Below are 56510 nucleotides of genomic sequence, written 5' to 3' on the forward strand. Positions count from 1 at the left end.
ATACATGTAGAACACAAATGGTTCCTGGAAAAGCAGCCCGTTTTAATCCTGACAAGGAATGGGCCAAACAAAAAATCAGAATTCAGAACCAAAAAGTCGAGTTAACGATACCCATGGTGAATTTAATAATTTAAACACCAATGACCTTAAAACCCTTGAAAAACGACAAGAGGTAAGGAAAAAATTAAAAACTATATGCGAACCAAACCAGGATATCGATGAACTCATTAGTTCCATTGAAAATTACTGTTTGATCATACTACATTCATTAAAATAAATCCGCTATGGATAATCTTGAAAAATTTAAACGTTTTAGCCCGGAGAAAAAGACTTTCGGGAGTAATAAAAATGCGATCATATATACGCGTGTTTCAACTAAAGAACAGGCTGATACTAACACTAGTCTGGAAACTCAAAAGAAATACTGCGAGAACTACGCTNTGGGTATATCATTGTTTATTCTTATGACCGATTTTCAAGAACAGGTTCTAGTGCAGCGCAAATTAGTCATGAATTACTTCTTCAAGGTGTTCAGGTAAAAGCGGTGACTCAAGATGTTGATTCAACCTCTCCTTCCGGAAAGTTTCAACAAAACCTATTTTTCATGTTCAGTCAGTTTGATAATGAACTTCGAAAAGATAAGACAATAACTGCCATGAGCGACCTTATCAGAAAAGGCTATTGGTTATGGACGCCTCCTCTAGGGTACATAAACAAAAAGAAATATCACAAAGCTGTAGATTGGGAGATCGTTATTGACAACAAAGGAAAACTCCTTAAAAAAGCTTTTAAATGGAAGGTTCAAGGAACTTATTCAAATGCAGAAATTGTCAGAAAGCTAAATTTAGCTGGAATGAAAATTAATGAAAAACGCCTTCATGAAATTTTTAAAAATCCTTTTTACTGCGGTATATTAATAAGCAATATGCTTCCAGGAGAAATTAACCTAGGAAAGCATGAACCTCTTGTATCAAAAGAAGATTTCTTAACGATTAATTCTAGTGATTCTCCTCATCCTAAAACTCACAAATCAGATGATGTTAATTTGCCTTTAAAGCGATTTATTTATTGTGAAAACTGCAATACGCCTTTAACCGGTTTTCTGGTTAAACGAAAAGGCCTGTATTATTACAAATGCCGTAATAAAGGGTGTTCTTGCACCAAGTCTGCAAAGCAATTACATAAAACCTTTAAAAACGCTCTTGACAACTTTCAGATTGATTCAAAATATAAAGATGTTATAAAAGATGTGATGACTTATGTTTATGACGACATAACAAAGGAATTGCGAGAGAACGAAAAAAATGTCAAAAAACAAATTACAGAGACTAAATCTAAACTTGACGCCATAGAAGAGCGATTTGCCATAGGTGAAATTACCCAGGATATTTACCAAAAATTCAAACCTAAATACGATAAAGAATTAAAGGAATTAGAGTCTCAGTTAGGCGATTCCTCGATTTCGAGTTCAAACTTCGAAATTGCGATTGAAAAAGCCCTGAAAATATCTTCAAACCTTAAAGAAATATGGACTTCCGGGGATTTGATACAGAAAAAGAAAATTCAAAAACTGGTCTTCCCATCCGGTTTGGGTTATGACAAGCAAAATGACAAAGTTCAAACCAAAAGAGTGAATTCACTTTTCGCTGTTATCCCAAGTATATCCAATGATTTGAATAAAATTAAAAACGGAGAACCTATCAATTTTGACAAATTCTCCGCTCGAGTGACCCCGGCAGGATTCAAACCTGCAACCCTCAGAGCCGAAATCTGATGCGCTATTCAGTTGCGCCACGGGGCCGTTAATTATGTTTTATGCTAACTTTTTCTTTACGATTGTTGAAATCGTTTTGCCGTCAGCCTGGCCTGCTAATTTTTTACTTACAATGCCCATTACCTTACCCATATCTTTCATGCCTTCTGCACCAACACTGGCAATGGTATCGCTTACCACTTTTTCAATTGCTTCTTCACTTAAAGCTTCCGGTAAAAACTGACTGATAATTTCAGCTTCAGCTAACTCCGGAGCAGCGAGATCTTCTCGCCCCTGATCCATGTATAGTTCTGCGCTATCTTTGCGCTGTTTCACTTGTTTTTGAAGAATTTTAAGCTCTTGTTCTTCCGTAAGATCCTCCTGATGGCCAACTTCTGTTTTAGCCAATAGAATAGCCGATTTTACTGCTCTTAAGGCAGTAAGCGCCGTTTGATCCTTCGATTTCATTGCCGTTTTAAGGGCCGTCATCACATCATCTTGTAAACTCATCGCATGCGTTTTAATACCGTTTGCGAAGATAAAAAATAGATTGCTGCAATGAAGCATGAATTTCAATTTTTTAATTGAAATTCATGAAAAAACCCGAAAAGTTGAGGGAGACTTTTCGGGTTCATAACTAAAGTAAGGTTAGTACGTATACTGAATATTAGTCCACATTATCGTGTAAAAACGAATTGTTAGATCTTAATTGAATATCATCATTATCATCGGTTCCTATACTCGTTCTGGAAATATCAGTTTCCGAGGAATGCTTAGAGGCTTCCAGATCTACACCCTGACGTTTATAGGCCGGGATCTTTTCGATATCATCAATTTTTGCGGAATTGAATTTATAATTGAAATCCTTCATTTTGCGACGGCGTTCTTCTGCCCGCTCTTTCAACATGGCGGAGATTGGCGAATTCATTGGGTCTACCTCTTCTCCCTGATCTTCCTCTTGTTTAGGTTCTGACTTTAGAATTTTCTTCTCAAAAACAACCTCTTGATCCACCTCTTCAACGACTTCTTTTCCGGAATTTTTCTTATTATTTAATGAAGATTCTAATTCTAAATAATCATCCAGCGCATAGCGAACATCTCCATTTTCACTGGTCTCGGTAACAGGTATCAACTCTACATAATCATTAACATAAATTTTTTTGATGTCGTCATCTAATTCGTGTTTTACGGTATCCTCAGATTTTTCATTTTTAAAGGTTTCCTTTGGAGTTAATGGCAAATCAAAAGTTAAAGTTATTTGCTGTTCTTCCTCTATATCATTAGTAGTTTCTTTGGTTTCATCCTCCATTTTTGTTACCGGCTTGATGATAAAGTCGTCATCCTCTTCTTCAAAATGTCCAATAATTTCTTCGTATTCTACAGACATATTTTTTAATTCGTCTGTAGTTTTAATCATAGCATCTTCATCCTCTTCCATTGAAGATTTTGATGTTATTTCTTCTTCTTCTTGAATCTCATCATTATCTAAATCAAGCGTGTGTTTTATAACCTCCGGTTCATCCTTTTTCTCCATTTCGATCACCGGTGATATAATTACAGGCTCGGCATCCTGAGCTTTTATTTCTTCATGATCTTCTAAAGAGTGAATAACACGTTTTGCCTCGGTATTCGAAATTTCGTCCTGTTGCTCTATATTGAATCCGGTGGCTATAATGGTAACAGCGATGGACTCTTCCAAAGATTCATCTTCACCAACACCCATAATGATATTTGCACCATGACCGGCTTCATTCTGAATATGATCGTTGATCTCTCCAATTTCATCAATAGTAATTTCATGAGAGCCAGAAACGATAAGCAGCAACACGTTCTTGGCTCCGGTAATTTTGTTATCATTCAATAGTGGTGAATCCAAAGCTTTTTGAATCGCATCCTGAGCACGGTTCTGACCTGACGCCAGAGCGGATCCCATTATGGCGGTACCACTATTACTTAATACAGTTTTTGCATCGCGTAAATCGATATTTTGAGTGTAGTGATGTGTAATAACCTCGGCAATACCACGAGCAGCAGTAGATAATACTTCATCAGCCTTAGAGAACCCGGCTTTGAAACCCAGGTTTCCGTAAACCTCACGAAGTTTGTTGTTATTAATTACAATTAACGAATCGACCACATTTCTTATTTTTTCTATACCTTTTTGAGATTGCTCAATACGCATTTTACCTTCAAAAGCAAAAGGCATCGTGACAATACCAACGGTAAGGATATCTTTTTCCTTAGCCATTTTAGCAATTATCGGCGCAGCACCTGTACCGGTTCCACCTCCCATTCCTGCCGTTATGAACACCATTTTAGTATTGGTGTCCAGCATTTGAGAAATTTCATCAAAACTTTCTACAGCCGCTTGCTCCCCGATCTCAGGATTTGCTCCCGCACCCAATCCTTCCGTTAGGTTAACCCCTAATTGAATCTTATTTGGCACGCCACTATTTTGAAGCGCTTGTGCATCCGTGTTACAGACATAAAAATCTACGCCTTTAATACCTTGTTGAAACATATGGTTAATGGCATTGCTGCCGCCACCGCCAACACCAATCACTTTTATAACATTTGATTGGTTCTTAGGTAAATCAAACGATATACTATCGAATTCTTTATTGCTGCTCATAAATTCTAGTTTTTTGTGTGGTTCTATTTTGTTGATTTATTCTTTTTAATTGATGTTGAAACCTACTCGGCGTTATCTAAAAAATCCTTTACGCTTTCAGTTAATTTGTCTAAAAAAGACCGGCGCACTTTACGCTCCCGTTCTTTAGGCGTTTCCTCAGCAACATCCTCCTCATTCTCTATAGCTTCTGCCTGAGCCTCTTCTACTTTTTTGCGTTCCTGACGCTTTAATCCGTCTAAAACGAGTCCAACAGCTGTAGCGAATAAAGGACTGGTCACTTCTTCATCGCTGTCACCTGCCAAATGTTCGTTCGGATAGCCAATTCTGGTATCCATTCCGGTGATATACTCTACCAACTGCTTTAGGTGTTTTAACTGGCTTCCTCCTCCGGTTAAAACGATCCCGGCAATTAATTTTTTCTTTTGTTCCTCGTGACCATAATTTTTGATCTCCACGTAAACCTGTTCAATGATCTCCACAACTCGGGCGTGAATTATTTTAGACAGATTTTTTAAAGTGATCTCTTTAGGCTCACGACCACGAAGTCCGGGAATAGAAACAATTTCATTGTCTTTATTTTCACCCGGCCATGCCGAACCAAATTTTATTTTAAGGAGTTCCGCTTGTTTTTCTATAATGGAACATCCTTCCTTAATATCTTCTGTAATGACGTTACCTCCGAAAGGAATAACAGCCGTATGGCGAATAATACCATCTCTGAAAATGGCCAGATCCGTTGTACCGCCACCAATATCAATTAATGCTACACCCGCTTCTTTTTCTTCCTGACTGAGCACCGCATTAGCTGATGCCAGTGGTTCTAGTGTAATGCCTTCTAAATTTAACCCCGCACTTTGCACACAACGACCAATATTTCTTATAGAAGAAACCTGACCAACAACTACATGGAAATTCGCTTCAAGACGACCGCCATACATTCCTATGGGCTCTTTTATTTCAGCCTGACCATCTACTTTGTATTCTTGAGGTAATACATGAATGATCTCTTCACCGGGCAACATGACTAGCTTATGTACCTGATTGATGAGACGTTCAATATCATCCTCATCGATAACGGTTTCAGAATTTGGACGTGTGATATAATCACTATGCTGTAAACTTCTGATGTGTTGACCAGCAATACCCACGGTAACCTGTTCAATCTTCACATCGGCAGCAGCTTCAGCTTCCTGAACCGCCTGTTGAATCGATTGTATGGTTTGGGTTATGTTGTTAACCACGCCACGATGAACACCAAGACTCTTAGATTTTCCAAGGCCTAAAATTTCTAGTTTGCCATATTCATTTCTACGGCCTATCATGGCCACGATCTTTGTGGTTCCTATGTCTAATCCTACTGCTAAATTATGTTCCATAGTTTATAATTTGGTACATACCACCTGGTTATCAAATTTTAAGTTAACCATGCTATATTGATTCAAGGTTTCATCCTTTAAATTCTTTTGATAAAACGCTTTCAGGTTATTAATTTTTTTGTCTAAATACATTGCTCTTCCTAACTGCACTGAAAATTTACATGCTCTTAATTTTAAGGCAATCTGGTGATCCCTATCCTGATGTATTTCAATGACATTCGTTTTTAGAAACGCATCCTTTCTTACTTTATCGGCAACTTGGTAGACGTCATCTAAATAATTTTTCTCAACATAACCAGTAATGAGTGGTACCCTGGCGGAATAATTAGTTGATAAGGGCATATAATTACCTTGATCATCAACATAATACGACGCAGTAGTACTCACTCTTGCTATCGGGTTTTTTTGCGCAACTTCAGCGTAAAGTGTACCGTCGATAGCGAGATAAACTTCAGCAGATTTGATCATGGGATTAGATTTCAGGGCATTCTCTAAATGATTCAAATCTAAAATATCTTTGGGTACATTTTTAAGACTACCATAATTTTGTATTAACAATTTACTAACATTCTCATGTGTAATAAACAGATTGTTTTCACTTGTAAAAGTTACTCTGGTATCCTTCACTAATCGGGCACCATTTCTGTTTGAGGCAAAGGCAAACAAAAAAATCATCAAACCAAAAAGCAACACTAACCGTATGTTATTCCAATTAAATCGCAAGCTCTAATTCTTTTTTTAAATGTTTAACTTCTTCTCCTATATCTCCCGCTCCAATAGTAATGATCACTTTTTCAGGACGGTTCTTAACTGCTTGTACCAAATCATTTTTGGCTACAAGTTGTTTATTGTCATTTTCTATTTTTCCCAGGAGCCACTCTGAAGTCACACCTTCAATAGGCAACTCTCTTGCGGGATAAATATCTAAAAGGATAACCGCATCAAACTGGGCTAAACTATTGGCAAAATCATCAGCAAAATCCCGAGTTCGGGAAAACAAATGCGGTTGAAAAATAGCCAATACTTTTTGGCCGGGATACATCTCCCGAACGGCCTGATAGACGGCATTAATTTCTTCCGGATGATGCGCATAATCATCGATATAAACCAAATTATTAGTCTTTATCTGATACGTAAAACGTCGCTTAACGCCTTTAAAAGAGCCTAAAGCATTGGCGAGCTGTTGGTGTGGGCAACCGTAATAAACAGCCATCGCCAAGGCTATTAGTGCATTCGACAAATTATGCCGACCGGGTAGGCTAAACTCTATGTTTTTAAGGATCGTTTCCGGTGTTTTTACATCGAAAACATAAGTTCCTTTTTTAATTTTAATATTTTGAACACTGTAATCTGAATCGTCTTCAATACCATAAGTAATTCCGTTGATAGGCAATCCATTTTTCACAAACAAGACACCATTTGGCTTTACTTTTTTCGCAAAATCATTAAAGGATTTTACCAGTTCAGAAGCATCACCATAAATATCCAAATGATCGGCATCCATGGAAGTGATGCAAGCCACATTGGGCGAAAGTCGTAAAAACGAGCGATCGAATTCATCGGCTTCAACAACCGAAACTTCAGTTCCTTTTAATATTAAATTCGAATTGTAATTTTCACTGATGCCTCCAAGAAAAGCGGTAACAGGCACATGGCATTCAGCCAGCAAGTGCGCTAATATGCTGGTTGTTGTTGTTTTACCATGCGTTCCGGCAACAGCAAAACAAAACGTGTTTTGAGTAATAACACCCAGCACTTCAGAGCGTTTCAACACCTCAAATTCATGCGTTTGGAAATAGGTTAATTCGGCATGATTTTTAGGAATTGCCGGCGTGTAAACAATTAAGGTATTCTTCGCGTTCAAAAAGACTTTGTCAACTAAATTCAAATTGTCCTCAAAATGAATATCAATACCAAGATCCATCAAAGCTTCGGTAATCAGACTTGGCGTTTTATCATAACCTGCCACCAGCATTCCCTTTTCGTGAAAATACCGCGCCAGAGCACTCATACCGATACCTCCGATGCCTACAAAATAAACTCTATGTATGGTGTCAAGATTCATTTTTTAGCTTTCAATAATTTCTCTACTTCGTTTACTATATCTTTCGTGGCATTCGCCAAAGCCAACTTTTTAATATTAATCCCTAAAGATTTTTGTTTTTCCGGAGATTGAATGAGGTTGCCGAATTTATTTTCAAAATCGGCATCCAGATCTTCTTCTTTAATAATTACTGCTGCATCATTTTTAACCAGCGCCATGGCATTTTTGGTTTGATGATCTTCCGCGACGTTAGGAGACGGAATAAAAATCACCGGTTTACCAACGATGCATAGCTCAGACACTGAACTTGCTCCTGCTCTTGAAATAATAATATCTGCTGCAGCGTATGCCAGATCCATGTTATTTAAAAACTCATATACCTGAACGTTATTTACGTGGTTATACATTTTATACTGCTGGTAGTACAGTTTCCCGCACTGCCAAATGAGTTGTACATTATGGGTGTCGAAAAAATCCAGTTCTTTCTCTATGAGTTCATTGATGCGGCGCGCACCTAAACTACCACCAACGACCAAAACCGTATATTTTCCATGTTTTAACTTAAAGGCATCCTTTGCTTCTACTAATTTATCAGATACCGACAACAACGTTTTACGAACAGGATTACCCGTTTTTATGAGTTTCTCCTTTGGAAAAAACCGCTCCAAATTGTCATAAGCCACACAAATTTTATTCGCTTTTTTTGCCAACAGTTTATTTGTTATACCCGGATAAGAATTTTGTTCCTGAATAAGTGTGGGGATGTGTTTCACATTGGCCACGTATAACAAGGGACCACTAGCAAAACCACCAGTTCCGATGGCTACATCAGGTTTGAATTCCTTAACAATTTTATTAGCCTTCCATAAACTACTGATCAACTTAAAAGGAAACATTAAGTTTTTTAAAGTAAGTTTTCGTTGGATACCCGAAATCCACAACCCTTTTATTTCATAACCGGATTGCGGCACTTTTTCCATTTCCATACGATCCTTTGCTCCAACAAACAAAAACTCAGCATCAGGGTAACGCGATTTTATTTCGTTAGCAATGGCGATCGCCGGATAAATATGTCCGCCGGTTCCCCCTCCTGATAATATGACTTTATAATGACTCATTAAATGGCTTCCGATAAAATTTCCAGAGGATTTTCCTCTTGTAATTCACGTTCCTTTATCTCTTCGCGCTTCGCGCTAACACTTAAAATAATACCCAGGGCCAGGCAGGTCATCCAAATAGAGGTACCTCCACTACTAATTAATGGCAGGGTTTGTCCCGTTACCGGAAACAATTCTACGGCAACTGCCATATTGATCATGGCCTGAAATACTATAGGCAATCCAACACCCAACACTAATAATTTTCCAAACATGGTATCGGCCTTTTGCGCCACAATCACTACACGAAATAACAACCACATATATAAAATCATGATGGTTAACCCGCCAAGTAAACCATATTCTTCAATGATTATGGCGAAAATAAAATCGGATGACGACTGTGGTAAGGCATGTTTCTGAATGCTCTTTCCCGGTCCTTTTCCCCAAATTTCACCGGAGGCAATCGCTATTTTGGCTTTTTCTATTTGATAATCAGCTTCCGTATCCTCGTGATTCGCATAATTTTTAATTCGGTTTTCCCAGGTAGTAACCTTTACGTTTAATGGGCCGGTAGTTAATTTTGCTACCATTACAAAAAACATCAAAGCTACCAGACCTGAACCCAGAATTACCGCTAAATAACGTATTGGATATCCGGCTAAGAATACCAGGATTGTAACCATTAAAAAGATGATAGCTGCTGTTGAAAAGTTGGATGGTAATATTAATCCCAGAACCAAAAAAACCGGACACCACAAGGGCAATAGTGTTCCTTTGAATGTGATGGGTTTATCCTTTATTTTTGACATGTACCGCGCCACATAAACCATCAAAACTACGGATGCTAAAGTTGACGTTTGGAAGGTCATTCCAACGATGGGTATTTTGATCCAACGGCTGGCACTGGCACCACCCATAACGGTTCCCTGTAACATGGTGATAACTAACAAAACTAAAACTACGGGAATCATTATGAGTGATAAGCCTTTAAAGTACCGGTATGGAATTTTATGTACCATATACATTATGGAAAAGCCCAGAAATAAATGCATGAAATGTTTTAAGAAGGCAATAAACGTGTTGCCGTCGTAACGGCTGTATGCCAAATCGCTGGCCGCACTATAAACAGGCAAAAACGACAAAATAGCCAACAGCGCTACAATAGCCCAGATTAATCGGTCGCCTTTTATGTTTTTAAATACGGTTTGCATTTATTGTAATTTTTTAAAGGTTCCTTACAGCTTCTTTGAATTGACGACCTCGGTCTTCATAATTTTCAAACAGGTCGAAACTGGCACAAGCAGGTGAAAGCAGTACATTATCGCCAGCTTCAGCAATCTTGTAAGCAATCTTTACAGCTTCACTCATAAATTGAGTTTCCACCATAACATCTACCATTCCACCAAAAGTGTCCATCAATTTTTCGTTATCAACACCAAGACAAATAATTGCTTTTACTTTTTCATTAATAAATGGAAATAATTCTTCATAATTATTTCCTTTATCAACACCGCCCACAATCCAAACCGTTGGTGCATCCATACTTTCTAAAGCATAGTAAGTAGCATTGACGTTGGTTGCCTTAGAGTCGTTGATGTATTGTACTCTGTTTATTTTTAGTACATTTTCCAGACGATGCTCAACCCCGTGAAAGTTTTCTAAACTCTCTCGAATAGTCTGCTTTCGAATTTTAAGTAAATGAGCCACAGTTGATGCGGCCATGGCATTTTTAAGGTTGTGCTGTCCTTCTAGTGTAACGTTGCTTGTTGGCATAATTAATTGGCTATTATTGATTGTTATTTTTATATTTTCATTTTCAATACACGCGCCTTGTTCTATTATTTTTTTTAATGAAAAAGGCAATAATGTTGATTGTACGGGGTGATCTTCCAAATGTTTTACGATTACCGGATCATCGGCATCATAAATGAAAAAATCATCTTTCGTTTGATTCTCTGCAATTCGGAATTTAGATGCGATATAATTTTCAAATTTGTAATCATAGCGATCTAAATGATCTGGTGTGATGTTTAGCAACACGGCAATTTTTGGTTTAAAATCAACAATGTCATCCAACTGAAAACTACTAATCTCCAAAACATAGTTTTCGTAATCCTTTTCTAAAACCTGTTTCGCAAAACTATCGCCGATGTTACCCGCCAACCCTACATTCAATTCCTGATTCAGAATATGATGCGTTAAAGTTGCCGTTGTGGTTTTACCATTACTTCCGGTAATGCCCACTATGGTCGCATCCGTATAACGCGCCGCAAATTCGATCTCAGAAACAATTTGAATACCGTGTTCCTTTATTTTTTGAACCATTGGCACTTTATCCGGAATACCAGGGCTTTTCATCACGAGATCAGCATTTAAAATCTTAGGTTCCGTATGCTGTTCCTCCTCCCATGCAATCTCATTATGTTCAAGAACGTGCTTGTATTTATCTTTTATTTTTCCCTTATCGGAAACAAAAACGTCGTAGCCTTTCGCTTGTCCTAAAAGTGCCGTTCCCACACCACTTTCTCCGCCTCCAAGTACCACTAAACGCTTCATTTATATATTTTTTTAATTCCGCTAAAGCGGAGAAAACTAATCGTTTACCTAATTTTTAAGGTCACTATCGATAGGATCGCCAGTAAAATCCCCACGATCCAAAAGCGGGTTACGATTTTACTTTCGTGATATCCCAATTTTTGATAATGATGATGTAAAGGCGACATTTTGAAAATGCGTCTGCCTTCACCAAACTTTTTCTTAGTGTATTTAAACCAACTTACCTGCATCACCACTGAAAGATTTTCCGCCAGGAAGATCCCGCACAACACCGGAATTAGTAATTCTTTACGAACTGCAATCGCGATCACAGCAATAATGCCACCAATGGTTAAACTCCCTGTATCACCCATAAATACTTGTGCCGGAAAGGCGTTGTACCATAAAAATCCAATAAGCGCCCCTACAAAAGCGGCAATGTAAATGGTGATCTCACCCACATTTGGGATGTACATGATGTTCAGGTAATCTGAAAAGTCGATACGACCGGAGACGAATGTAAATATCCCAAGTGTCAGTACAACAATAGCAGAGGAACCGGCTGCCAGGCCATCTATACCATCTGTTAAATTGGCGCCGTTCGACACGGCCGTGATGATGAAAATGGCGATTAAAATGAACACCACCCAGGAATATTTTTTAAGTTCAGGACTTATCCATGTTATAAGTTTCGAGTAATCGAACTCATTATTCTTTACAAAAGGAATGGTTGTTTTTGTTGATTTGGTTTCTTCAACTTTAAATAATTTGGAAGGCGAAATTTCGGGATTGTTTTCCAACAATTCTTGTTGCTGCGCTTGAGGTAATTTCTCCTTGATCACCACATCTTCGTGGAAGAATAACGTTAACCCTACAATAAGTCCGAGCACCACCTGACCCATCACTTTAAAACGCCCTTTTAAACCTTCTTTATCATTCTTGAATTTTTTGATATAATCATCCATGAAGCCAATAACTCCCATCCATAAAGTGGTCACGATAAGCAAGATGATATAGATGTTCTCTAATTTTGAAAGTAAAACCACAGGGATAAGCGTGGCTAAAATAATAATGAGACCACCCATCGTTGGAGTTCCGGCTTTTTCAGCCTGACCTTCCAAACCGAGATCGCGAATGGTTTCACCCATTTGCTTTTTTTGTAGAAAACGAATGATGCGTTTACCATAAATCGTAGAAATAAGTAATGCCAAGATCATGGCCATAGCTGCTCTAAAACTGATAAAGCCAAAAAGCGAGGCGCCCGGAAATTGAAATTCTTTTTCTAAATATTCGAATAGGTAATACAACATTATTTTTGCATTTGTTTTAAAAATTCTTGAACGATCTTAAAATCATCGAAATCAAAGCGTTCCCCATTGATCTCCTGATAGGTCTCATGGCCTTTTCCGGCGATGAGTATAATATCTTCCGGATTCGCCATTTGGCAAGCCGTTTTGATCGCCTGACGTCTATCCGTTATTGTTAATGTCTTTTTAAAATGTTGGGGTTCCACGCCAGCCTCAATATCTCTCAGGATAGCTTCGGGGTCTTCTGTTCTTGGATTATCACTAGTAAAGATGACTTTTGAACTCAAAGCTGAAGCGATATGTCCCATTTTCGGACGTTTGGTTTTATCACGATCACCACCACAACCCACAACAGTTATCAAAGTTTCGTTCTTAGTACGGATACTATTTACTGTTTCCAGTACATTTTTTAAGGCATCCGGTGTGTGTGCGTAATCCACAATAGCCGTGATCTTATCATCGGAGATCACATATTGAAAACGGCCACTAACGGTTTCCAGATCACTTATCAATCGCAGGATCTCTTCTTTTCCAAGTCCGAGTAATTCAGCCGTTCCATAAACTGCAAGAATATTATAGGCATTAAAATTTCCGATAAGTCGCGTCCATACCTCACTATCGTTCACTTTAAGTAAGAGCCCGCTTAATTGATTTTCTAATATCTGCGCTCTGTAATCCGCATAACTTTTTAACCCATAAGTAAATGTCTTCGCTTTGGTATTTTGAAGCATGAAGGAACCATTTTTATCATCGCTATTTGTTAAGGCAAAAGCGCTTGGAGGTAAACCATCAAAAAATGATTTTTTAACATTTCGATACTCCGCGAAGGTTTTGTGATAATCTAAATGATCGTGCGTAATATTGGTAAATATACCTCCGGCGAAGTGTAATCCCAAGGTTCGGTTTTGATGAATACCATGCGAACTCACTTCCATAAAGCAAAACTCTACTCCTGCATCATTCATTTGTTTTAAATGACTATTGATGGTAATGGAATCCGGTGTCGTATGGGTTGCTTTTAGTTCTTTATTGTCAATCAGTACCTTAACGGTAGAAAGTAAACCAACCTTAAATCCGGCCTTTTTGAACAACTGATATAGAAGGCTTGCTACAGTTGTTTTTCCGTTAGTTCCTGTAACACCAACCAGTTTCAAATTCTCTGAAGGATTTCCATAAAAATTGGAGGCCATTATTGCCAAAGCTTTGCTGGAATCTTCTACCTCAACATATGTTATTCCCGTTTCCAGATCTTTAGGTAAGGTTTCACATACAATAGCAAGAGCGCCATTGTTTATCGCCGTATTAATATAATCATGACCATCAGCTACCTGACCCCGAACCGCCACAAACACATCACCTTTTTCCACTTTTCTGGAGTCGAAATGCAGGTTCTTTACCGAAATACCGGTAGCGCCTTTAACAGCGTTCAGGTTAACCTTATATAATATGTCTTTAAGTTCTATCACGATGCTTTTAATACAACAGTTTGATTCTTTTTTAATTTTTGAAAGGCTGTAACCGATTGTTCTTTTACAATACCTCCGCCCTGAAGATTTACCTTCACCGGAACATCCATATTTTCCAAAAGCGCGACAGCATCCATAGCCGGTAAGCCTACGAGATCCGGCATTACCGTTTTGAAATTATTTGCAGTATCGTAATACTGCTCATATTGTTTTTCGGCTTCAGCTGTTTTCACCTCTAAAGATTCCACCTCATCAATATTGGGTGTATCGATAAAAATCTTATGTGCTATTTTTCTAAAAACAGGCCCTGACACATCCGCGCCGTAATAGCCTTTCTCAACACTTGGTTTGTACACCACTACGATGCAGGAATACTTTGGGTTTTCAGCAGGAAAATACCCTGTAAACGAAGATATGTAGCGCTTATTCTCGCTCCAGTCTTTCATCCAATATTCTGTTCTGGCCGTGCCCGTTTTACCGGCCATAGAAAAATATTTCGAGTACAAGGACTTTCCGGTACCACGCTCTACCACATGTTTTAAAATATCCCTGATCTCTTTTAAAGTTTCATCAGAACATATTTTATTATCTATAACCTCCTTGTCTATGGTCTCAACCTCATCATTGAGTTCCTTCACTTTTTTTATAAAGCGTGGTTTTACCATCACCCCATTATTCGCTATCGCATTGTAAAAGGTTAAGATTTGTAATGGTGTTAATTTTAAATTGTAACCATAGGCAATAGATGGTAAAGCATTTTTACTCCATATTTTATCTCCAGGTTCTGGTATTTCTGGTTTACCTTCACCAATAATTGGTAAACCTAAAGGATCATTTAAATGCCAATCCTTTAAATGATTTATGAATTTATTGGGTGTTTTGGAATATGCATCATCAATTATGGTAGCCATACCCACATTCGAAGATTCTTCCAACACACGTGCTGCCGAAATTTTTCCATTACCATGTGTATCTCTTACAGGGCGTCCATAAAACACTTTATAGCCTTTTCCGGTATCAACCACGGTAGATGTATCTACTACTTTATCTTCCAAAGCAGCCATTAAAGCAATGGTTTTAAAGGTAGAACCGGGCTCCTGGCTCTCTCCTACTGCATAATTTAAACGCTCATAGTACAGTCCGTTTTTATTTCTACCCAAATTAGAGATCGCTTTAATCTCGCCGGTCTTAGTTTCCATCACTACCACACAACCATGATCCGCTTCGTATTTATCGAGTTGTTCTAATAAGGCATGATGTGCGATATCCTGAATATTTACATCAATAGTTGTATAAACATCATAGCCATCCTGAGGTTCCACCTGGTTATAATCAGTAAGTGGTTTCCATTTGTTCGGACCAATTTTTTGCATCCAACGCTTTCCATCGGTACCACTCAAATATTTTACACCAAAGGCACCATCAATTCCGGGACGGGTTACATTACCGTCGTCGTCTTCACGCTCATAACCAATGGTTCGTCGTGCCATGGCTCCCATGGGATATTCTCGTTTGGTAGTTTGCTGAACAATGAGTCCTCCGGGGATTGCTCCACGATTCAATAATGGAAAGTTTCTGATACGCAAATAATCAGAGTAACTTAAATTTCGTTCCAAAAGCACATATTGGTTCTTATTAGCGCGGGCTTTACGAATTTTTCTTTCAAAATATTTCGAAGCTTTGCCGCTATAATCAGAAAGCGAATCACACAACCCTCTGATGTTCATTTCGAAAAGATCGGTAGAGGAAACTACAGGATCGATAGCGATGTCATATTTTGGTATCGACGTTGCCAACAGGCTACCGTCAGAAGCATACAGGTTGCCGCGATTGGCCGGAATGGTCACGTTTTTAATATCCGTTTGTTCCACCATAGCGCGATACTTATCGCCTTGCAGGAACTGAATATTAACCAGCTTGAAAATTACCGCTAAACCGAAGACAAACATACAGCCTGCTATAAAATACAATCGGTTTAATATGCCTTTTTCGTTTACTGCCAAGGGTTTGGTTTATTGTTTTGATTTAACGATTATTCTTTTGGGCGGAATCTCTGAGGGCGATAAGCCTTTGTCTTTCATTTTCTGAACGATGTTCGATTCCATCTTTAATTTCATGAGTCGGGATCGTCCATCGAGAAAAGCCGATCGCAGTTCCTTAACCTCTTCTTTCAAGCGCGCTATCTCATAAACTTTCTTATCGGCGCTATGCGAACTTGCGATCATAATAAGCGCCAGAATAGATAGGAATATGATAAAACGCCAATTTTTAAAGGAGTCATCGCTCACTAAAAATGTTCCGCGTAATATGTTATAGATCCCTTTTTTCATTTAGAGTTTTTCCGCTATGCGAAGTTTAGCACTTCGCGCTCTATTATTTTCTTTTATTTCTTCTGCCGAAGGCACAATCAATCCATTTACTTTTTTAAGAGGTACTTCAAAATTTCCAAATACATCACGTACCGGTTCACCTTCAAACAAGCCATTTCTGATAAAACGTTTTACCAACCGATCTTCCAGCGAGTGATAAGAAATGACACTCAGTCTTCCGCCTTTTACTAAAACCTCAGGTGTTTGCTGTAAGAACTCTTTCAAGGCTTCGATCTCCTGATTTACCTCAATACGGATCGCCTGATATATCTGAGCCAGAACTTTATTCTCATGCCGCGGTGGCAAAAACTTTTTTAATACGGCCTTTAATTGTTCCGAGGTTTCAATGGGTTGTTCTTGTCTTGCTGCTACGATAAGTCTGGCCATGGCCGGAGCAGATCGCAATTCGCCATATTGATAGAACACCCGTTTTAGATCAGCTTCCTCATAATCATTTATGACATTGTAAGCAGACAATTTGCTTTCCTGATTCATCCGCATATCCAATTTAGCTTCAAAGCGTGTTGAAAAACCACGTTCGGCAACATCAAACTGATGTGAAGACACACCAAAATCAGCTAGAATTCCATCTACTTGTTTCACACCGTAAAACCTCAAAAAACGTTTTAAGAATCTGAAATTTTCATTGATCAGTGTAAAACGATCGTCATCAATAGTATTTTCAAGAGCGTCCAGATCCTGATCAAAAGCGAATAATTTTCCGCCTTCACCAAGACGTTTCAATATTTCTTTACTATGACCGCCACCGCCAAAAGTTACATCCACATAAATTCCGTCAGGCTTAATATTCAAACCATCAACAGTCTCTTTAAGTAGTACCGGATTATGATATTCCATCGTCATCATCATCTTGTCCCATTACTTCTTCGGCCAGATCAGCAAAATCCAATGCGGCGTCATCTATAGCTTGTTCATAAAGATCCTTATCCCAGATCTCGATAATGTTTATTGCCGAAGCCACCACAATATTTTTTGTGATACTGGCAAACACCGTAAGATCTTTAGGAATAAGTAAGCGTCCGTTTACATCAACCTCTACCATTTTAACACCTGCTGTAAAGCGACGAATAAAATCGTTGTTCTTTTTCTTGAAGCGGTTGAGCTTGTTCATTTTTTGCATTAACACCTGCCATTCGCCCATGGGATATAATTCCAAACATTTTTGAAATACCGAACGACGCAACACAAAACCATCCTGTAAAATGGGAGATAGTTGCTTTTTGAGTGCCACAGGCATCATGAGTCTGCCCTTTGCATCTACTTTGCATTCGTATGTTCCTGTTAATAAATCCACAAGTGGTTTGCCAGCCTTAAAGTGTTAATGATTCAAATATATTGAAAAATTTACCACATTTTACCACAAAATACCACTTTGTTGATAAATTTTAGTTGAAACGATCATTTTTCACCATAAATAAATTGATGAAAACCGCGATATACTAGGAATCAAACAGTTGAGCCCGGCTATTTTTACTCATAGAAATTGTTAACAGTTATCTGTTAAAAGGACGTCATATTTGTAAACCAATTATTTGATTGAAATATATCTGAATTGACTATATTTGTTTTTTGAGTAAAGACTAACTGATTGATGACGCATCTTTTAAAGAAAGAAAAAAACTATAGCTATGTAGAAGCCGGCGAAGGAACGCCAATAATTGTTTTACATGGATTAATGGGCGGTCTGAGCAATTTTGACTCGGTAATTAATTACTTCAGTGATCAAGGTTACCACGTGCTCATTCCAGAATTGCCCATTTATTCAATGTCTTTATTGAAGACCAATGTAAAAAGCTTCGCGAAATACTTACATGATTTTATAGAATTCAAAGGTTTCGATGAAGTGATATTGTTGGGGAATTCTCTTGGAGGCCATATTGGGCTTTATCACACCAAACTATTTCCCGAAAAAGTTAAAGGACTTGTTATAACGGGAAGTTCCGGCCTTTACGAAAGTGCTATGGGTGGTGGTTATACCAAACGTAGTGATTATGAGGTGATCAAAAAGAAAGCCCAGGAAGTTTTTTACGATCCCGCCGTAGCTACCAAGGAAATTGTGGATGAAGTTTACGAATCAGTAAACGATAGAAATAAATTGATAAAAACCCTGGCTATTGCCAAGAGTGCTATTCGGCACAATATGGGTAAAGATCTTCCGCATATGGAAACACCAACCTGTATTATTTGGGGTAAAAATGATACGGTTACACCTCCTGAAGTTGCTGAGGAATTTCATCGATTACTTCCTGATTCGGATCTTTATTGGATTGATAAATGTGGCCATGCAGCGATGATGGAACATCCCATGGAATTTAACAAGATCCTGGAATCCTGGTTTCAAAAAAGAGGGTTTTAAACACAACTAATACTACTTTTGGGCTTCGCCTGAATAAATTATTTTCTCATGGAAATTAAATCAGCCGAATTTGTTGTAAGTAATTCTGATGCATCAAAATGTCCGAATACAAGACTGCCTGAATACGCTTTTATTGGTCGGAGTAATGTGGGTAAATCCTCATTGATCAATATGTTAACCAACAGAAAAAGTCTGGCCAAAACCTCTGGAAGACCAGGAAAAACCCAATTGATCAATCATTTTTTGATTAATAAAAACTGGCACCTTGTCGATCTGCCGGGTTATGGTTATGCAAAAGTTTCCAAAAGCACCAAAAAGGTATTTCAAAAATTTATAACCCAGTATTTTGCCTTAAGAGAACAGTTGATCTCGGCTTTTGTTTTGGTGGATATCAGACACGAACCACAACTTATCGATTTGGAGTTCATGCAATGGCTTGGGGAAAATGCCATTCCGTTTTCCATCATCTTTACTAAAGCTGACAAACTAAAACCGAAGGCCATCGAGCGCCACATTGAAACTTATAAAAGTGTTCTTTTGGAAACCTGGGAAACCATGCCACCATACTTTATTACTTCAGCTACAAAATCAATAGGACAGGATTCAGTATTAAATTACATTGAAGAATTGAATAATAATTTGGGAAATCAACTTTAATTCTTAACATCCAGAGCATCTCTCAGAGCATTCCCTATGAGCATAAAAGCCATAACTAAACTCATGATACACAAACCCGGAATAATAGCCAAATACGGTTTCCCGAGAATGATATAATTGTAGTGATCTTTGATCATTGCACCCCAACTCGCCATGGGTGGCTGCGCGCCTATTCCAAGAAAACTCAAACCACTTTCAATAAGGATCGCTGAAGCAAAATTAGCCGCAGAAATCACAATAACAGGAGCCATAATATTAGGAAGTATGTGCTTTTTAATAATCCTGAAATCAGTATAACCAAGTGCCCTGGCCGCCGTAATATATTGCATCTCCTTCACACTTATTATTTGCCCTCGTACTACACGAGCCACCTCAACCCACATCGTTAATCCAACAGCAATGAAAACTTGCCAAAAACCCTTCCCTAATGCCAATGTTATTGCAATAACCAATAGTAAGGTAGGTATCGACCAGGTCACGTTGATGATCCACATGATAAATGCATCTACTTTTCCACCGAAATATCCCGCCAGACTACCCATAACAATACCAATAATCAAAGAAATGAATACCGCTACAAAACCAATAAAAAAGGAAATTCGAGCACCTATGAGAATACGACTCAATAGATCGCGACCATATTTATCCGTGCCAAACAAAAAGGTTTTTTCCTGAATGTAATTCGAAACATCCTTGTTTGGAAACCTGTTTAAGCCTAAGTGCTTCTTCATTCCTTCCAGACCATCGGAAGCGTATTCCGTGTAGTTTAAAGTGTCTTTTCCTAAAGAATAATATGCGATGGGAACTTCCGTATCCGTAACTTTTTTACCAAAAAACAACTTATCAAAAGTGCCTTGAGGTGTTTTAATTTCAGAAGGAATTGTTAACATTGTAACAGTAAATCCGGGTTTTTTCGAGTGAATCGCCAAATGCATTTGATTAGCATACTGCGAATTATCCGGCGCTAAAATGTAAGCAAAAATTGCAACGAAGCCCACAAAGACAATAAACCAAAAACTAAAAACGCCCCAAAAATTCCTTTTAAATTTTCGGAGCGCTAATTGTCTCAATGAGTTTGAATATGAACTCATGTATTTATTTACTTTTTAACCGTGGAAGCTGGTGAATTTGAAGCCACCTTTTTCAAAGGTTGTGCCATTTTTAGATCCTCAAGAACATTTAATGCTTCTTCAACATAAACATCCTGACTTAGACTTTCATGCCAACGATCACGTTTCTCTTTCAAATCGGTCGTATCATTTACAAATAATGATTTCTCATAACTTGTTGAGTCGAATGTAAGATTTGTTTTGTAATCATTAATGGCGTCAAATTTTTTAGCCTCTTGATCGTTTTTTTCTAAATCACTTTTGTAGGTATTGTAATTTAAGGAGAATACTGTCTCATCTATTTTATTTTTCACCCATTTCGCATTCTCATCAATGAGTTTGAATTGCTCATTCTTGCTGATTCGTTTTTTACTTCGTTTGATAGCCGAATCGAAATCGAGGTAATTTCCCCAGGGTGTATAATCCGCAGGATCAATCACATCATAAGGTAATGGATTCGGTTTATCCTTTTCACCTACATCGATATAACTAAATCTACCGGGAACCACAACGTCGCTTTTCACACCTTCCAATTGTACAGAGCCACCGGTAATTCTATAATATTTTTGTGTGGTTAAAGCCAGGGCACCATAATCGCCACTTGTATTGTTGCGCACAACATTATTAAGATCGATAACGTTTTGAACTGTACCCTTACCATAAGTTTGTTTACTACCAATAATGATAGCACGTTTATAATCCTGCATGGCAGCAGACATGATCTCAGAAGCAGAAGCTGAAATTTCATTTACTAATATAACAAGTGGCCCATCCCAAACTATAGATTTATCACGATCTCTTAAAACCTCTTTATTAGATCCGGTTGATCGCACCTGAACCACAGGGCCGTCTTTGATGAATAATCCAGCCATATCAACAACTGCAGGCAAAGAACCACCACCGTTGTTTCTAAGGTCCAGAACTAAACCATCAATACCATCTTGTTTCAGATGTAGGATTTCTTCACGCACATCTTTAGCGGCATTAATGTTCTTGTAGTCTTTAAAATCCACATAAAATGCGGGTAGATCAATTACACCGTAACGCTTATCATCTTTTTCTATTACGGCGGCCTTAGCATAAGTTTCTCCAAGCTCAACTACATCCCGGGTTATCGTGATGTCCTTAATGGTTCCGTCTACCTTTTTAATCGTAAGCGTCACTTTAGTTCCTTTCGGGCCTTTGATATATTTTATAGCATCGCTGATGCGCATTCCTACAATATTCACAGGATATTTTTCATCTTCCTGCTTTACTTTCAGAATCACATCTTCTACATCGAGTTTATTACTTCTCCAGGCAGGACCACCGGTAATCAATTCTACTACTTTGATGTAATCATTTCGTTTTTGCAATCGTGCACCAATACCTTCTAATTTACCAGACATCCGCTGATCAAAATCTTCCTTTCCTCTTGGGGCTAAATAATACGTATGCGGATCGAATTCTTCTACCATGGTGTTTACATATCCGGCAAACCAATCGTCGCGGTTAAAGTCATCCACATTATCATTAAAATAAATATCAATGGACTTTAACGTTGCAGCACGTGCTTCTTTTTCAATTTCAGCATCCGATTTCATTACGTAATCAGGATCCTTTTCTTTCTTGTTTTTCTCTTCTGTTTTAATATCGTCATAGTTGGAAAGCGTTGAAAACTTCAATTGTTTTCTCCAACGTTCACGCATTTCTGTTTTGTTCTTTACATAGGGTTTATTCTCATAATCCGTATCGAAAGTTTCTTCTTTATTATAATCAAAAGGCTTAGATAAAATATCCTTATAAATAGCCTTTGCCTCTTCAATACGTTTCAACATACGTTCATTTACCACATTGAAAAAAGTAATATCAGTAGCTCGAATTTGGTCGTCTATATTATATCTAAATTTTTCAAAATCTTTATAATCTGAAGCATAAAAGTAACGTTTTACAGGATCTATTGAATTCAAATAATCCTTGAACATGTTGGCCGAGAATTCATCATTAAAATCCACCGGATCGTAGTGTCCTTGTTGAAGAACAAAGGTTACTATTTCTAGTAAGCGTTTGTCTTTATCAGGGTTATCAAAACGTTTTGAAGTAAAACTACATGACGCAAATGCAAGTACTAACAAAAGTGAAAGTACTTTAAAATTCTTTTTCATAATATTCATCATCTAAGCTTATTTGGAAGCTAATTTTGGTGACACTTCCAATAATTTTTACTAAAATAAAGAAAAAACTATGCCAACCGTGGCATTTGCTACTAATTTTTTGTTAAACCGAATAATAATCGACTTTGCTAAGTAAAATATGTATTTTAGCGATGCTATAATTTCAATTTATGACAGAAAAACCCCTAATACTCGTTACCAATGATGATGGTATTAATGCACCGGGAATCAGAGCTTTAATAGAAGTTATGAATACTTTAGGAACCGTTTATGTGGTAGCGCCCGATAGTCCGCAAAGTGGTATGGGACATGCGATCACATTAGATTCCATGTTATTTGCCGAAAAACTGGAAAATACTGATGGCCCACAAACCGAGTTTAGTTGTTCTGGAACACCGGCAGATTGTGTAAAAATTGCTATCCGCCAACTCCTGCCCAGGAAGCCTGACCTCTGTGTTTCAGGTATTAACCACGGTTCGAATGCTTCAATTAATGTGATATATTCAGGCACCATGAGTGCAGCTATTGAAGCGGGTATTGAGGGTATACCTTCAATTGGGTTTTCACTATTAAATTACAGTTGGAATGCCAATTTTGAAGCCTCTAAAACCTTTGTAAAAACCATAGCCAAACAAGTTTTGGAACATGGCCTTCCCGATGGCGTTGTGCTCAACACCAACATTCCAAACAAGGATGTTGAAGCTATCAAAGGCATTAAAATTTGTAGACAAGCTAAAGCGAATTGGGTTGAAAAATTTGATAAAAGAAAAAATCCTCAGGGTAAAGAATACTATTGGCTAACTGGAGAATTTGTAAATTTAGATCAAGGAAAAGATACTGATGAGTGGGCTTTGGAAAATGATTATGTGGCTGTAGTGCCAATTCACTTTGATTTAACCGCTCATCACTTTATTAATGAATTACGTACCTGGGAATTAAATCCCAAAAACAACAAACAATAAAATTACATGAAAAAAGAGATTTTTATCGGCATGTTCACTGGCCTAGTCGCAAACGCCATTGGATTAATTCTGGCAGCAGTTTTTTTAGGAAACGGTGAAGATTTTGCTGTGGTAATTAAGGCCGCCGCTGCCGAAGGATTTTTAGGAAAATTAATAAGCCTTGGAGCTATTTTGAATCTTTTGGTGTTTTTTATTTTCATTCGGAAACGGCAAGATCATCGCGCCAAAGGAGTGTTATTAATTACTGTTTTTGTTGCTGTATTTACTTTTGTTTTTAAACTTTTTTAAAACATGACCTACTATATCCTTGCAGGAGAAGCTTCAGGCGATCTACACGGCTCGAATTTAATGAAGGCCTTATACGAGATCGACCCAAAGGCTAACATTCGATTTTGGGGTGGCGACCTCATGCAGGCTGTGGGGGGTACGTTGGTAAAACACTACAAAGAGCGCGCCTTCATGGGCTTTTTTGAGGTTATTAACAATCTGAATAAATTACTTAAACTGATCTCTTTTTGTAAAGAAGATATCAAAAAGACCAATCCGGATGTTGTTATTTTTATCGATAATTCAGGTTTCAATTTGCGCATAGCAAAATGGGCTAAACAATCAGGATTCAGTACGCGTTATTATATATCTCCACAGGTATGGGCTTCCAGAGCTAGTCGGGTAAAAGCCATAAAGCGAGATATTGACGAGATGTATGTTATTTTACCGTTTGTTAAGGATTTTTATAAAGGCTATGATTACGATGTCCATTTTGTGGGTCATCCCCTCCTGGATGCTATTGCTAATAGAAAGCCATTGAGCCCTGAGGCATTTAAAAAAACGCATAAGTTATCTGATAAACCGATCATTGCTTTGTTACCCGGAAGTAGAAAGCAGGAAATTAAGAATATGCTTTCTGTAATGTTAAGTCTGGTGGACGATTTTAAAGATTACCAATTCGTAATTGCTGGAGCCCCAAGTCAGGATTATAGTTTTTATGAAGGTTTTATAAAGAAGAATCGCGTGACTTTTGTTACCAATGCCACCTATGATTTATTAAGTGTTTCCACTGCGGCCCTGGTAACTTCAGGAACCGCAACTTTAGAAACGGCTTTGTTTAAGGTTCCCCAGGTAGTTTGTTATAAAGGAAGTACCATATCTTATCAGATTGCGAAACGTATTATTACATTAAAATATATCTCTTTGGTGAATTTGATCATGGATAAGGAGGTGGTCACTGAGCTCATTCAAGGTGATTTCAATAAAAAACGCCTTAAAAAAGAATTAGAACGTATTTTGAAACCTGACATACGAGAAGCACTTTTTCTTGATTATTATAATTTAGAAAAACTTCTTGGAGGCTCAGGAGCAAGTAAAAAAACCGCCCAACTTATTTACAAGTCCCTAAATCCATAAACCTCATGAAATACCTACTTATCCCCCTCATTTTGATTCTGAGTCTTTCAAGCTGTAAATCAAGAAAAGTAAGGCGTCAGCAAAAGGAAACAACCGAAAACATCATTATTGGTAAAAAAGATCCAGATCTTAAAAATGTTGCTGAAGTTGAAACCAAAAAACCAAGAACTACCAGGGAACGGATCATAACTTATGCCGAACAATTTTTAGGAACACCTTACCAGTGGGGAGGCACCACAAAGCGCGGTATGGATTGCTCCGGATTGGTATTCGAAAGTTTTCGATCCGAAGATATTTTCCTCCCAAGAATCTCGAGAGATATGGCGAAAAAAGGAAAGAAAATTGTCTTGAAACAGGTAATTACGGGTGATCTCCTTTTTTTTAAGACCGGAAACCGGCGCCATTCTGTAAACCATGTCGGACTTGTTGTAGACATCCGAGATAATGATATTAAATTCATTCACGCGACAACCCATCAAGGCGTAATTATTTCAGGACTGAACGAAACCTACTGGCTCAACGCATTTTATCAAGCCAGGCGTATTTTATAATATTTGATAGCATCCCCCAATGCGCCTACTTAATTTAACCCTCATAAAGCTAACTATTGGCCTGATCATCGGTATTATCCTGGGATATTATCTCAATATTCCCATGGACTATATTTTGGGAATTACACTATTTTCTTTAGCCATTTTAACTTTCTTTTTTGCCAAAGCAAACACTCAAATTATCCAAAAACCATGGTTCGGCATAACTTCTTTTTTTTGTATCGTATGCATTGGGATCCTAACGGTTAGCAGTCATGATGAATTTCAAAAAAGATCGCATTTTACAAAATATTTAGGCCCTTCAGATAGCCTTCAAACGATCACCCTTCAAATTAAAGAAACCTTAAAACCCAACACATATTATAAAAAATTTGTCGCCGAAGTATTAAAGATTGACAGCATTTCCGTAACCGGAAAAACACTGCTAAACATAAGGATTGATAGTACGCAAACCTCTTTAGATATTGATGAAATCATCGTTTCGAGAAACGCTTTTGAAACCTTACCTCAGCCTCTCAATCCGAATCAATTTGATTACAAATCCTACCTCAATCGCAAGCAAATTTACAGAGAGATCTTCATTACAAATAATCATTTCATTAAGATCCATCCCAAGGGATTTTCAATATTGGGATCAACGGATAAATTGAGAAAGTACATCAACCAAAAAATTCGAGAATATCCTTTTTCCAAAGATGAACTCGGCGTAATAAATGCACTTCTATTAGGACAGCGACAAGACCTGAGCCCTGAACTTTACAGCAATTACGCGGATGCCGGCGCCATCCACATATTGGCTGTGTCTGGTTTACATGTTGGGATTATACTACTCATTTTTAGTTTCCTTTTCAAACCTTTGGAACGTTTAAAACACGGCAAATTAATCAAGACCATTCTACTCATCATTATTTTATGGGCATTTGCTTGTATTGCGGGATTTTCAGCTTCGGTTACACGAGCCACTGCCATGTTCAGTTTAATTTCAATAGCGCAAAATTTTAATAGACCCACAAACCTTTACAACACGCTTGCGATATCCATGTTTCTAATTTTACTTTTTAGACCTTTATATATTTTTGATGTGGGATTTCAATTGAGTTATGCCGCAGTTTTCGCCATAATTAGTATCGACCCTCATCTTTATCGTTTATGGAAACCCAAATACAAGATCACCGATATTTACTGGCACACCTTAACCGTAACTATAGCGGCACAGCTGGGAATTTTACCTTTGAGTTTATTTTATTTTCATCAGTTTCCTGGTTTGTTTTTTATCTCGAATTTGGTGATAATTCCGTTTTTAGGAATCATTTTAGGCTTTGGAATCCTGGTAATAGTTTTAGCCGGTTTAAATCTGCTCCCTGTGTTTTTAGCAATATCTTTTGGCTATGTTGTTGACCTGATGAATACTTTTATAGTTTGGGTCTCAAAACAAGATGCATTTCTCTTTGAACATATCCGGTTCACGGAATATCACTTAATAATCGGTTACAGCATCATCATTTTCACTATGCTGTTTATCTTAAAAAGACGTTTTAATTATTTGGTAATTCTATTCATTAGCCTGATCAGTCTCCAACTTTATGCTATTTTCAATCAGCAATATGTCTCGAACAATGAATTTATCATCTTTCAAAAAACAAAAAGTACCATTTTAGCGAATCATATTAAAAATACGCTTATAATTTCTTCAAAAAACGGAAAATTAAATGCTGCTGAATCTAACCTGATTTCAAATTTCACTTTAGCACATAGCATTAACACAACCAAAAATGATACAATTCAAAACATTTATGAATTAGGGAATAAGGTTTTGTTTATTATAGATAGTTTAGGTGTTTATCAACTCGAATCCTCAAAACCCGATTATGTTTTACTGCGGACTTCACCAAAAATAAATATGAATCGCCTTATCGATTCGCTTCAACCCAAATATATTATCGCCGATGGAAGTAATTACAATACCTACAAAGAGCGCTGGGAAGCCATTTGTTACAAAAGAAAAATCCCTTTTCATCGCACAGACAAAAAGGGAGCATTTATAATTAAATATTGAATATCTTATTTTTAATTTTGAAATTCAGGTTTGAATTTATTGTAGTACTCTGTGAATTGATCCTGTGAGGTGATACTTTTATAATCGTCTGTTTTAAAAAGTTTTAAATACAACTCCAATTGTGTAGGCTTTTGATAGCCAACGATAGGAGCAATCACATTTCCTGTTTCATCCATAAACACGATCGTTGGATATGCCGAAATCCTCAAATAACGAGATAACTCATGTGGGGAGTTTCTTCTATTAGCCAATGCCGGATCATAATTGGGGTTCGCATAGTTCTTACCATTATAAGTTATGGCTTCATTTCCTTCAGCATTGAATTTCACCGCATAGTAATTTTTATTTACATATGCTACAACATCGGGGTTATGAAAGGTATTCTTATCCAACATTTTACATGGCCCACACCAATTTGTATAGGCATCCATCATGATCTTTTTAGGTTCTTTCTTTTGAAGTTCCAGGGCTTGTTCCAATGACACCCAGTTGATTTCTTGTGCAGACACTGTTGTGCTTAAAAAAGCAAAGAACAGTAAAGTAAATAGTATCTTTCTCATGGTAGTTGTTTTGCAAAACTTAGGCCGAACTTACAAAAAATGCGCCTACAAAGGCGCATTTTGATACTTTTTTAACTAATTTTTCGATTATCGGACGCCATGCATCAGCTTTTTTAGAATTGGGTTAAGTAAGATCACTAAAACACCAGCCCCCGCAGGAATCAAGAAAAATAGCATAAAGAACGTTGATAATGAGTATTCTTTGGTAATGGCATCGATCATACCACCACTACTTCCGGCTAATTTATTCCCAATGGCAATAGCCAAATACCACACACCATACATCATGGCGATCATTCGAGCAGGCACTAATTTACTCACATAAGATAAACCTACCGGCGACAAGCATAACTCACCCATCGTATGGAAAAAATAAGCAAATACCAGCCAAACCATGCTCACAGCTGCAGTTTTAGCTCCTTGAGGAATACCTGAAGCGCCATAAGCTAAGGCTAGAAATCCAACACCAAGAAGAATCAACCCTAAACCATATTTTACAGCGGCACTGGGGTTGTATTTGCTTTCCCAAAGCTTGGAAAATAAAGGTGCAAAAACAATAATAAATAAGGAGTTTAAGATACTAAACCACGATGCCGGAACTTCTGGTGAATCAGCGGAATATTGTTGATAAAGCATGATGATTACTAAAGTCCAAATAATGATGAAACTAGTCGCTAAAAAAACATTCCCCAGCGTGTATTTTGCAAAAGTTTGACTAAACAATTTCCATAAAACCCAGGTAATAACACCAAGTGGAATAATGGTTATTAAAGTATTTGCGATTCTGTAAATGTTTGCTGAATTACCTTCAAGAACGCGCTGAGTGTAATCGTTGGCAAAAATGGTCATAGAACCTCCGGCCTGTTCAAAAGCGGCCCAAAAGAAAATAGTGAAGAAGGCAAATACAGCAACAGCAATCATTCTATCTCGTGTTACTGAAACAAATCTTGTGATTCGGCTTACGATAAGAATCAAAAATAAAGCCAAGGCAAACAAAATCACCGCATTCGACCCGGAAAGAGATCCGACTTCAAAATTAAATAAATCTGTTCCGCCAATTTTAGATACAGGATCGTTGATGATCCAAACCAATCCTATTACCGCACTCACGATCATCAGAATTTTATCAAAAGCGGTAAAAGGATTCAATTTATCTTTATCGGTTTCAACAAATTCTCTATCGGTCTCCTTATTTGGTTTCAAACCTAAATGTCCAAAAATCCCTTGGGTAAAATAGAATTGCAGCATACCAAAAAACATAAAAACTCCGGCCAAACCGAAACCATAGCTCCAGCCCCATTCTTCACCTAAATAACCACAAAGCAGAATTCCCAGGAAAGCTCCGGCATTAACCCCCATGTAATAAATGGTATAAGCACCATCTTTTTTGTTTGGGTGTTTCTCATACATTTGTGAAATAATAGAAGTCATTGTGGGCTTAAAAAAGCCATTTCCAACCACTAAAAAGAAGAGTCCGAGGTATAATGAAAAATGTGTTTCAACAGCCATAGAGGCATGACCGAGCGTCATTACGAAAGCTCCCAGAACAACAGCTTTTCTGTAACCAATGAATTTATCTGCTATGTAACCACCTATAATAGGCGTTAAATATACTAAGGATGTATAGGTTCCATAAAGTGCCAGGGCGTGTTCACGAGGCCAGGCCCAACCTTCATCAAAAAGTGAAGAGGTTAAGAAAAGTACCAATAAGGCGCGCATTCCGTAGTATGAAAAACGCTCCCACATTTCTGTAAAAAACAATACAAATAGTCCTGCAGGATGCCCAATTACAGGATTTTTAAAAAACTGTTCTGTAGTGGTGTCTGTTGCCATAATCGTTGGTTTATTGTTATGAATTTTTTTATAGAATGCTATTCATCGTCATGCATTTCATGCTCATCATCTTCTGCACCATGAGTAAGCCCTTCAAGTTTCTTACGGAATACCATGACTAACAAGCCGAAAGAAATACAAAATACCGCAATACCGGTGAAAATAGTGTATTCTCCAAGACTCTCTGATGCCTCACCTAGTAATCCTGCAATTTTATTTCCAAATCCGGTTACTGCAAAATAAATACCCATCATTAAAGACGCATATTTTAAAGGCGCTAATTTAGTGATATAGGAAAGGGCCACAGGCGATAGACATAATTCGCCAACAGTATGAAATAAATAGGCCAAAACTAACCAGTACATAGCAGATGATCCTGTTGCCTGGTATTGAGCTGAGGCAGCCGTCATAAAAAAGAAACCAGACCCCATAATAATTAGGCCAATAATCATTTTAAACAATGAAGTAGCCACCTTACCTTTTAATTTACGTTTAGCCCAATAGGACGCTACAGTGGTTCCCAGAAGTATAATGAACATAGAATTCAATGACTGAAACCATGAAGCCGGAACTTCCCAGCCTAATAACATCCTGTTGGTTTTTTCAGACGTGTAAATATTCATCAAGCCACCTGCTTGTTCGAACGCACCCCAAAAAACCACAACTAAGAGAAATGAGATAAACAGGACAACCACACGGTCTTTTTCAGCTTTGTTCAATGGTCGCTTCATAGCGGCCTTCTCCTCTTCATCAATAGAAGATCCGAGATTATTTCCTACGTGTTTTAAATATTTTTGACCGGCGATATACTGAATCAAACCAAGAGCCATTCCTATCCCGGCCAGACCAAAGCCATAATGCCAACCATGCACTTCTCCTACATAACCAACAATCAAACCTGAAAGAAAGGCACCAACATTAATTCCAATATAAAAAATGGTAAAACCTTTATCTCTGCGGATATCGCCTTTTTTGTACAAACCGCCTACCATGGTGGAGATGTTTGGTTTTAACATACCTACCCCGGCGATAATCAAACCTAAACCGGTATAAAAGGCCCACATTTGCTCAACTGCCAGGATACTGTGTCCCGCTACCAAAAGGATTCCTCCATAAAGCACGGATTTCTTCTGTCCTAAATACTTATCGGCTATCCAACCACCCGGAATAGACATCACGTAAACCAGCATGGTATACCAGCCATAAAGCGCTAAAGCTTCTCCGGTTGTCCAACCCAAACCGGCATTTGCATCCTGTGTTGATTGAACAAGATAGAGAACAAGGATAGCCCGCATACCATAATATGAAAATCGTTCCCACATTTCTGTAAAAAACAGAATGTAAAGTCCGACCGGGTGTCCGAATAATTCTTTTTGATGTGCTTGTTTTGCTGATATTGTCGCCATAGATATTTGTGTTAGTTTGTCTTGTTAGTCAATTGTCACTTTAATTCTATTATAAATTCTCATGAATGAAATTCGTCATTTTTTCATACAGATGTAATCGAGTATTACCGCCATAAATGCCGTGGTTCTTGTCAGGATAGATAGCCATATCGAAGGGTTTATTAGCTTGAATAAGCGCTTCGGTTAATCGCATGGTATTTTCCAAATGTACGTTATCGTCGGCTGAGCCGTGAACCAACAAAAACTTGCCTTTCAGTTTGTCTGCAAAATTCAAAGGAGAATTATCGTCATAGCCATCTGGATTTTCCTGAGGTGTGGTCATGTATCGTTCTGTATAAATTGAATCGTAAAAACGCCAGCTCGTTACAGGTGCAACCGCAATAGCCATTTTAAATACATCATTACCTTTAAATAAGGCTCCACTACTCATAAAGCCACCGTAACTCCAACCCCAGATACCAATTCTGGAGGCATCAATATAAGGTAATTCACCAAAATACTTTGCTGCTGAAATTTGATCTTCAACCTCGTATTTTCCTAATTGGAGCTGGGTTACTTTCTTAAAAGCGGCACCTTTTAATCCTGTACCTCTACCATCTACACAAGCGATAATATAACCTTCTGCAGCTAATTTCATATACCAATAATCATTTGAAGCATTCCAACGATTTGAAACTTGCTGGGAGCCCGGTCCCGAGTATTGGAACATTAAAAGCGGGTAGGTTTTAGACGGATCAAAATCCGCCGGTTTTATCATCCAGGTATTGAGATCATTTCCATTAATATGAATGGTGCTGAATTCTTTTTGAACGATATTGTATTCAGCTAATTTCTCTGATAATTCATGGTTATCAATAATAGTTCGAATAACCTCGCCGGTTTTACCTGAATTTAAGGTGTAACGTGTTGGTGTTGAAACATTTGAAAATGAATTAATAAAATAGGTATAATCAGCACTAAAAGATGCTGAATTTGTTCCGGTATCCTGTGTTAATCGTTTTTCATTTCTACCATTCAAATGAATAGAATAAACATCGCGGTTTATAGAACCATTTTCAACAGATTGGTAGTACACTGTTTTACTGGCTTCATCCACACCATAAAAATCAGTAACTTCCCATTTTCCCTTGGTTACCTGATCGATTAATTTACCTGATGCCGCATAATGATAAATATGGTTATAGCCATCCTTTTCACTGGTCCAGATAAAACTGTTATCACTTAAAAAAGTAAGATTATCAGTCACATCAATATAAGCTTTATCCGTTTCATTTAAAGCTATTTTAACGGTATTATCAGCGGTGTTGATTAACCAAAGGTCGAGGTCGTTCTGATGTCGATTCAAATATTGTGCACTAAGAATGTTCGGATCATTGGTCCATTTCATTCTTGGAATATAAAAATCACTATAGGACTTATTTAACTTGACATCCGTAGTATTATTTGTTTTAAGATTATAAACATGTAAAGAAACTACAGAGTTGTTTTCACCTGCTTTCGGATATTTAAAAACCTCTTGCTTCGGATAAAGGTAATCCCCATATATATCCATCGAATATTGTGGCACGTCAGTTTCATCAAATCGAATGAAAGCTAGTTTATCACTACTGGCATTCCAATCAAAAGCTCTAACGAAAGCAAATTCTTCTTCGTAAACCCAATCGGTAATGCCATTAATAATCTTATTTTTTTCACCGTCAAAGGTCACCTGAGTCGTCTCATTGTTAGTCAGGTCTTTAATGTAAATATTATTCTCATAACCATAAGCCACTTTAGTCCCGTCCGGAGAAAAGGTGGGTTCCTGAATTTTTTCTTCAGCAATTGGGCTCAATGACTTTGTTTTTAAATCGTAAACAAAATAATGACCTAAAGTAGAACGCCTGTAAATGGATTCTTCATCGATTGCCAAAATAAGTTCCGATTCATCTTTACTGAATTTGTAATCGGTAAAATACGGTAAGGCTTCCAGATCGCCAGAATTAACAATAGTTCCAATCTTTTCAGCGGTCTCATAATCATAAATATCTACCGAGGTGGTTTTCTCGTAGGGATTGACATTTAACACCGTATACTGTTTCCCATTATTCATGGAATGCAACACGTCCATTCTTTCAGTACGGAACGTACCATTCCATATCTCCTCGAGAGAGATTTTTTTTGTTTGGGCCGATAAGGTGATGCTAAAAATTAAGGTAAGGAATAGGGAGAATTTTAACTTTTTCATCAAAAAAAATGTTTATTTCACAAAATGATGTCAAGTTTACTAAAAATTATGAAAATAACCATTAACATTAACGTTTAATCTGGCGATTCAAACCAGGCCTTAATACGATATTCGTATCAAGAATAGTATCTTTGCATCTGTAAAACAAATTCCTATGAGCAAAACCATTGCTGGCTTTTCAAAACTATCCAAATCAGAAAAAATTGATTGGATTGTTAAAACGTATTTTTCTAATACTGAAAATGCTAAGACTATAATCAGACAATATTGGAATACCAATCAAAAATTACAGCAATTGCATGATGAATTTATTGAAAACACCATCACCAATTATTATTTACCCTTTGGTGTGGCTCCCAATTTCCTGATTAATGGGAAACACTATACGGTTCCCATGGCCATAGAGGAAAGCTCAGTTGTTGCTGCAGCCAGTAAGGCTGCCAAGTTTTGGTTGGATCGTGGTGGTTTTAAAGCGGAAGTTTTAGCTACAACCAAGATTGGACAAGTCCATTTTATGTTTTTCGGTGATTTCGAAACCCTAAAAGCCTTTTTCGATTTTGTAAAACCACTTCTTATTACCGATTGTAAAGATATTACCAGGAATATGGAACGTCGGGGTGGCGGTATTTTGGATATTGAATTAATTAATAAAACGGATGCGATTCCGAACTATTATCAACTTCATGCCACTTTCGAGACCTTAGATGCCATGGGCGCCAATTTTATAAATTCTTGTTTGGAGCAGTTTGCTAAAACACTTAAAGAACAAGCAGCAATATATGATGGATTTTCAGATGAAGAAAGAGCTATTGATGTTGTAATGAGTATTTTATCTAATTACGTTCCGGATTGTTTGGTACGCGTTAGTGTAAGTTGTTCCGTTGAAGAATTATCGGAAATAACAGATGTTTCAGGTCAGGCCTTTGCTGAAAAATTCGTTCAGGCTGTAAAAATTGCTGAAGCCGAACCCTATCGCGCCGTAACGCATAATAAAGGCATCATGAATGGCGTAGATGCTGTAGTTTTGGCAACCGGTAACGACTTTAGAGCCATTGAGGCAGGCGTTCATGCTTTTGCTGCAAGAGATGGTCAATATCGCAGTTTATCACACGCAAAAATCGAGGATGACACTTTCACCTTTTGGATGGATATTCCATTGGCTTTAGGAACGGTTGGCGGATTAACCGGATTGCATCCTTTGGTTAAACTCGCTCTGGAGCTATTAGGTCATCCTTCTGCCAGAGAACTCATGCAAATCATTGCAGCTGCAGGGTTAGCTCAAAATTTTGCAGCGCTTAAATCGTTGACTACTACCGGGATTCAGCAGGGCCATATGAAAATGCATTTACTGAATATACTTAATCAGTTTGAAGCAACTTCAGAGGAAAAAACAAAACTTATCTCGCAGTTTCAGGACGATACCGTTACGCATAGCGCTGTGGTTGATGCCTTAAATAAATTACGTATTAAAGCTTAACATAGTGAAGACATTTTCAAGTCATGGTAAATTATTACTGAGCGCAGAATATGTGATTCTCGATGGTGCACTCGCCCTGGCTTTACCAACAACATTTGGGCAAAATCTTAACGTAGAACCTAGTAAATCAAATGAACTAATCTGGAAAAGCCTGGATAACCAAGGAAACATTTGGTATGAGGACAAGTTTACTTTAAAAAAATTAGAACGTTCAAAAAGTCCTGAAAATGAATTCTCTAATCGCCTCATTCAAATTTTGAGAACCGCTCGAGATTTAAATCCGGGTTTCCTTACGGGTGAACTGGGTTTCAAGGTGACAACACATCTTGATTTTCAAAGAGACTGGGGTTTGGGAAGTTCTTCAACCTTGATCAATAATATCGCCAATTGGGCAGAAATCGATCCTTATACTTTGTTGGAAAGAACTTTTGGAGGAAGTGGTTATGATATTGCCTGCGCTCAAAGCCAATCTCCGATCCTTTATCAAATAAAAGAAGGTTCTCGTTTGGTTAAACCGGTTAAATTCGACCCAAATTTTAAATCGCAATTATATTTTGTGTATTTGAACCGAAAACAAAACAGTCGTGAAGGTATTTCACATTATCGTGCCAATAAAAAAAATAAAACCGGCACCATTGCTGAGATCAATTTGATAACTGAGCGTTTATTGGAATGCAAAAACCTCCCAGCTTTTGAAGAACAGTTAGATCTGCACGAAACCCTTATTGCCGAAATCACCAAACAAACCCCTGTTAAAGATCTTTATTTTAAAGACTTTACAGGCCATATAAAAAGTCTTGGAGCCTGGGGTGGCGATTTTATTCTGGCAACTTCAGAAAGTGATCCTCGTGATTATTTTAAAAGCAAAGGTTTCAACACGGTAATAAACTATACCGATATGATTCTATAAAAAAGCCTCGATTATTCATCGAGGCTTCTTGTTCTAGTTAGTCGTTGTGTTGTTTATTGTATTTGAATCTTGGCACGATCATCTTCAATTTCAGCAGCATCTTTAAGCGCTGAATATAGTTTAGAAGTTACCACACTAATTTTTACATTTTGAACGCGGTTAGCAGCAGCTTGATAATTATCAAGTTCTACAGCCGGCGTTACTTTGGTTACCTGAACCATGTAAACTCCTTTTTCGCCATGAATCAATCCTGAAGTTTCTCCTTCGTTAAGACCGAATGCCGCACCAACTACCATAGGTTCTCTACCGGCACCTGCGATGGTTGGGTTTTTCATGGTTACAGCTGAGGCTGACCTCACCGTTGTATTTTCAGATTTAGCCAGATCATCTAAATTCGTAGCAGTTACACCTTCTTTAATACGCTCCGCTTTCTTTTGTTTACGGATTATTGGTAATACACTGGCAGTAGCTTCGTCAACCGGCATTAAACCAGCTTCGTGTTTAGCTACTAATTGAGCGATAACATAACCATTAGTTACCGTAAAACGCTTTACAGCGCCTGTTTCAACATCTTCCTGGAAGGCCCATCTTACTATTTGACGCTGATTACCGATACCCGGAATACTCTCGTCCAAAGCTTTGATTTTATTCACCGGTCTTACAGTAAAATTATCTTCTTTTGCAACCTCATCAAAATCTTTATCCGCAACAGCTATTTCAAAATTAGAGGCATCTCTAAACACCTTATCTATAGTAGCTTCTGATGGTTCAATTTTTCTTGCTAAAATTGCTAATTGAACTGCTTTTTGTTTATCAGTTTGTTTTAAGATCTCAATCACATGGTAACCAAAAGATGTTTTTACAACCTTTAAAGATCCTACCGGATTATTAAATGAAAAATCTTTGAACTCAGGTGCGAACGACGCTGTATAAGCAAACTCGATCTCACCATTATTTTGATTACTTACCTGATCTGAAGAAAGCTCTAATAAATCGGTAAATTTAGATCTGTTCTTTTCAATGATATTGTAAATACTATCAGCTGTTTTCTTAGCCTCAGCATCTGTTTTAGTCACATCCGGTGTTGCTCTTGTAGCACCAACAAATGGAATAAGAATATGACGCACCGTAGCAGAGTCCGGGATTTGTTTTACAGCGAGTAATTTTGAAATTTTATATGCGTTCCCATCTTTATAGGGTCCAAAAATTTCACCTTCATTCAAATTAAATAAACTGTCTGCTACAGCAGATGGCAACTGACTTTTAAATTGAAATTGCTCATTAAACTTAATGTCAGAATTTGTATTTACAAAATCTTTATTATCTGAGGTATGTAGAAAACCTTTTATGGTATCTGTAAGTTTTGTAACCTGATTATATTCCTCACGGTCTTTTAACAAATCCGTTAAATCTTTTTTGATTTGGTTTTGATCTTCAACCGAAGCTTCCTCTTTAAATTGCACATAACGAATATCTCTGGACTCTTCAACCTGATAACTACTTGAATGCGCTTCGATATAATCGGACACGTCATCTTTGGTTACTTTAATCAAACTATCCGGAATTGATTCGTAAGGAATCTGAACGAATTTAATATCGCGTTTGTTTCCATCTAATTCATAATCTAATTTACCTTCAGCCAGGGTGCCTGTTAAACCGGCTTTAACTAAATTAAAATATTCTTGTTGCAAAGCATTTTGAGCCAGGCTACTTTCATAATTTGTCCAATCCGAAAAAGTGATAGGTTGACCACCCAGATATCCCGGTTGTGGTTCAATTTCTTTTAAGTTGGCAATAAATTCATTCAATTTATTTTCATCAAACATCCCATTCTCATCTAAAAACTCCGGAGCACTAGCCAAAGTCGATTTCAATAAATCGCGCATTTGATCCTTCTCTACAGAAATCCCCAGTTCTTCATATTGACTTTCCAATACGCGTTCTCTTACCATCTGATCCCAAACACGATTCATAACCTGCGTATTGGTAGCATTAGGTCCTAATTGACGTTGCATACCTTCTACCCGGTTCATAAATTCAGTTCGTGTGATATCCTTCCCGTTAATGGTGGCTACCGTATTTTGAGCTTTGGAATTAAAAGCATTATTATTTTTAAATAAATCTGCAAGAACAAAAGAGAATAACGCTAAAGCGATAATCAAAATCAAAAATAAAGAGCGTTGTCTGATCTTATTTAAAACTGCCATGTGTTTGTTTTATTTGTAAGCTCCAAACCGGAGCCTGTTTCGTTTAATTTAAAAGATTTTACCTAGGGTCGACAAAATATCGTGCGCGAAAATACCATTTTCTATTTAATAATAAAAGGGATATATCGTATTTGTTAAATGGGATGCACGTTAAATTTTGAAGTCTGAAATTCGTGGTTTTTTTAAATGCTTTTTTAATGAAAAATGTTAGTCTTCATCTACTATTTTAAGTTCCACCATATCAATTTTTGTATTGGAAACTTCCAGGATTTTAAATTGAAAACCTTCGATCCTAACAACTTCATTTTGCTCTGGAATCTCTTCAGTATGACTTACCACTAAACCTCCAAGCGTTTCGTAGTTTTCACTATCGGGTAAATTGATCTTATAGGTTTCATTTACATAATCGACCTCTAATCTGGCCGAAAATTTAAAGGTATGCTCATCAATTTGATGCTCCACAAGGTCTACGGTATCGTGTTCATCTTCAATTTCACCAAACAATTCCTCAACGATATCTTCCACAGTCATAATTCCGGAAGTGCCTCCGTATTCATCAATAACAACCGACATGCTTCGGCGTTTTTTGGTTAACAAGCTCAAAACATCTTTTACCAAAACAGTTTCGGGCACAAACTCTACCGGTAACATCATCGACTTAATGTTTTTTGGTTTTTTGAATAATTCAAAAGAATGCACATAGCCCAAAATATCATCAATACTATCTTTATATACCAAAATTTTTGTGTAGCCGGTTTCCGTGAATAAATTATTTAAGGTTTTGATGGATTCATTGATCTCTACCGCTACGATCTCGGTACGTGGTACCATAACCTCTCTGGCTTTCACTTCTGAAAATTCGAGCGCATTTTGAAATATCTGGATTTCAGAATCTACATCCTCATGAGCTTCTACCGATTCCATTTGCTCACTTATATAATTTCCAAGCTCTACCTTGGTAAAGGCCATTTGAATTTGGTCACCTTCTGTTTTAAAAAAATATTTCAACACAAAATCAGAAATCCATATTACAAAATCCGATATAAGCGTAAATAATACATAAAACAAATAGGCAGGTACCGCCAATGCTTTTAGAAATTTATTAGCATAGATCTGAAAAAACACTTTGGGTAAGAACTCGGCTGTGATGAGTATCAAAAGTGTTGAAATTACGGTTTGTGTGAGTAAGCTAAGGTCATTCAATAAATAATTCACAAAACCGTATTGCGATGGTAACATGGTTTGAAACCAGGCCACCAAAAGATCGCCCATAAAAAACCCATATATTACCAAAGCGATGTTGTTACCTATTAACATCGTGGTTATAAATTTGGAGGGTTTTGCTGTGAGTTTACTTAAAACTTTAGCCAAAATTCCGCCTTGTTTTTTCTCAATTTCAATATGAATCTTATTTGCAGATACAAAGGCGATCTCCATACCTGAGAAAAAAGCAGATAGAATTAAAGATAGAATAATGATGACGACCGATAGACTCATCTACTCGGATTTATTTCTGTTCTCGTATTTTTTCCTGAATTTTCTTCTAAAGAAAAACATAAAAATTGCAGTGGCTGCAAGAAATATAGATGGATAAGCGATCTCTCCGGAAGCTATGTATTTTGAAATAGCATCATAAATGAAGAGTATAGCGAAAGCCAAATAGGCGTAAAGAAAAATTTTGGAATATTTCATTCGTAGTTAAAAACATTAAAACCTTAAATCTTCATTGATTTCAAGGTTACTGACTCGTACAAAGATAAAAAAATAGGAGGATGTGTTTCATAAAAATGATTGGTTTTTCCAGATCATATATGGCGTTAATCCCTATAACATCCCGAACTTACACGTTGAAAATTTTACATCGAAATCATTTAATTCTTGGCACTGTGACAGATCGGTTGATCCAACAACCTATATTGATCACTTCACCACCTCTTTCAAATTGGAAAATTTCGGTTTTCGTTGGTGCCTTCGCCAAATAATTGGCCACGGATGCTTCTGCATGCTTTTTTAATGTCGGGTCAACACGCCCTGCTTTTTGAGCTTCATCAGCTGCCAACCAATACACGGCACGTTTATTAAAGTTTGTATCGCCACAATCATTCGCACTATCAGCATACATATCAGCAATGGCCAAATGAGGTTTTCCATTGGATGGGTTTAATTTTAAAGCGTCATTAAAATAATTTCTGGCCGCACTGTAACGCCCTTTCTTTTTCAATATTAATCCAATACGCATCGCTATATTCGATTTATCAATAGCATCGGTTGTTAATTCATAGGATTGTTGGAAATAATCCATGGCATCAGTTTCCTTGCCATTCCTCATTAATAAGGTACCAACCCAGTATTTCGTTTCCGCCGAAGGGGAAACCTTATCATAGGCTATCACCAGTTTTTCATAAAGCGGATCATCAGTACATTCCTTTTGAAACATCCTGGATACCGCACGTTTTAACCAAAGTGAATTAGCCTTATTTTCTTCGAAATCCCTGGTATAGATAGGAATTAGAATGTTACATTTTGCACGGTCTCCCAAAAGACCGGAAATACCTTCAGAAATTTGATCATAGGCTCTTAAATAGCTTTCATAAAACTTTTTGTATTGTTCCTCTTTACTCGTTAGTTTAGAACCTTCATCCATTTTTTGAATCAATTCATTTAGCTTACGAGAGTAGTTTTCTACCTCGTCATCTACTTTATCTGAAACATCATCATATTTACTGAATAGTTCGGCTCCGGGTTTTTTCCCCGCATCAAATAATTGAACCATCAAGGAAAAATAAGTATATAAACTTTTGGGGTTGGTAAACGTTTCTTTATCGGTTTTATACACCTCATCAAAACATTTATAAAGGTCTTCATCAGTTTTCTTTAATAGGTCACGATGTTCATAAATTAATTGACAGGCTTGTGCCCCGAATTCTCCTTTTGGTGTTTTTCCCGGAAAGTTCTCCGCGCGTTCATCCCATAATTTAACCAGGTCATTAACAAAATCCACCTTTTCTGACCCTGAGGATTTTTCTATTTTATCTGTTAAAATTTTTTCACCATCCGTGTAAATGGCAAGACTATACTTTGGACAATTTTTTCTCACATACATCCAAAGGTCATAGGCTGCATCTGTATTTCCTGATTTAACATCCTGATGAAAGATCTGTAACTTGGTATCACATTCATTTTCCTGAGCAAAACCAATTTGTAATCCCACCAATACCAGTACGAATAATGAAATTTTAGTTTTCATAATAATTGCGTTATTGTTAATTAAAATTTCTATTTAAGAATTATAAATTCCTAAGGCATTTTCATAACAATAGCATGGTTAAAAATTTCAACGGATTTGTGGTAACCTTCATCAAAACTTTAATTCTTTGAGCGATATTAAAGCGTGAAGGTTATTACAAATATAAAAAATAAGGAAACGCCTTTAGTGAAATGAGCCTACTAATTATTCGTCTTCAATAGTGATAAGACCCGTAACCTCAAGCACTTGAGCATTGGTAAATTTAGAATCGGAATCAAAACCGTTACCATTTATTTTATCCCGATCGGTTGTAAATTCTACAGGAAAGTTGGTGAACAACCATTCATTTTTCTGATCGTAATACAGCTGTTCGGTCTTGAGTATTTTTCCATCGTATGTGGTAATCACCACATGACCTTGAAGATCGATTAAATCGGTTTTATTATACACTATGGCATAATCAGCGACCACCTTACTTTTATGATTATCCTCATCATAAAGATATAATGTAAGTCCGTTGACAAACTCATTATAAGGGAAATCCCTATTAGAAAAATCCAGCATTTTACTGGCTAAAAGGTTGGCGGTAACCCTACCGGAATCGGTATATTTTAAATTAATATCCTCTGCAATTCCAACAGGTTCGTTTTCAGAAATTCCAATTTTCTGAACTTCCTTGATGTTGTCAGTGCATGAAAAAAACATAGTCACGATAAAAATCGCGACTATGTATATAAATGAATATGTTTTTTTTACTATCAATTGATCGTTGGTACTTTTATAGAGCTGTTTATCCAGCAACCAATATTGATGGTTTCTCCTGCTCTACCGGCGGTAAAGATCTCAGACTTACTTGGTGCTTTGGCCATATAGTTCGCCACTGAAGCCGCAGCATGTTTTGTCATCGTTGGATCAACACGGGCTGCTTTTCTAGCCTCATCAGCTGCCAACCAGTATACCGCACGTTTGTTAAAGTTAGTGTCACCACAACTATTCGCACTATCAGCATACATATCAGCAATAGATAAATATGGACGACCATTAGATGGGTTCAAGCTTAAAGCATCTCTAAAGTATGTTCTCGCCTGAGAAAAACGTCCTTTTTTCTTTAAAATAAGTCCAATACGATTCGCTAGGTTTGCTTTTTTGAAGGTATCACTTTCAAGATCGTAAGCTTGTTGGAAATAATTTATAGCCTCGGTTTCCTTATTGTTCTTCATTAGAACAGTACCCACGAAATATTTTGTATCGGCAGAAGGCGCTGCTTCATCATACGCTTTTACTAATGTTTCGTATAAGGCATCATCAGTACATTCCTTCTGATACATTCTGCTTACGGCACGTTTTAACCAAACAGCATTGGTCTGGTTCTCTTCAAAATCTCGGGAGTAAATTGGAATTAAGTTCTCACAATTAGCACGAGGACCTAACAAACCGGCAATACCTTCAGAGATCTGGTCGTACGCTCTTAAGTAACTTTCATAATACTTTTTATATTTCCCCTCTTTACTAGTTAATGCAGTTCCACTATCTTCTTTTTCAATTAACTTATTCAATTTTCGAGAATAGTTTTCGGTTTCTGCTTCAACCTTATCAGACACGTCATCATATTTACTAAATAATTCTGCTGCAGGCTTTTTACCGTCGTCATACAACTGAACCATTAAAGAGAAATAGGTATATAAACTTTTTGGGTTTGTGAATGTCTCTTTATCAGCATTGTAAGCGGCATCGAAACAATCATACAACTCCTGATCCGTTTTATTTAATACTTTGCGATTTTCATACATTAATTGACATGCCTGTGCTCCATATTCTCCTTTTGGTGTTTTACTGGCAAAATTTTCGGCACGTTGATCCCATAGCTTAACAAGGTCATTAATGTATGCTACCTTGTCTGCACCGGATGATTTTTCAATTTTATCTTCCAAAATCTTTTCTCCATCAGAATAGATAGCGATATTAAAATTAGGATATTTATTTCTTACTTCCATCCAGGGGTTATACGCCGCATCATAATTCTTAGCTTTCACATATTCGTGAAAAATTGAAAGCTTGGTCATGGCTTCTTCCTGTGCAAAACCAAAATTCAACCCTAAAAATAACAGCGCTAATAATGTAATTTTCGTTTTCATAATAATTGTGTTACCGTTAATTGTACTTTTTCTTTTGGAACCATAGATCGTTCAAAGATAAGCTTAAATATACATTTATAAAATTCTCTTCTATTAAATTACTGTTTGTAGTTCCTCTTTTACCAAGCTCTACGCCCAAATTGGCATTCGAGAATAAAGTCCCTACAGGTACTCCTACTCCAAAAGATATGCCAAACTCCTTAATCGATTCATTCTTTAATTGTAGGCCTGTTTTTTCATAACGCAATCCAGCTCTATAAACCACTCTGTTCAGATATCCTGAAAACGCATTATATTCCGGAATATAAAAACCACCCAGGGCAAATCCTGAAGCATCTTCATATGTAGTTTCACCACTGGAGTATAAAGCATTAGAAAAATTACTGGTTTTTTGTGCATTGTACTCTGCACCAACAAACCATTTTAAAGGTTCGCCAATACCGGCTCCAAAACTGTATTTAGACGGTAACACTAAGGTGGTATTTTCCAAGCCCTGGGCTTTGAGATCCACTTGAACTGTATACGAAGGAATATCCTGACCAGTTAATCCTGACACTGTTGCAATATACCGTTGGTTCAATGACGATAAATTACTTTGAGGTGTATAGGTAGCACCGGAAATAAGTTGTAGTTTTTGGTTTAACATGGTTTTATAGGTTAAACCGAAATCTATATTAAGTCCACTCAAATCTGAGCGATTGCTTTCTTTAGATTGGTATACAATTGGGGTGCCATCCTGATCATATAGATACGCAACACTGCTGTTTTGGATATTACCAAAATTATACTGCAAATTAATCCCGAAACTCAAGGACTTATTGATTTGATATCCCATTCCAAGAAAAACTTTGTTCAACCCGCCTTCACCTGTGTATTTATTTTCAAGGTTTCCATCAGCGTTAAGCGATTCTAATTTATAGCCTACTGCAGTATAAGGCATTAAACCAAACCCTACTCCAAATTTACCTACAGGAAAATTTAATGCTAAATAATCAATGGAGGTTGAGGACGCTTTACTACTTCCGGAATCACTTTTCAAAGTTGTGGAGGTATGCGTTGCACCAATACCGTATTTCACAGGACGATTTCCGTTTATAGTCTCAAGATCATTACCTGTGAATGAAGCCGGATTTCTCAAATTAAGATGAATACTATCGGTATAAATGCTTAAGCCACCCATACTCCTATTTTCAACCGTCCCCTTGAACTTTAAACTTCCTATACCGTAAAAGGAATAAGGTGAGGCTGTATTCTGCTGACCGTAACTATTTATTGCTATGAGTGCAACAAAAATGAATAGAAGTTTTTTAATCATTAAATTGAATTAAAATTTAAAATATGGTTTAGGCCTTCTAAAAGGAAATTAGAGTTGGCAAATATGCTACTTTTTAATTGTTTTGACAAGAATTTAGCATCGCCACCTGTTAAAATAACTGTTAAATCTGAATAATCTTGTTCATATTGTCTAATTACCCCATCAATTTCATTAACCAGCCCATTAACAACGCCTGAATGCATCGCCTCAGCCGTTGTATTTCCAACAAAATGTCTGGGAAAAGTAGGATCTAACACCGGCAATTTAGCCGTAAAATTATGCATAGCTTTATAACGCATGCGTAAGCCCGGAGAGATAGCACCTCCCAGGTAATTATTTTCTGAGTCTTTAAAATCGAAAGTAACACAAGTACCTGCATCGATAATAAGTACATTCCTATCAGGATATTGATGCACTGCAGCCGAAATTAAGGCCAGCCTGTCTACTCCCAGAGTTTCCGGGGTTTTATAATGGTTTTTAAAAGGCAATTTTGTTTTCCAACTAAGTTCTAAAAGATTAAAACGAGAAGCCAGCTTTTCGCGATCCTGATCCGGCAACGTATTTACTGAGGCTATGATGACATCCTTAATTAAAGGAAAGCTAGATTTTAATTTTTCGACAGTAACTAACAGATTAGAAAGCTCAACCTGTTCTTTATGAATAAACTTATCCGCTTGGAAAACAGCGAGTTTCACAAAAGAGTTACCAACGTCGATTATTAGATTCATAGTTTGTTAAAGTGGTAAACTTACAAAACGGAATACTAAAAAAATCTTAAAAATTTTATAATATTAGCCTAAAGCGCAACAGAAGTGGTTTGATACAAAGTAAACTATACTTTTTTACATTATTCCTTTGGGGATTTTAAAAAATGAATATATATTTGCAACCGCTTTGGCGAGGTACCTTAGCTCAGTTGGTAGAGCAAAGGACTGAAAATCCTTGTGTCCCTGGTTCGATTCCTGGAGGTACCACTTGTTAAACTTAAAAAGCCTTGTAGACTAAATGTTTACAAGGCTTTTGCTTTTCTAGGGGACGAATGAGGGGACGAATAAATTTATTTATTCAATTCACCTACAATCATCCATAATTTTAATTATTTCCTTATACCAATGGTTATCACGTTGAATAAATTTTTTAGTTATAAGGTAGTTTTGTTTTGCTTGTTCTCCATATTCTAAAACATTCTTACAATTTTTCATATTGGAGTTTTCTGAAAATAATCTAGCAATTTCGAATTGAACACCTGCCATTTGAGATAAAAAGTCTATATGTCCTTGATGATTTTGGACAAGGTCTTTTCTTATTTCAAGACATTTTGTGAAATATCTAAAAGACTCTCTATAATCCCCTTTTAACCTATTCATTGAGCCCAAATCATAATAAACAATAGATTCCGTTAATAAATCGACAGGATCAGCAAATGAAATGTTTTCAATTGATTCTAAAGCAAGGTTCAATTTCTTTTCTGCACTAACAATATCATTTCCTGAATGATACTTGGGATCTAAAGCTTTTTGAAGATAAAGTTCCGCAAACTGTGATAAAAATTTGGACTTAATCAATTTGTATTGTTCGTTTGAAGGAGTAATTTGAACTATGGTATTTATTTTGTCCAGTCCACTTTTAAACTCATTTATACCTGCCTTATAATCTCTTGCTTTTACAAAATAGTTAGCTTTAGCATTAATAGAGTTTAAATAAATTCTTAAATTAAATATTGACGGATCATCATCTAAAGCTAATGCCTTATATTTAATAGCTTTATTTAAATAATATATTGGAGACTTCTCAAGCTTATATTGTTTACTTAAGATGTAAAAATCATTAAAAACCATTCCTAGTTCCAAATTATAATTTCCCTCAAAATTTATCTCTTTATATGTTAAAATAGCGTTCCTATAGGACTCTTCCGATTTCTGATTATGTCCTAAAAACTTTGACAATAGAGCAATGTCATAATAATTATTGGCTTTTGTTTGAAGTATATACGACTCTTTAGAATTAATAATTTCAAATAGTTCTTTTGCATTAAGAAAATATCCTAAAGTTTCAGGGGTATATTCTTTTAACTGCCTAAATTTAATACTACCCAAATACGAATAACTAATTGCACGAATCTCCAATGAATAAGATGGACTAATCAATTTATTAAAGGTTGAATAAGCATTTTGATAGTCATTATTGGCGTAATATTGCATTGCTAAATTGAAATCATCTTCTTTGTTAATATCAGCTACTTTTAAAAGTACTTTGATTTCTTCCTTCGAAATATTATAAATACTACTAGCTAAGGATAAATACTCCTCATACGTTAAGTCAGGTTGTGACCTTTTTAAGTTGGTAAGCTCAATTATGGTTAGTCTTTTATCAGTTTCCTTTTGTTTCTTAAAAGAATTCTCACTTCGTTTCCATTGGTTTAAACTAAGTATCACAGCACCTAAAAACACTATAAATGCAATTCCGATACTTAAAAAAAGTGTTTGCGTGTGTGGTTTCATATAAAAAAATGAGGGTTCATTAAATATCATTTGGATGGATAATAATACTTTATATCAAGTTTTAGATTTTCAATTAGCTTTTTAGTATTATTATCACCAACAATACAACCACTACAAGTTGAAGTCGAAACGGGTTGATAAACAAGTTTATTAATCCAATTATTAATCCTTTCAACATCTACTTTTTCAAAATTCTTTAAATTAAAATAGTAGTATTCAATTGCCATCATTCTAGTTGCGGGGTTAATACTATGCATCAAATATTCACAATTATCTGTAGTTACTACAGCATCAAAATAGGCTCTGTTTTTTAATAATTGAGAGCCTTCACCACAATAAGCACCATAAGTTATACCTGAAAAAGGAGACATTGAAAAATTTAAAATATCATTTGACAATGGATTAATTTCCCCTAATGGACAAAATAAATTTTCTGAACCAATTTCTAATGGTTGAATAGTATAATCATCATCAACTTCAAACAATAATGATAATTTATCTTTATAAAGATTTTTAAATTTTTCCCCTTTTTCAGGTATCTTTTTTAAAATCAGTTCAACAGAAATTATATCATCAAAATAAAAAAGAACTTGATACCAAAATGTTATATATCCTTTACCATGTCCACCTTCCATTAGTTTATAATTAAAGCCCAAATCAGTGACTTTTTCACTACCAGTCTCCAAGGTTTTAACCAATTCTTCAGTCGAATTCTTGTAGGATTTAGAAAGTTGAGATATAAATAAAGTATCCTTCATCATCCATTCCTTTACAAAGTCATTATTCTGAGCAAAAGACGAACCATAGATTAGAAAAAAAAATATTACTAGCAGGCGATTTTTCATTACACGTATTGAAAAAATATTTAAACTTAATTTAATAAAGTCATTAAAGTTAATTCTTACATGTATGAATTCAAAGAAATAATAAAATTCTTATAAACAAGTAAATGTCAGTAACATTTTAAAGATTTTGATTCTTATCATCCAACCGCTTGTACATAGGTAAGATGTTTCTGTTTAAATCAATCATTTTAACATTGATAACTGGACTTTTTCTATCGTTGTTATCCAATTCCTTTAAAACTGCTCCCACGGGCTTAAATTGGTCTGTGTATTTGGTTGTGGTGTAAAAATCGGTGTAAAGCTGAGAAACTACTATGATAATTAGAAGTCGTAATCTTATACCTGCGTCTTCAAACCCTGACGCGTCATGCTTCCCCAGGATTTTTTACCTCGAAGAAAATCAATATTTCCTTTTATGGCCGATAACATTACAAAGGGATGATAAATAATTGGTTCTAAAAGTACGGTGATTAGTAAAGTGAACACGTGTTTTACTTTTTTGTATTGCTGGAAAGAGTATTCTTCAAAATATAATGCCGTTACCGAGAACATTACGGCAAACGTATACACCAGCCCTAATAACAATCCGAAGACTGTCCAATCAACATTGCCGTGCCATGCTAAATATAAAAAGAACAAAATTCCTAAGAACTCTACAATTGGAGCCAACCACTCAAAGAAAAACCAGAATGGTGTACTTAATAAACCAAGGACTTTATATTTTGGGTTAAACAACATTTTCCTATGGGCCAATAAGGTTTCTATGGTACCTCGAGTCCAACGGTTTCGTTGTCTATGCAACACTTTCCATTTCTGCGGAACTTCCGTCCAACACAACGGATCGGGAACAAATCCAACCGCATATTTTGTTTTATTCTCGCGCATCATACGACGCATACGAACTAAAAGCTCCATGTCTTCACCCACAGTTTTGGTATTATAACCACCTGCCTCAATTACGGTGGCCTTATCGAACATTCCGAAAGCTCCGGATATTAAGAGTAAACCATCAACTCGCGACCAGGCCATCCGACCCATTAAAAAGGCCCGAAAATATTCCAAAATTTGAGCACGGGCAATAAAGGTATTGGGTAATTTCACTTCAGTAATCCTGCCATGGTCAATAACGCAGGAATTTGCTACACGTATAATTCCGCCGGAGGCGATCACCTTTTTCTCATTATTTAAAAATGGCTTCACCAATTTCAACAGGGAATCACGTTCTAAAATACAATCAACATCGATACAACAAATAATTTCATTAGCACATATATTGATTCCCGCATTTAAAGCATCCGATTTACCTCCATTCGCTTTATCAATTACTTTTAGATTTTTATGACTCTTTTTCTTAGAAACATAAATACCTCGTATAGCTTGTGTTTCCAGCGGACTGTAATAACGGGTTTCATCTAAAACCAAATTAAAGGTTGTAATAAGTTTTTCTAAAGTACCATCATGGCTTCCATCATTTATAATAATGATCTCATAAGACGGGTAGTCCAAACTTAGCAGTGAAGAAACATTTTCTATAACATTTAATTCTTCATTAAATGCCGGTGCCAAAATAGAAATTGATGGCAAATTCGTTGATTTTAAAAGTGGGGTTTCATCTTGAAAATTATAACGCTTTTTGTAATCTCTAATCTCCTGAAAAGAAAAAAAGGTAGACACCAAATAACCTGTACAAATAATGATCCCGTAGTACAGGAAAAACCAGCTTATAATTTCAATAATATGTTGTGCACCTGCATCCATTACACGGTAGACATTTGCATTGGTTCTTCACTCAGGGCAAATTTTACAATATCACCGTTAAGGGCCGATTCCTTCGCAAAGTGCATTCTGTTCATATTAAAATAAGTTACTTTAACCTTATCTTCGGCTTTTATTATTGGGGTAAGCAACGTTAGAAATTGCTCGTAATTACCATTATTTTCTATAAGGTTAAGAATCTCTAATTGAACGCCACTTGTTTCATTTTTAAAATTTTGGATGAGACCCGGGATAATCGCCTCATTACTTAATTTATTAAGACAACGAATCACTTCCTTTTTAATAACCACATTATCGGTATTTAGAAGAGCTTCAAGTTTGGGAATGTTTTCAAATTGATTGAACTCACCAATCATACGAACAGCAAAAACTACTACAGATTCGAATTGATGCTCTAGCCAAATTGAAAAATCAGGAATCTGACCTTGATAGTCATTTTTCAAACTATCTTCAATGTAAATTCTTTGCCATAAGGTTAACGGACGTTCGATGCGATCCAAAAATTCTAAAGGGTTGTTTTTTGCGTCTTTTAGAATATATAGTAAGCACTGCTGCCTAACCTCGATACGTTTATGATTTATAAGGCCGATTATCTCATCGAGATCAATAGGAATAGATAATTCGGAGAATACGAAAAGTGCTCTGGCCTTTTTCTCCCAACGGTGGGACTGCAACTGACGTAAATTAAATTTATCAAGATTCAGTTCTTTAAATAAATCGCGAATATCTTCCACAGATTCTCCTTTAATGTTATTTGAAAATTCCAGAATTTGGTGGGTCGCAATTTGCTTATAAAAATCATTTTTAAGTATTCTGGAAAATCGTTTTAAAAATCTTTTTTTATTTATTTGATCATCAAAAAGATAGGTTGTTATAAAATCGATACATAGATTATTCAGTTTGTCTTTGCGTTTATTCAATTTATTTTTTTGATAACGCGCATAAAACAGGATAACCATAAGGAATAAGGAAATAACAATAAAAAGCGTACAAATAATGAGGCCAATTTTAATAAATTGAGAATCTTCACCAAATAGTGTTACGAAATACTCAGGGGTAAAATTTTTCAAGATATGGGAGGTCATTGTAGGGTTTTATTCATTTTATTTGTGCGTCGTATTTCTAGAGCACGCCCAGAGTGCGTTTAACACGAAGTGACAATTCATTGGGGCTAAAAGGTTTGGTCATAAAATCGGAAACCCCCATAGAAAAGGCATTTGTTATTATAGCTTCTTGATTCGAGGTTGATAACACAATTATTGGAACGTTAGGCGCCAGCGTTTTGGCTTGCTCAATAATTTGAGTTCCCGAAATAAAGGGGAGCATTAAATCTGTTAAGATTAAGTCGAAAGATTCAGATTTAATTTTCTCAAGCCCATCACGACCATCCGGAGAGGTTGTTACGTCAAATCCGTCTTTATTTAACTTAAACTCCAGAGATTTAACCACCATAGGGTTATCCTCTATTACAAGAATGCGTTTTTTCATAATGCGTCGTATGCAGGAAAGTCGGTTTGCAACTGTTCCTTGAGTTCAAAAAACAATGTATTTAATTTATTTACCATTTCAAACATTTCCTCTTCCTTTGCGGAATGCGCCATAGTATCACATAAGGTTCTACCGGCTTCATTCTCTATCATGGCAAACGAGGGTTTAATGTTATGAGCTATTTCACTAACCTCTTTATATTTTTGATTGGAAATCGCTTTTTTCATGTCATTCATTCGGTCTGAAACCGAATTTAAAAATAATGCCATGGATGACGCAATAAACTCTTCATTATTATCCGAAACTTCTCTTAAATAATTTAAAGAATATGCTTTCGGATTATAACCATTGAATTCTAATTGTTGTGATGCAATTTCCTTTATTTTGTTCAGATTTTCTTCATTATTATTTCTTTTGATATAATCCAAACCTGGATATTCAGAATAATCCGGAGTATCGTCCTGTTCGTGAACAACCAAAACAGGTACATTCAAATCTAATTCGTTTTTTATATAATCATAAGTTTGAAAACTGCTTAAAGGCTTAATATGACCATCTACAACCATAAGTAAGACCGATTGTGCTCCGTGATTTTTTAGCCATTGTATAGCCTTGAATGAATTTTCTAACCAAATAACCTGATACTCTGTATTTTTTAACAGATCTACAAAGGCGTTTTTGTGATCCTCCCGGCTATCAACAAAAAGAATAGTTTCCTTTTGTTGGTCAAATTGATTCGTGGTTTTCATAGGTCTAGATTTTGAAATTAAAAATCTTAAAACATAATAATTCTTATTTTATCGGATATTTTTGACGTTTTTCTACGATGTGTTCTATAATTAGTTTTTTGATGGTTTCTAAAACCACCGGCTTAGTGATGTACCCATCCATACCATGCTGTTCGCAACGCTCTTTTTCACCTTTAAGGGTTCGTGCCGTAAGGGCTATAATGGGTATACGTTCTCCTTCTTTTTCATTTAAGCGAATAATCTCCGTAGCATGATAGCCACTTAAATTAGGCATTTGAATATCCATTAAAATCAAATCCGGATTTTGCTTTTTACACAATTCCACGGCTTCCTGTCCATCATTTGCTTCAATAATAGTACAATTAGGAACTACCTTCTCAACTATCGTTTTTGATAAAAACTTATTCACCGGATTATCCTCAGCGATCATAACACGGCATTTTAATTGCGCTAAATCTGAGGATGTTTTATCCTCAATCTTGTTTGATTTAATCGTTTTATCCTGTGATAGAATGGCAGAGATAACACTAAATAATTTATTGATTTGAATAGGTTTTACTATGTTAGCTTCCAACTGCAAGGTTTTAGTCTTTTTGTTTACCAGAGCATCTTCCCCCGAGCTATGCAATAAAATAATCGGCAACTTATTACTATCAAGTTTCAAGTCTTCTCTGATATGTTTTATTAATTCCACACCATTCAAATATGGCATATGGTAATCAATAATAGCCAGATCAAAGTTGTTGCGTTCATCACTCAACAGATCTATCGCATCAATGCCACTGGAAACAACGGTAGAAACTAGACCATCTACAGCTAGCATTTCCTTGAGAATGTTACGATTGGTGGCATTATCATCAACCACCAAAACATTTTTGATTTTATTCGAACCTGAAATCTTATAACTTTCCTCTTCCTCTGTTTTGAAATTAACCGTGAAAAAGAAGATACTACCTTTATCTATTGTACTTTCAACCTGTAATTCACTACCCATAAGATGCAACAGTTTGTTGCTAATGGTAAGCCCTAAACCAGTTCCTCCGTATTTTCGTGTTGTTGATCCATCCTCTTGATCGAAAGCGTTAAATATTTTCTTTAAATTGTTTGAAGCAATACCTACCCCGGTATCTCGGATTGAGAATTTATATTGCAACTCTGCTGAATTTCCGGGAATCTCAGAAATATCAACCTTCAATTCTATTTCACCTTCCTTAGTGAATTTCACGGCATTTCCCAATAAATTTGTTAAGATTTGGCGTAGACGAACATGATCAGCGTACATCATTTTTCTGGAATCCGTTCCAACATTTAAAAGGAGCTCAAGGCCCTTCGAATGTGCCTGATGCTTAATAATATCAAGTGATTGTACGCATAGATCGGTTAGATTTGTTTTTTCCGGATTCAACTCTAACTTACCCGCTTCAATTTTAGAGAAATCCAGGATATCATTGACCAACTCTAATAAAGCGTTCGCCGAAGTTTGCACGGTTTGCATATACTTCGCCTGGTTTTCTGAGAGTTTCGTTCGCATGAGCAGATCTGTAAACCCGATAATACCATTGAGCGGAGTTCGAATCTCATGGCTCATATTAGCCAAAAATTCCGATTTGGATTTATTTGCTGATTCAGCTTTAACCTTAGCATCAATTAAAGAAGATTCCATGGCTTTTAATTCAGAAATATCGGTAGCCACACCTAAATACCCGGTTATTTTATTCTTATCATTTCGAATAGCTGTAGCCACTAATTGAACTGGGAATTTCGATCCGTCTTTTCTAATATAAGTCCACTCGCCGGAACTGTAGTGACCTTGATTTGCTTCATAAACAAACACATTAAACCCGGAGATTTCTGTATTATATTGTTCTGAAAGTTCCTTGCCTCTCTCAATAATTTCTGATCCTTCGTGTAATAAAGCAACACTTCGGCCAATCATTTCGTGAGCACTATATCCCAAAAGATTTTCTGCTCCTTTATTAAATTTTCGTGCATAACCATTGAGATCTGTTTCAATAATAGACACATGTGTTGTTGCGTTAAGTAAGGACTGCAATTCATTAAAACTACGCTTTAAGGCCTGATCCGCCTTAATTTGTTGCGTTAAATCTACGACGTGACCAATAAGGGAGGAAATATTTCCATGCTCATCGCGAACACATGAAACATTTAATAAACCATAAACGATTTGACCGTTTTTATGAATATACCTTTTTTGAACACTATAATAATCACGTTTATTTTCCAGCATTTCTGCCAGGTATTCTGCGTCATTTTTTAAATCGTCAGGATGGGTAACCTCACTAAATCGGAGTTCCATAAATTCCTCGACAGTGTACCCAACTATATTGGCCAGCTTTTTATTAGCCATCTGCCATTCTCTATCTAAGGTTACTACACCCATTCCAATAGGAGAATATTCAAAAACATTTTTGAATTTTATGGAGTTATTGCGGGATTCCTTTTCAAGATTTTTGATCTCCGTAATATCTTCAGCCTGAGTAATTATCAAATCATCAGAGCCATCCTCAGAACGAATAATAGAGGTGTTGATATTGCACCAAATGTGTTTGCCCTTGGCGGTAATAAAACGGGACTCCATTTTATATTTATCTATTTCTCCTGCCAACAGTTTTTTACGATACATGTTAGCTTCCTCAAGATAATCCGGATGAATCATATCTTTATAGGTTAATTTCATAACCTTACTGCGATCCATATCTTTCAATTCGAAGGTTTCCAGTGCGGCGTCATTCACCATTTGCAGTTCTCCTTTGGAATTAACTAACACTTTGCCTATCGACGAATTATTGAAGATCTTTTCAAAACGTTCTTGACTCTTTTCTAGTTCGATCTCGCGAAGCTTTTTTTCATTGATATCTTGAAAAGCCCCGTAAACACGTACACATTGATCACCCTTAAATTCTGCTTTACCAAAAGCTCTTACCCAAATTTCGTTACCTTTTGCAGTTATAACTTTAAATTCTTCGTCGTAAGATTTTCCAAATTCAATACACTCTGAGAATACCTTGGTAATCAAATCCCGACTCCATCCTTCTTTGAAAAAATTAATAGCCCCTTCGAGTTCCGGTACATAATCTTGATCTACTTCGTGAATATCCTTGGTAACTTTAGACCAAAAGATTTCATGGTTTTCCATAGAAACAGCCCAACCTCCCACACGAGCAACTTCATTAGTTTCCTCGTAAATCAAATTATGACCATGAAGGGTTTCTAAATCTCTAATAAGCTCCATCTCTGTTTGAGATCGAATCCTTTTAAATTTTATTATAACTCCTGTAACATGGCCTTTACGGTCCAGAACATTAAATCCCTCACTTTTCAGTGTAACCAAATTATTAATACCAGATGTATAGTGCGTCGTGGTTCCGCAAACATTTGAAGGATCCTTTTCTACATTTTCAAAAAACGATTTTATCCTGGTGTTAAAATCACTATTAAGAATTCTTCTTAGTGCAGAATTACATTCTGCCTCATTTGAAGCCTCGTATTTAAGCGTTTTCCAGAAAGCATCATTCACCCAGATTTTTTTGGGAAATTTAAAATTTGCATACCATACACCGTGAAGCATGTCCTGATGTAACCAGTCCAAAATTTCTGGTTGATTTTGAAGGATCTTATAGTAATCCTGTTTAAAGTCTTGATATTGGAGCATTCCTAAAAAATTAAGAATTACACGACACAACTTGACCGTGTCTATATTTTAGTGCAAAGTAAACAATAAATCGGATTTTTATGCATTTTATCGTGTTTTTATGACGTTTTAACGATATAAAAATCGATTAAAAGCATTTTAAGGGGGAACTATAACATTTAAAAAACAAAATAATCTTGCAGGAATTGGAATGGATAGGAATCAAAATTTTCAGTATAGCGCAAAAAAAATCCCGATTCGGATAGAATCGGGATTCAAGAAAGGCAACGACCTACTCTCCCACAAATGTAGTACCATCGGCGCTAATGGGCTT

46 protein-coding genes and 2 tRNA genes are annotated in these 56510 nt (G+C 36.6%); 12 read left to right on the forward strand and 36 right to left on the reverse strand.

What is annotated here, in order from left to right:
• Positions 1-58: 58 nt before the first annotated feature.
• Together ABD682_RS14440 and ABD682_RS14710 are read left to right on the forward strand one after the other, a co-directional pair.
• Positions 59-277, forward strand: coding sequence for a hypothetical protein (locus tag ABD682_RS14440; protein WP_344742321.1), 219 nt, complete (start codon positions 59-61; stop codon positions 275-277).
• A gap of 174 nt (positions 278-451) precedes the next feature.
• Entirely contained in the window at positions 452-1774 is a 1323-nt protein-coding gene (locus tag ABD682_RS14710) for a recombinase family protein (RefSeq protein ID WP_425552829.1), read from the forward strand.
• Here ABD682_RS14710 and ABD682_RS14445 read toward each other — a convergent pair.
• The 15 genes from ABD682_RS14445 to mraZ all read right to left on the reverse strand — a co-directional run bounded on the left by ABD682_RS14445 (position 1728) and on the right by mraZ (position 17897).
• Positions 1728-1801, reverse strand: a tRNA-Arg gene (locus tag ABD682_RS14445). The two genes, ABD682_RS14710 and ABD682_RS14445, sit on opposite strands and share 47 nt — an antisense overlap.
• A gap of 12 nt (positions 1802-1813) precedes the next feature.
• Positions 1814-2263, reverse strand: coding sequence for a GatB/YqeY domain-containing protein (locus tag ABD682_RS14450; protein ID WP_344742324.1), 450 nt, complete (start codon positions 2261-2263; stop codon positions 1814-1816).
• 157 nt (positions 2264-2420) lie between these two features.
• Entirely contained in the window at positions 2421-4385 is a 1965-nt protein-coding gene (gene ftsZ, locus ABD682_RS14455) for a cell division protein FtsZ (RefSeq protein ID WP_344742327.1), read from the reverse strand.
• A gap of 62 nt (positions 4386-4447) precedes the next feature.
• Entirely contained in the window at positions 4448-5761 is a 1314-nt protein-coding gene (gene ftsA, locus ABD682_RS14460) for a cell division protein FtsA (RefSeq protein ID WP_344742330.1), read from the reverse strand.
• Between the two features lie 3 nt (positions 5762-5764).
• Positions 5765-6484 carry a cell division protein FtsQ/DivIB gene (locus ABD682_RS14465; RefSeq protein ID WP_344742332.1) on the reverse strand — a complete coding sequence of 240 codons (720 nt, stop codon included), beginning with the start codon at positions 6482-6484 and terminating at the stop codon, positions 5765-5767.
• A complete protein-coding gene (murC, locus tag ABD682_RS14470; protein ID WP_344742334.1) occupies positions 6474-7826 on the reverse strand; it encodes a UDP-N-acetylmuramate--L-alanine ligase in 1353 nt (450 codons plus the stop codon). Before murC ends, ABD682_RS14465 begins: the two co-directional genes overlap by 11 nt.
• The gene (gene murG / locus ABD682_RS14475) at positions 7823-8923 is read right to left on the reverse strand and encodes an undecaprenyldiphospho-muramoylpentapeptide beta-N-acetylglucosaminyltransferase (protein ID WP_344742337.1); all 1101 of its coding nucleotides are present in this window, start codon (positions 8921-8923) and stop codon (positions 7823-7825) included. Before murG ends, murC begins: the two co-directional genes overlap by 4 nt.
• Positions 8923-10116 (reverse strand): FtsW/RodA/SpoVE family cell cycle protein, encoded by a 1194-nt coding sequence (locus ABD682_RS14480; RefSeq protein ID WP_344742338.1) that lies wholly within the window; start codon positions 10114-10116, stop codon positions 8923-8925. Before ABD682_RS14480 ends, murG begins: the two co-directional genes overlap by 1 nt.
• Positions 10117-10129: 13 nt before the next feature.
• Entirely contained in the window at positions 10130-11461 is a 1332-nt protein-coding gene (gene murD, locus ABD682_RS14485) for a UDP-N-acetylmuramoyl-L-alanine--D-glutamate ligase (RefSeq protein ID WP_344742340.1), read from the reverse strand.
• Positions 11462-11505: 44 nt separating this feature from the next.
• Complete coding sequence (gene mraY, locus ABD682_RS14490) at positions 11506-12750, reverse strand: phospho-N-acetylmuramoyl-pentapeptide-transferase (protein ID WP_344742341.1); 1245 nt, start codon at positions 12748-12750, stop codon at positions 11506-11508.
• On the reverse strand, positions 12750-14213 hold the full coding sequence (locus tag ABD682_RS14495) for a UDP-N-acetylmuramoyl-L-alanyl-D-glutamate--2,6-diaminopimelate ligase (protein WP_344742343.1): 1464 nt from the start codon (positions 14211-14213) through the stop codon (positions 12750-12752). Before ABD682_RS14495 ends, mraY begins: the two co-directional genes overlap by 1 nt.
• A complete protein-coding gene (locus ABD682_RS14500) occupies positions 14210-16162 on the reverse strand; it encodes a penicillin-binding protein (protein WP_344742384.1) in 1953 nt (650 codons plus the stop codon). The genes ABD682_RS14495 and ABD682_RS14500 overlap by 4 nt, the downstream gene beginning before the upstream one ends.
• A gap of 63 nt (positions 16163-16225) precedes the next feature.
• Complete coding sequence (locus tag ABD682_RS14505) at positions 16226-16543, reverse strand: FtsL-like putative cell division protein (RefSeq protein ID WP_344742344.1); 318 nt, start codon at positions 16541-16543, stop codon at positions 16226-16228.
• Positions 16544-17440, reverse strand: a complete 897-nt coding sequence (rsmH, locus tag ABD682_RS14510) for a 16S rRNA (cytosine(1402)-N(4))-methyltransferase RsmH (protein ID WP_344742345.1) — start codon at positions 17438-17440, stop codon at positions 16544-16546.
• On the reverse strand, positions 17427-17897 hold the full coding sequence (gene mraZ, locus ABD682_RS14515; RefSeq protein WP_344742346.1) for a division/cell wall cluster transcriptional repressor MraZ: 471 nt from the start codon (positions 17895-17897) through the stop codon (positions 17427-17429). The genes rsmH and mraZ overlap by 14 nt, the downstream gene beginning before the upstream one ends.
• A gap of 297 nt (positions 17898-18194) precedes the next feature.
• Between mraZ and ABD682_RS14520 the strand changes: the two genes are divergently transcribed.
• Both ABD682_RS14520 and yihA read left to right on the forward strand, forming a co-directional pair.
• A complete protein-coding gene (locus tag ABD682_RS14520) occupies positions 18195-18959 on the forward strand; it encodes an alpha/beta fold hydrolase (protein ID WP_344742347.1) in 765 nt (254 codons plus the stop codon).
• 48 nt (positions 18960-19007) lie between these two features.
• Positions 19008-19616, forward strand: a complete 609-nt coding sequence (gene yihA, locus ABD682_RS14525) for a ribosome biogenesis GTP-binding protein YihA/YsxC (RefSeq protein WP_344742349.1) — start codon at positions 19008-19010, stop codon at positions 19614-19616.
• Here the strand turns inward: yihA and ABD682_RS14530 are convergent.
• Positions 19613-20707 (reverse strand): ABC transporter permease, encoded by a 1095-nt coding sequence (locus ABD682_RS14530; RefSeq protein ID WP_344742350.1) that lies wholly within the window; start codon positions 20705-20707, stop codon positions 19613-19615. The genes yihA and ABD682_RS14530 overlap by 4 nt on opposite strands.
• 8 nt (positions 20708-20715) lie before the next feature.
• Complete coding sequence (locus ABD682_RS14535) at positions 20716-22869, reverse strand: carboxy terminal-processing peptidase (RefSeq protein ID WP_395361087.1); 2154 nt, start codon at positions 22867-22869, stop codon at positions 20716-20718.
• A gap of 179 nt (positions 22870-23048) precedes the next feature.
• Here ABD682_RS14535 and surE point away from each other — a divergent pair, with 179 nt between their 5' ends.
• Genes surE through ABD682_RS14560 form a run of 5 tightly spaced genes read left to right on the forward strand, consistent with a single transcriptional unit; the run spans position 23049 to position 27851 of the window.
• A complete protein-coding gene (gene surE / locus ABD682_RS14540; protein ID WP_344742353.1) occupies positions 23049-23840 on the forward strand; it encodes a 5'/3'-nucleotidase SurE in 792 nt (263 codons plus the stop codon).
• A gap of 6 nt (positions 23841-23846) precedes the next feature.
• A complete protein-coding gene (locus ABD682_RS14545; protein ID WP_344742354.1) occupies positions 23847-24128 on the forward strand; it encodes a hypothetical protein in 282 nt (93 codons plus the stop codon).
• A 3-nt stretch (positions 24129-24131) separates the two neighbouring features.
• Complete coding sequence (gene lpxB, locus ABD682_RS14550) at positions 24132-25244, forward strand: lipid-A-disaccharide synthase (RefSeq protein ID WP_344742355.1); 1113 nt, start codon at positions 24132-24134, stop codon at positions 25242-25244.
• 5 nt (positions 25245-25249) lie between these two features.
• Positions 25250-25795 carry a C40 family peptidase gene (locus tag ABD682_RS14555; protein WP_344742357.1) on the forward strand — a complete coding sequence of 182 codons (546 nt, stop codon included), beginning with the start codon at positions 25250-25252 and terminating at the stop codon, positions 25793-25795.
• 19 nt (positions 25796-25814) lie between these two features.
• Entirely contained in the window at positions 25815-27851 is a 2037-nt protein-coding gene (locus tag ABD682_RS14560) for a ComEC/Rec2 family competence protein (protein ID WP_344742358.1), read from the forward strand.
• Positions 27852-27862: 11 nt separating this feature from the next.
• Here the strand turns inward: ABD682_RS14560 and ABD682_RS14565 are convergent, their stop codons facing one another.
• The 4 genes from ABD682_RS14565 to ABD682_RS14580 all read right to left on the reverse strand — a co-directional run bounded on the left by ABD682_RS14565 (position 27863) and on the right by ABD682_RS14580 (position 33874).
• Positions 27863-28411, reverse strand: a complete 549-nt coding sequence (locus tag ABD682_RS14565; protein WP_344742359.1) for a thioredoxin family protein — start codon at positions 28409-28411, stop codon at positions 27863-27865.
• An 87-nt stretch (positions 28412-28498) separates the two neighbouring features.
• Complete coding sequence (locus ABD682_RS14570; RefSeq protein ID WP_344742361.1) at positions 28499-30244, reverse strand: peptide MFS transporter; 1746 nt, start codon at positions 30242-30244, stop codon at positions 28499-28501.
• Positions 30245-30282: 38 nt separating this feature from the next.
• Positions 30283-31650, reverse strand: a complete 1368-nt coding sequence (locus ABD682_RS14575; protein WP_344742362.1) for a peptide MFS transporter — start codon at positions 31648-31650, stop codon at positions 30283-30285.
• Positions 31651-31699: 49 nt separating this feature from the next.
• A complete protein-coding gene (locus ABD682_RS14580; protein WP_344742363.1) occupies positions 31700-33874 on the reverse strand; it encodes a S9 family peptidase in 2175 nt (724 codons plus the stop codon).
• Between the two features lie 154 nt (positions 33875-34028).
• Here ABD682_RS14580 and ABD682_RS14585 point away from each other — a divergent pair, with 154 nt between their 5' ends.
• Complete coding sequence (locus ABD682_RS14585; RefSeq protein ID WP_344742364.1) at positions 34029-35351, forward strand: hydroxymethylglutaryl-CoA reductase, degradative; 1323 nt, start codon at positions 34029-34031, stop codon at positions 35349-35351.
• A 4-nt stretch (positions 35352-35355) separates the two neighbouring features.
• Positions 35356-36261: a GYDIA family GHMP kinase gene (locus ABD682_RS14590; protein WP_344742365.1), complete on the forward strand. Its 906-nt coding sequence runs from the start codon at positions 35356-35358 to the stop codon at positions 36259-36261.
• Positions 36262-36314: 53 nt separating this feature from the next.
• On the opposite strand, the gene ABD682_RS14595 is transcribed toward ABD682_RS14590, so the two are convergent.
• From ABD682_RS14595 to ABD682_RS14630, 8 genes are all read right to left on the reverse strand, one after another.
• Complete coding sequence (locus tag ABD682_RS14595; RefSeq protein ID WP_344742366.1) at positions 36315-38468, reverse strand: SurA N-terminal domain-containing protein; 2154 nt, start codon at positions 38466-38468, stop codon at positions 36315-36317.
• 207 nt (positions 38469-38675) lie between these two features.
• Positions 38676-39965, reverse strand: coding sequence for a hemolysin family protein (locus ABD682_RS14600; protein ID WP_344742368.1), 1290 nt, complete (start codon positions 39963-39965; stop codon positions 38676-38678).
• The gene (locus ABD682_RS14605; RefSeq protein ID WP_344742369.1) at positions 39966-40160 is read right to left on the reverse strand and encodes a hypothetical protein; all 195 of its coding nucleotides are present in this window, start codon (positions 40158-40160) and stop codon (positions 39966-39968) included.
• Between the two features lie 175 nt (positions 40161-40335).
• Positions 40336-41715, reverse strand: coding sequence for a tetratricopeptide repeat protein (locus tag ABD682_RS14610; protein ID WP_344742370.1), 1380 nt, complete (start codon positions 41713-41715; stop codon positions 40336-40338).
• Positions 41716-41919: 204 nt separating this feature from the next.
• A complete protein-coding gene (gene lptC, locus ABD682_RS14615; RefSeq protein WP_395361079.1) occupies positions 41920-42477 on the reverse strand; it encodes an LPS export ABC transporter periplasmic protein LptC in 558 nt (185 codons plus the stop codon).
• Positions 42474-43850 (reverse strand): tetratricopeptide repeat protein, encoded by a 1377-nt coding sequence (locus ABD682_RS14620; RefSeq protein WP_344742373.1) that lies wholly within the window; start codon positions 43848-43850, stop codon positions 42474-42476. Before ABD682_RS14620 ends, lptC begins: the two co-directional genes overlap by 4 nt.
• A gap of 16 nt (positions 43851-43866) precedes the next feature.
• Complete coding sequence (gene bamG / locus ABD682_RS14625) at positions 43867-45165, reverse strand: BamG family beta-barrel-assembly machinery protein (protein WP_344742374.1); 1299 nt, start codon at positions 45163-45165, stop codon at positions 43867-43869.
• Positions 45165-45893, reverse strand: coding sequence for a type III pantothenate kinase (locus tag ABD682_RS14630; protein ID WP_344742375.1), 729 nt, complete (start codon positions 45891-45893; stop codon positions 45165-45167). Before ABD682_RS14630 ends, bamG begins: the two co-directional genes overlap by 1 nt.
• Before the next feature lie 173 nt (positions 45894-46066).
• On the opposite strand from ABD682_RS14630, the gene ABD682_RS14635 reads away from it, so the two are divergent.
• Positions 46067-46139: transfer RNA gene (locus ABD682_RS14635), tRNA-Phe, on the forward strand.
• Positions 46140-46235: 96 nt separating this feature from the next.
• On the opposite strand, the gene ABD682_RS14640 is transcribed toward ABD682_RS14635, so the two are convergent.
• From ABD682_RS14640 to ABD682_RS14670, 7 genes are all read right to left on the reverse strand, one after another.
• Complete coding sequence (locus ABD682_RS14640) at positions 46236-47666, reverse strand: hypothetical protein (RefSeq protein WP_344742376.1); 1431 nt, start codon at positions 47664-47666, stop codon at positions 46236-46238.
• A gap of 26 nt (positions 47667-47692) precedes the next feature.
• Positions 47693-48511 carry a hypothetical protein gene (locus ABD682_RS14645; protein ID WP_344742377.1) on the reverse strand — a complete coding sequence of 273 codons (819 nt, stop codon included), beginning with the start codon at positions 48509-48511 and terminating at the stop codon, positions 47693-47695.
• 336 nt (positions 48512-48847) lie between these two features.
• Positions 48848-50269: a glycosyltransferase family 2 protein gene (locus ABD682_RS14650; protein WP_344742379.1), complete on the reverse strand. Its 1422-nt coding sequence runs from the start codon at positions 50267-50269 to the stop codon at positions 48848-48850.
• Positions 50269-51372 carry a HEAT repeat domain-containing protein gene (locus ABD682_RS14655; protein ID WP_344742380.1) on the reverse strand — a complete coding sequence of 368 codons (1104 nt, stop codon included), beginning with the start codon at positions 51370-51372 and terminating at the stop codon, positions 50269-50271. Before ABD682_RS14655 ends, ABD682_RS14650 begins: the two co-directional genes overlap by 1 nt.
• Positions 51373-51409: 37 nt before the next feature.
• Positions 51410-51775 carry a response regulator transcription factor gene (locus ABD682_RS14660; RefSeq protein WP_344742381.1) on the reverse strand — a complete coding sequence of 122 codons (366 nt, stop codon included), beginning with the start codon at positions 51773-51775 and terminating at the stop codon, positions 51410-51412.
• The gene (locus tag ABD682_RS14665; protein ID WP_344742382.1) at positions 51772-52524 is read right to left on the reverse strand and encodes an Hpt domain-containing protein; all 753 of its coding nucleotides are present in this window, start codon (positions 52522-52524) and stop codon (positions 51772-51774) included. Before ABD682_RS14665 ends, ABD682_RS14660 begins: the two co-directional genes overlap by 4 nt.
• A 43-nt stretch (positions 52525-52567) precedes the next feature.
• A complete protein-coding gene (locus ABD682_RS14670; RefSeq protein ID WP_344742383.1) occupies positions 52568-56197 on the reverse strand; it encodes a PAS domain S-box protein in 3630 nt (1209 codons plus the stop codon).
• Positions 56198-56510 lie beyond the last annotated feature (313 nt).

The organism is Gaetbulibacter aestuarii (assembly GCF_039537665.1).
Classification (GTDB): domain Bacteria; phylum Bacteroidota; class Bacteroidia; order Flavobacteriales; family Flavobacteriaceae; genus Gaetbulibacter_A; species Gaetbulibacter_A aestuarii.

Bases quoted from the DNA above. Each gene is read 5' to 3' on its own strand.
- ABD682_RS14440 (WP_344742321.1), top strand. From the start codon at position 59: ATGGGCCAAACAAAAAATCAGAATTCAGAACCAAAAAGTCGAGTTAAC.
- ABD682_RS14450 (WP_344742324.1), bottom strand. From the start codon at position 2,263: ATGAGTTTACAAGATGATGTGATGACGGCCCTTAAAACGGCAATGAAA.
- ftsZ (WP_344742327.1), bottom strand. From the start codon at position 4,385: ATGAGCAGCAATAAAGAATTCGATAGTATATCGTTTGATTTACCTAAG.
- ftsA (WP_344742330.1), bottom strand. From the start codon at position 5,761: ATGGAACATAATTTAGCAGTAGGATTAGACATAGGAACCACAAAGATC.
- murC (WP_344742334.1), bottom strand. From the start codon at position 7,826: ATGAATCTTGACACCATACATAGAGTTTATTTTGTAGGCATCGGAGGT.
- murG (WP_344742337.1), bottom strand. From the start codon at position 8,923: ATGAGTCATTATAAAGTCATATTATCAGGAGGGGGAACCGGCGGACAT.
- ABD682_RS14480 (WP_344742338.1), bottom strand. From the start codon at position 10,116: ATGCAAACCGTATTTAAAAACATAAAAGGCGACCGATTAATCTGGGCT.
- murD (WP_344742340.1), bottom strand. From the start codon at position 11,461: ATGAAGCGTTTAGTGGTACTTGGAGGCGGAGAAAGTGGTGTGGGAACG.
- mraY (WP_344742341.1), bottom strand. From the start codon at position 12,750: ATGTTGTATTACCTATTCGAATATTTAGAAAAAGAATTTCAATTTCCG.
- ABD682_RS14500 (WP_344742384.1), bottom strand. From the start codon at position 16,162: ATGTTTGTCTTCGGTTTAGCGGTAATTTTCAAGCTGGTTAATATTCAG.
- ABD682_RS14505 (WP_344742344.1), bottom strand. From the start codon at position 16,543: ATGAAAAAAGGGATCTATAACATATTACGCGGAACATTTTTAGTGAGC.
- rsmH (WP_344742345.1), bottom strand. From the start codon at position 17,440: ATGGAATATCATAATCCGGTACTACTTAAAGAGACTGTTGATGGTTTG.
- ABD682_RS14520 (WP_344742347.1), top strand. From the start codon at position 18,195: ATGACGCATCTTTTAAAGAAAGAAAAAAACTATAGCTATGTAGAAGCC.
- yihA (WP_344742349.1), top strand. From the start codon at position 19,008: ATGGAAATTAAATCAGCCGAATTTGTTGTAAGTAATTCTGATGCATCA.
- ABD682_RS14530 (WP_344742350.1), bottom strand. From the start codon at position 20,707: ATGAGTTCATATTCAAACTCATTGAGACAATTAGCGCTCCGAAAATTT.
- ABD682_RS14535 (WP_395361087.1), bottom strand. From the start codon at position 22,869: ATGAAAAAGAATTTTAAAGTACTTTCACTTTTGTTAGTACTTGCATTT.
- surE (WP_344742353.1), top strand. From the start codon at position 23,049: ATGACAGAAAAACCCCTAATACTCGTTACCAATGATGATGGTATTAAT.
- ABD682_RS14545 (WP_344742354.1), top strand. From the start codon at position 23,847: ATGAAAAAAGAGATTTTTATCGGCATGTTCACTGGCCTAGTCGCAAAC.
- lpxB (WP_344742355.1), top strand. From the start codon at position 24,132: ATGACCTACTATATCCTTGCAGGAGAAGCTTCAGGCGATCTACACGGC.
- ABD682_RS14555 (WP_344742357.1), top strand. From the start codon at position 25,250: ATGAAATACCTACTTATCCCCCTCATTTTGATTCTGAGTCTTTCAAGC.
- ABD682_RS14560 (WP_344742358.1), top strand. From the start codon at position 25,815: ATGCGCCTACTTAATTTAACCCTCATAAAGCTAACTATTGGCCTGATC.
- ABD682_RS14565 (WP_344742359.1), bottom strand. From the start codon at position 28,411: ATGAGAAAGATACTATTTACTTTACTGTTCTTTGCTTTTTTAAGCACA.
- ABD682_RS14570 (WP_344742361.1), bottom strand. From the start codon at position 30,244: ATGGCAACAGACACCACTACAGAACAGTTTTTTAAAAATCCTGTAATT.
- ABD682_RS14575 (WP_344742362.1), bottom strand. From the start codon at position 31,650: ATGGCGACAATATCAGCAAAACAAGCACATCAAAAAGAATTATTCGGA.
- ABD682_RS14580 (WP_344742363.1), bottom strand. From the start codon at position 33,874: ATGAAAAAGTTAAAATTCTCCCTATTCCTTACCTTAATTTTTAGCATC.
- ABD682_RS14585 (WP_344742364.1), top strand. From the start codon at position 34,029: ATGAGCAAAACCATTGCTGGCTTTTCAAAACTATCCAAATCAGAAAAA.
- ABD682_RS14595 (WP_344742366.1), bottom strand. From the start codon at position 38,468: ATGGCAGTTTTAAATAAGATCAGACAACGCTCTTTATTTTTGATTTTG.
- ABD682_RS14600 (WP_344742368.1), bottom strand. From the start codon at position 39,965: ATGAGTCTATCGGTCGTCATCATTATTCTATCTTTAATTCTATCTGCT.
- ABD682_RS14605 (WP_344742369.1), bottom strand. From the start codon at position 40,160: ATGAAATATTCCAAAATTTTTCTTTACGCCTATTTGGCTTTCGCTATA.
- ABD682_RS14610 (WP_344742370.1), bottom strand. From the start codon at position 41,715: ATGAAAACTAAAATTTCATTATTCGTACTGGTATTGGTGGGATTACAA.
- ABD682_RS14620 (WP_344742373.1), bottom strand. From the start codon at position 43,850: ATGAAAACGAAAATTACATTATTAGCGCTGTTATTTTTAGGGTTGAAT.
- bamG (WP_344742374.1), bottom strand. From the start codon at position 45,165: ATGATTAAAAAACTTCTATTCATTTTTGTTGCACTCATAGCAATAAAT.
- ABD682_RS14630 (WP_344742375.1), bottom strand. From the start codon at position 45,893: ATGAATCTAATAATCGACGTTGGTAACTCTTTTGTGAAACTCGCTGTT.
- ABD682_RS14640 (WP_344742376.1), bottom strand. From the start codon at position 47,666: ATGAAACCACACACGCAAACACTTTTTTTAAGTATCGGAATTGCATTT.
- ABD682_RS14645 (WP_344742377.1), bottom strand. From the start codon at position 48,511: ATGAAAAATCGCCTGCTAGTAATATTTTTTTTTCTAATCTATGGTTCG.
- ABD682_RS14650 (WP_344742379.1), bottom strand. From the start codon at position 50,269: ATGGATGCAGGTGCACAACATATTATTGAAATTATAAGCTGGTTTTTC.
- ABD682_RS14655 (WP_344742380.1), bottom strand. From the start codon at position 51,372: ATGACCTCCCATATCTTGAAAAATTTTACCCCTGAGTATTTCGTAACA.
- ABD682_RS14660 (WP_344742381.1), bottom strand. From the start codon at position 51,775: ATGAAAAAACGCATTCTTGTAATAGAGGATAACCCTATGGTGGTTAAA.
- ABD682_RS14665 (WP_344742382.1), bottom strand. From the start codon at position 52,524: ATGAAAACCACGAATCAATTTGACCAACAAAAGGAAACTATTCTTTTT.
- ABD682_RS14670 (WP_344742383.1), bottom strand. From the start codon at position 56,197: ATGCTCCAATATCAAGACTTTAAACAGGATTACTATAAGATCCTTCAA.